We start from the raw sequence: 55,487 nt of genomic DNA, 5'->3' as shown, positions 1-55,487 counted from the left end.
GCGACAGCGGGTTGCGCTGCCGTGGGCGCTGCCGGTTCACGCCAGCCGACGGCAAGGCCGTTGGCGTAACGCAGGTCGACGCTCGCAATGTTCGTAATCTGTTCTTTCAAGGTCTTGTCGTAGATGGCAATGAAGCGGCGCATCTTTTCCACCAAGCGGTCGCGTCCCAGCAACAACTGGATGCCCGGGCCGGAACTGCCTGCCCCGGTCGTCAAAAACCAGCTGCCCCGTTCACGCAGTTCCAGGCGTGCAATGGAGAAGCCCAGTGGCCGCAGCATCTGGCTCAAGGCCTGGTACTGCTGCATCACTTGCTGCTGAGCCCGCTGCGGCCCGAACAGCTGCGGCAGGTGCTCGTAGTTGGCCAGCTCACGCGGGGTGAACGCCTGGCCCTGGTTGTTCAACAGCGCTTCGTCACCCCAACGGGCCACGGGCAGTTGTTCTTCCAGGCGGATCGTCACCTGGTCCGGCCATACGCGGCGGACTTCGGCGTGGGCGATCCACGGCATCTGTTCCAGCTCCGAGCGCATGCCGGCCAGGTCGATGGTAAAGAAGCTCGCCGCCAGGTACGGGCCGATGCGCTGCTGTACCGCTTGCTGGCTGATGTAGCTCAAGTCGCCCTGCACGCTGATCTTGGTGATCGGCCGGTCGGCATACGGCAACAGACGCTGCGCGCCTTCGTAGGTTCCGAAGCCCAGCACCACCAGCAATACCGGCCAGTACAACGCCTTGAGGAAACCAAAGTTGGCTTTCGGCAGGCGCGCCGACATCGGCTCTTTAGCCACCATTCGGCTGGCACCCCGTGGCACCGGCTTGCGGCTCGGTGCTTGAGGGGGCTGATGACGAAGCGATGCGCCTTTCATGTCCTTAGCCTCGTGGCTCAATGCTTGCGGCCAGGATCGCCAGCACCAGTTGCTGGAAATCCAGGCCCGCAGCGCGAGCGGCCATAGGTACCAGGCTGTGGTCGGTCATGCCCGGTGCGGTGTTGACTTCCAGGAACCAGAAATTCCCTTGGTCATCCTGCATCACGTCCGCCCGCGCCCAACCGGCGATACCCAGCGCCTCACAGGCTTTCGCCGTGAGGTCCATCAATTCCTGTTCCTTGGCTGCGTCAAGGCCGCACGGGATCCGGTACTGGGTATCGGAAGCCAGGTACTTGGCGTCGTAGTCGTAAAAGGTGTGGGGCGTGCCCAATGCGATGGGCGGCAATACCTGGCCACGCAGGGTGGCAATGGTGTACTCGGGACCCTGGATCCACTGTTCCACCAACACTTGCGAATCGTAGGTACTTGCCGCTTTCCATGCGTCGATCAATTCGGCGGCCGAGTTCACTTTGGCCATGCCGATACTGGAGCCTTCATGGGCAGGTTTGACGATCAAAGGCAGGCCCAGTTCCTTGGCTGCGGAAATACAATCGTCTTCGCTGCACAGCACACTGTGACGCGGAGTTGGAATACCCAGGCTGTGCCACACCTGCTTGGTGCGCAACTTGTCCATCGCCAGCGCGGAAGCGAGGATGCCGCTGCCGGTGTAAGGGATGCCGGCACACTCCAGCAGGCCTTGCATGCTGCCGTCTTCACCGCCACGGCCATGCAGGATGATGAAGGCGCGGTCGATCTTCTCGGCCTGCAGGCGGGCGAGGAAGTCATCGCCCACGTCGATACCGAAGGCGTTCACGCCGGCACTTTGCAAGGCTTCGAGCACGGCGTTGCCGGACTTGAGCGACACTTCGCGCTCGGCGCTCTTGCCGCCGAACAATACGGCTACGCGACCGAAGTCGGCAGGCGTGATCGTGGAAAACAGGGAGGCGTAGTCAGTGGTCATTTCGCCGCTCCCTTTTTTGCCGCAAACAGCGGGCTCGCCAGCAATTTCGGCGCAAGGCCACCAATGTCACCGGCGCCCTGGCACAGCAGGATGTCGCCGGCACGCAGCAGCGGCTTGACGATTGGCGCCAGGTCTACGCCACGTTCGATGTAGATCGGGTCCAACTGGCCGCGCTGACGGATGCTGTTGCACAACTTGCGGCTGTCGGCCCCCGGGATCGGCTCTTCGCCGGCCGGGTAGACTTCCATCAACAGCAGCACGTTGGCATCGGCCAGTACATTGACGAAATCGTCGTACAGGTCGCGGGTACGGCTGTAGCGGTGCGGCTGGTACACCATCACCAGGCGACGCTCCGGCCAGCCACCACGCACGGCCTTGATCACCGCGGCGACTTCGGTCGGGTGGTGACCGTAGTCGTCCACCAGCATCACGTCACCGCCCTCTACCGGCAACTGGCCGTAGACCTGGAAGCGACGGCCCACGCCGGCAAAGCGCGACAGGCCTTCGACGATGGCTTCATCGCTGACGCCCTCGTCGGTGGCGATGCAGATGGTCGCCAGGGAATTGAGTACGTTGTGGTTGCCCGGCATGTTCACCGAGACATCCAAGGGCTCACGGTCCGGACGCAGCACGGTGAAGAAGGTTTGCATGCCTTCCTGGCGCACATTGATGGCGCGCACGTCGGCGTCTTCGCTGAAGCCGTAGGTCACGGTCGGACGCTTGACCAGCGGCAGGATTTCGCGCACCACCGGATCGTCCAGGCACACCACCGCCAGACCGTAGAACGGCAGGTTGTGCAGGAACTCGACGAAGGTTTTCTTCAGCTTGTTGAAGTCACCGTCGTAGGTCGCCATATGGTCGGCGTCGATGTTGGTGACCACAGCCACCAGCGGTTGCAAATGCAGGAAGCTGGCATCGCTTTCATCGGCTTCGGCGATCAGGTAACGGCTGGTGCCGAGCTGGGCATTGGTGCCGGCGGCATTCAGGCGGCCACCAATGACGAACGTCGGGTCCAGGCCTCCGGCGGCGAACACCGAGGCAATCAGGCTGGTAGTAGTGGTTTTGCCATGGGTGCCGGCGACGGCGATGCCGTGGCGATAGCGCATCAGCTCGGCCAGCATCTCGGCGCGAGGCACCACGGGAATGCGGCGCTCAAGGGCGGTGGCCACTTCCGGGTTGGAGGTGTTCACGGCGCTGGACACCACCAGCACATCGGCCTCGGCGGCGTTCTCGGCACGGTGGCCGATAAAGATCTGCGCGCCGAACGACTTCAGGCGGTCGGTGACCGGCGACTCTTTCAAGTCGGAGCCGGACACCTGGTAGCCCAGGTTCAGCAGTACTTCGGCAATGCCGCACATGCCCACGCCGCCGATACCGACGAAGTGGATGCGACGGATGCGGCGCATTTCCGGTTGCGGCATGGCTTTCTGATTCTCAACCATGGGCCACCTCCAGGCAGATATCGACCACGGTGCGGGTTGCGTCAGGTTTGGCCAGGCGGCTTGCGGTGCTCGCCATGCTGTTGAGTCGTTCCGGTTGCATCAATACCTCGGTCAGGCGTGCGGCCAAGTCGGCGGCGCCAGTCGTTCTTTGCGGCAGCAGGAAGGCAGCGCCCTCCCCGGCCAAATATTCAGCGTTGCGGGTCTGGTGATCGTCGATCGCGTGGGGCAAAGGCACCAGCAACGACGGCAGACCGGCGGCGGCCAGTTCACTGACGGTCAGCGCACCGGAGCGGCAGACCACCAGGTCGGCCCAGCCATAGGCATGGGCCATGTCTTTGATGAAGGGCTGTACGTTCGCCTCCACACCGGCCTCGCGATAGCGCGTGGCGGTGACTTCACCATGATCTTTGCCCGCCTGGTGAAAGACCTCAGGGCGCAACTCCACAGGAAGTTGCGCCAGGGCTTGCGGCAGCAATTTGTTCAAAGGCTCGGACCCCAGGCTGCCGCCCATGACCAGCAGGTGCGCCTTGCGCCCGGCCAAGGCTTCACGGGCGATGCCCATGAACAGTTCGGTGCGCACCGGGTTGCCAGTGGTGCGCAGCTTGTCCGATGCACCAAAGGTCTTCGGAAAGGCCTCGCACACCCGCGCCGCCAAGGGCACCAGCAGGCGGTTGGCGGTGCCGGCGACGGCGTTCTGTTCGTGCACAATCACCGGCACACCGGCGAGCCTGGCCGCGACGCCACCAGGGCCGGTCACATAGCCACCAAAACCGAGCACACACACCGGCTTCAGTTCACGAATGATCTTGCGCGCCTGCCACACCGCCTTGAGCAACACGAACGGCGCCTTGAGCAGGGACAACTTGCCCTTGCCGCGCAGGCCGGTGACGTTGATCAGGTGCAGCGGCAAGCCAGCATTCGGCACCAATTCGTTTTCGATACCGCGCGGCGTGCCCAACCAGTGCACGGTGTAGCCACGGTTCTGGAATTCCCGCGCGCAGGCCAGGGCCGGGAACACGTGGCCCCCGGTGCCGCCCGCCATGATCAGCACGTTAGCGCCCATGGGTCGGCTCCTCGGCGAAATCGCTTTCGCTGAATTCCATCTCTTCGCTGCCCAGGTGGGTTCGACTCTCCCACTCGATGCGCAGCAACAAGCCCAGGCACGCGCAGCAGATCACCAACGAACTGCCGCCATAACTGAGGAACGGCAAGGTCAGGCCCTTGGTCGGCAACAGGCCGACGTTCACACCGATATTGATCAGGAACTGGCCGATCCACAGGAACGACAAGCCGTACGCCACATAGGCGGCGAAATACTGTTTGGCCTTCTCGGCCCACAGGCCGATGTACATGCCGCGTACACACACGAACACGAACAGCGCGACGGTGCATAGCGAACCCACCACACCGAGCTCTTCGGCCAGTACCGAGAACACGAAGTCGGTGTGCGCTTCCGGCAGGTAGAACTGCTTCTGCACACTGTTGCCCAGGCCCACGCCCAGCCACTCGCCGCGACCGAAGGCGATCAGCGCCTGGGTCAACTGGTAGCCGGAGCCGAACTGGTCGGACCAGGGGTCGGTAAAGGTGATCAGACGCGCCATCCGGTAGGGTTGTGCCTGCACCAGGACCGTCACGGCAGCCACGGCCAGCACCACCATCAGGGTGAAGCGGAACAGCCCCACGCCGCCGAGGAACAGCATCGCCGCAGCAGCGCCCATCATCACGACGGTGGCGCCGAAGTCGGGCTCCATCAGCAGCAGGCCAGCCATGGGCAGCAGCACGATGAACGGCTTGAAGAACCCCATCCAGCTTTCGCGCACTTCTTTCTGGCGACGTACCAGGTAGCCGGCCAGGTAGATCACCACGAACACCTTGGCGATTTCCGACGGCTGCACGTTGAACGCGCCGAAACCGATCCAGCGCATCGAACCATTCACCTCGCGGCCGATGCCGGGCAGGATCACCATGACCAGCAAGCCGAACGCCCCGATCAGCATCAACCAGCCCAGGCGTTGCCAGGTGGCGATGGGGATCATCATGGTGACGATGCAGGCGCCGAGGCCGATCACCAGGTACACCAGGTGACGGATCATCATGTACAGGGTATTGCCCGACTGCACGGCAGCCACTTCGGACGACGCCGAGGTAATCATCACCAGGCCCAGGCCCAACAAGGCGAGGCAACCGGCGAGCATCGGGAAATCGAGGTCGATACCGCGCCCGGTAATGATCGGCGAAGGGTACGGCTTGATGATATTCCGGAAATTCATGCCAAGGCCTCCACGGCGCGGGCGAACAGCTGGCCGCGCTCTTCGTAGTTCTTGAACATGTCGAAACTGGCGCAGGCTGGCGACAACAGCACCGCATCGCCGGACTGGGCCAGGGCCTTGCAACGGGCGATGGCGTCGTCCAGGGACGTGGCGCGCACTTGCGGCACCGCGTCACCGAGAGCGGCGGCGATCAGATCGGAATCGCGGCCCATCAGCACCACGGCGCGGCAATGCTCAGCCACCGGGCCTTTAAGGTCCTTGAAGTCGGCACCCTTGCCGTCGCCACCGGCGATCAACACCAGCTTGCCGTCGATATCGGCGCCAAGGCCTTCGATGGCTGCCAGGGCTGCACCCACGTTGGTGGCCTTGGAATCGTTGTAATAGCTGACGCCATCAAGGTCGCGCACCCACTGGCAGCGATGCTCAAGGCCGCCAAAGCTGCGCAGCGCCGAGAGCATCGCGTCAAACGGCAGGCCGACGGCATGCCCCAGCGCCAACGCCGCCAGGGCATTGGACTGGTTATGGGCGCCACGGATTTTCAGCTCGCGCACCGGCATCAGGTTCTGGAATTCGAAGGCCAGGTATTTCTCGCCGTTCTCTTCGCGGATGCCGAAGGCTTTGAAATCGGGTTTGCCGAGGCCGAAGGTCCAGCAGGGCAGGCCCTCGCCCATCAGCGGACGGCTCAGGGCATCCTGGCGGTTGACCACGACTTGCCGCGCACCACGGAAGATCCGGTGCTTGGCCAGGTGGTAAGCCGGCAGGCCGCTGTAGCGGTCCATGTGGTCCTCGCTCACGTTCAACACGGTCGCCACTTCGGCGCCGAGGTCGTGGGTGGTTTCCAGCTGGAAGCTCGACAGCTCCATCACGTACAACTCGATGTCGTCACTGAGCAGGTCCAGCGCGGGTGTACCGAGGTTGCCGCCCACGGCCACGCGCTTGCCGGCCGCAGTCGCCATCTCGCCGACCAGGGTGGTCACGGTGCTTTTCGCGTTGGAGCCGCTGATGGCCACGATCGGCGCCTTCGCATTACGGGCGAACAGGTCGATATCGCCGGACAGCTTCACGCCACGGGCAGCGGCGGCTTGCAGGGCCGGGGTCGCCAGGGCCAGGCCGGGGCTCACGTAGAGCTCATCGGCACGGCAAAGAAACTCGACATCCAGCTCGCCACAACGCACTTCCACGTGCGGGTAGTCACGGCGCAGCGTGACCAGCTCCGGTGGATTTTCCCGCGTATCGGCCACGGCAAACGACGTGCCGCGGTTCGCCAGGAAGCGAACCAGGGACATGCCGCTCTTGCCGAGGCCGACAACGATGCGGAAGTGGTCTGAAGCGATCAGGGACACTCGTTTCTACCTCAGTTTCAGGGTGGCAAGGCCGATCAGCACCAGGATCACCGTGATGATCCAGAAGCGGACGATCACGCGTGGCTCGGGCCAGCCCTTGAGTTCAAAGTGGTGGTGAATCGGCGCCATGCGGAACACACGACGCCCGGTCAATTTGAAGGATGCCACCTGGATGACCACCGACAGGGTTTCCATCACGAACACACCGCCCATGATGAACAGCACGATTTCCTGGCGCACGATCACCGCGATGGTGCCGAGGGCCGCGCCCAGCGCCAGGGCGCCGACGTCGCCCATGAACACTTGCGCCGGGTAGGTGTTGAACCACAGGAAGCCCAGGCCGGCACCGATCAGCGCGCCGCAGAACACAATCAGTTCACCCGCGCCCGGTACATAAGGAATCAGCAGGTATTCAGCGAATTTCACGTTACCCGACAGGTAGCAGAAGATGCCGAGCGCGCCGCCCACCATCACCGTCGGCATGATCGCCAGGCCGTCGAGACCGTCGGTGAGGTTCACTGCGTTGCTGGAGCCGACAATCACGAAGTAGGTCAGCACCACGAAGCCGATACCCAGGGGAATGCTGGCGTCCTTGAGCATCGGGATGATCAGGGTCGTCTCCACCGCGCTTGGCGCAGTGGTGTAGAGGAAGATCGCCGCAGCGAGGCCAAACACCGACTGCCAGAAATACTTCCAGCGGCTTGGCAGCCCCTTGGAGTTTTTCTCGATCACCTTGCGGTAGTCGTCCACCCAACCGATGGCGCCGAACAACAGGGTCACCAAGAGCACCACCCACACATAGCGGTTGTGCAGGTCAGCCCACAGCAAGGTGCTGATGCCGATGGACGACAGGATCAGCGCACCGCCCATGGTCGGGGTGCCGGACTTGGACAGGTGCGACTGCGGGCCGTCATTACGAACCGATTGACCAATTTGCAGGTTCTGCAGGGTGCGGATCATCCACGGCCCCAGGAACAGCGACAAACACAACGCGGTCAGCACACCCAGGATCCCGCGCAGGGTCAGGTACTGGAAGACCGCGAAGCCTTTGTGGAACTGTTGCAGATACTCAGCCAGCAGCAGCAGCATTAATGTTTCTCCGTACTTGAGCCACACAAGGCCGCGACGACGTTTTCCATCACCGCGCTGCGCGATCCCTTGATCAAAATGGTTGTGTGTTTGTCGTGTTCAGCCGCCGCCAGCGCCTGGATCAGCTCGGCCTGGGTCGCGAAATGCAGCGCGCCGGGGCCGAACGCGTTGACAGCGTGAGCCATGTTCGGGCCGACGGCGTACAGCGCGTCGACTTTGCCGGTCGCGTAGGCACCGACTTCACGGTGGGACTGTTCGGCCCAGTCGCCCAGCTCGGCGATGTCGCCCAGCACCAGTACCTTGCGGCCATCGAAGCCTTTAAGCAGGTCGATGGCGGCGCAGACCGAGGACTGGTTGGCGTTGTAAGTGTCATCGATCACGCGCATGCCATTGGTTGCCAGCTGCGCCACGGTACGGCCCTTGACCGGCTGCACCGCGCCAAGCCCGGTGGCGATACCGAACAGCGACACGCCCAGGGCGTAGGCGGCAGCGACCGCGGCCAGGGCATTGGCGACGTTATGGTTGCCCAGCAGGTTCAACTGCACGTGCTCATTGCCTTGCGGGGTGTGCAAGGTAAAAGACGGGCAGCCACGGGCATCAACGGTGATGTTGGATGCGTGGAAATCAGCCGCAGCATTGAGCACGGCAAACGTCAGGACCTTGCGACCGGCGGCGCGTACACGCCAGGTCTCGAAGGCCTTGTCATCGAGATTCAAGACAGCGGTGCCGGATGCATCGAGGCCTTCGAGGATTTCACCCTTGGCTTCGACGATCTTTTCCGGGCCGCCGAACTCACCGACGTGGGCGGTTCCGGCATTGTTGATGATCGCCACGTGGGGCTTGGTCAGCGCCACGGTGTAGGCGATTTCGCCGATGCGCGATGCGCCCAGCTCGATCACCGCCGCCGTATGTTCAGGGGCCAGTTCGAGCAGGGTCAACGGTGCGCCGAAATCATTGTTCAGGTTGCCACGGGTGGCAAGCACCGGGCCGCGCGTGCGCAGTACCCCGGCAAGCAACTCCTTGACCGTGGTCTTGCCGCTGGATCCCGTGATGGCCGCAACGGGGTTGGTGAACCCGGCACGGTTCAACGCACCCAATTGACCAAGGGCCAGACGGGTGTCGGCGACCAGCAGTTGCGGCAGTGTGGAATCCGCGACTTCGCGCTGCACCAAGGCACCCACGGCGCCTTTGGCGGCAACTTCATTCAGGTAGTCGTGACCATCGAAACGCGGGCCCGCCAGGGCGACAAACAGTTGCCCCGGCTTGATGTTGCGGCTGTCGATACTCACGCCGTCGAAGCGGCAATCGCTCGACAGCATACGGGCCGACAAGGCCTGGACCAGTTCGCTGAATGTCATCGGTTTAAGCATGGGCAACCTCCCAGGCGGTCAAGGCGTGATCGGCCTCGACCAGATCGGAGAAGGCATGGCGCTCGCCGTTGATTTCCTGATAGTCCTCGTGACCTTTACCGGCCAGCACCACCACGTCGTCAGCACTGGCGCCGGCGATCAATTGGGCAATGGCTGCGCCGCGACCGGCGACGAACGTCGCCTTGGACACGTCTTTGAAGCCGACGCGGATGTCGTCGAAAATCTGGCTCGGGTCTTCACTGCGTGGGTTGTCGTCGGTGACGAGCACGCCATCGGCCAGGCGCTCGACAATCTCGGCCATCAACGGGCGCTTGCCGCGATCACGATCACCGCCGCAACCAAACAGGCACAACAACTTGCCCTTGGCGTGGGGACGCAGGGCCACCAGGACTTTTTCCAGGGCATCCGGCGTGTGGGCGTAATCGACCACCACCAACGGCTGTTTGCCGCCACCCAGGCGCTGCATGCGACCGACCGGGCCTTCCAGCTTCGGCAGCACACGCAGGATTTCGTCGAGGGCGTAATCCAGGCCGAGCAATGCGCCGACGGCCGCCAGGGTGTTGCTCAGGTTGAAACGACCGAGCAAGGTGCTGCGCAAATGATGTTCGCCCTGGGGCGTCACCAGCGTCGCGCGCACGCCTTCGTCATTGAATTGCGCGTCGCGGCAGTACAGGTACGCGCTGGAATCTTCCAGGCTGTAGCTGATCAGGCGCGACTCACGCTCTTCGGCGGCCAGTTGGCGACCGAACTCGTCGTCCAGGTTCACCACGCGGCACTTCAAGTCGTTCCAGGCGAACAGCTTGGCCTTCTCGGCCGCGTAGGCTTCCATGGTGCCGTGGTAGTCGAGGTGATCGCGGGACAGGTTGGTCATCACCGCCACATCGAACGCCAGGGCAGCAACCCGACCCTGGTGCAAACCGTGGGACGACACTTCCATGGCAACCGCCTTGGCGCCGGCCTTTTTCAGGTCGGCCAGGGTCGCTTGCACGGCAATCGGGTTCGGCGTGGTGTGCAGGCCGCTTTGCAGCGCGCCGTAGAAACCAGTGCCCAGCGTGCCGACGATGCCGCAGTGTTGCCCCAGCAGGTCAAGGGCCTGGGCAATCAATTGGGTCACGCTGGTCTTGCCGTTGGTGCCGGTAACGCCAACCAGGTTGAGATGTCGACTTGGCTCGCCATAGAAACGCCCGGCGATGTCCGAGAGCTGTTTGGCCAGCCCCTTGACCGGAATCAGCGGAACATCGGTGATCGGCAACACGGTTGCGCCTTCCACTTCGTAGGCCACGGCAGCCGCGCCACGTTGCAGGGCGTCCGCAATATGTGCACGGCCATCGAACTTGCCCCCCGGCACCGCCAGGAACAGGTCACCGGCGCGCACATTGCGACTGTCCAGACTCAATTCACGGATCAGAAGATCGCGGCCGGCGTGGGCAAAAATCTTGTTCAGGCTAAGAGACATCAGCCGCGCCCTCCATTGGCTTTTACAGCAGCGGCCGGTGGACCGGCGTTCGCTTGTTGGGTCGGCGGCAGGTTGTCCGGCGTGATGTTCATCAGGCGCAGGGTGCCGGACATCACTTTGCTGAACACCGGCGCCGAGACCAGGCCACCGAAGTAACCGGCTTTGCTCGGCTCATCGATCACCACCACGATGGCGTAGCGTGGATCGCTCATCGGGCCGAAACCGGCGAACAACGAACGGTACGAATTTTCCGCGTAGCCCTTGGTACCCACCGACGTTTTACGCGCAGTACCCGACTTGCCGGCTACGTGATACGCCGGCACCTGGGCACGGAATACGCCGCGTGGCGCTTCGATCACTTGTTGCAGCATGCCTTGCATGGTCTTGGCGACGTTTTCCGGTATCACCTGGGTGGCTTTCGGCGCTTCGTCGACATGGATCAGGCTCAGCGGAACCATGCGCCCATTATTTGCCAATACAGAGAAAGCATGGGCCAGTTGGATCGCCGTCACCGACAAGCCGTAGCCGTAGGAAAGCGTGGCGGTCTCGGCCTTTTTCCAGTCGCGGTAGTTCGGCAGGTTGCCAACGCGCTCACCGGGGAAATCCAGGCCGGTGGGCTGGCCCAGACCGATCTTCTGCGCCAGGTGATAAATGGTCTCGCCGCCGATATCGAAGGCGACCTTGCTCATGCCTACGTTACTGGAGTTGATCAGGATACCTGTCAGATCCAGCACCGGGCCTTCGGTACGGGACACGTCACGAATGGTGTACTTGCCCAGCTGCAACGTACCCGGATACACCTCGACCTTGTCGCTGGGTTTCCAGCGTCCGGTTTCGAGGGCGGCACTCATGGAGATGGCTTTCATGGTCGAACCCGGCTCGAACACGTCGATCATGGCGCGGTTGCGCATCATCGCCGGCTGCAGGTTGCGACGGTTGTTGGGGTTGTAGGTCGGCTGGTTGACCATGGCGAGGATCTCGCCGGTCTTGACGTCCATGATCACCAGGCTGCCGGCCTTGGCGCCGTTCTCGATGATCGCGTTACGCAACTCGCGGTTGGCCAGGTATTGCAGGCGCAGGTCAATCGACAACGCCAAGGGCTTACCGGCCTTGGCGTTTTTGGTGACTTGGACATCCTTGATCAGTCTGCCGCGCCGATCCTTGATGACTTGTCGTTTACCGGGAACCCCGGCGAGCCATTCATCGTAGGCGAGTTCCACACCCTCACGGCCGTGGTCGTCGATGTCGGTAAAGCCGACCATATGCGCGGTGGTTTCACCGGCCGGGTAGAAACGACGGAACTCCTCGATGCCGTAGACACCGGGGACTTTAAGGTCGAGCACCTGCTGGCCTTGTTCGGGGGTAAGGCCGCGAACCAGGTAGATGAATTCTTTATTGGCCTGGGCTTCCAGGCGTTCAGCCAAGGCTTTCGGGTCTTGCCCCAGCGCGGCGGCAAGCGCCGGCCAGCGATCCTTGGCGACCTGCAACTCCTTGGCGTTGGCCCACAGGGTGGTGACCGGCGTACTGACGGCCAGCGGTTCGCCGTTACGGTCGGTGATCAGGCCGCGGTGTGCCGGAATCGGGATGTGACGCAGGCTACGGGCATCGCCCTGGCCGATCAGGAAGTCACGGTCGACCACTTGCAGGTCGATGATCCGCCAGGCGATCGCACCCACCATCAATGCCAGCAAGCCGAGCATCAGGCGGAAGCGCCATGGGTAGAGTGCGCCTTCGAGTTTCATCATGGCGCCACCATGCGGACTTCGGCCGCGCCCGGGATGTGCATTTTCAGTTGTTCAGTCGCCAGCACTTCAATGCGGCTATGGGCTGTCCAGGTGCTTTGCTCCAGGATCAACCGGCCCCATTCCGCCTGGGCTTTGTCGCGCACGCTCAATTCCCCGTACAGGGTATTGAGCAACTGGCGGTTGTAGTGGGCGCTGTAGGACACCGCAATCGCGGAAATCAGCACGCCGACAAACAGCAGCAACATAAAGAAGCTGCCGCCCGGGAGGGGCTTGGCGAAAAGCTTGCTCACCGCAACTTCTCCGCGACACGCATGACAGCGCTACGGGAACGTGGGTTGGCCTTGAGCTCGGCTTCGGACGCGAACTGCGCCTTGCCATGGATTTTGATTTTCGGCACAAAGGCTTCGAAACGTACCGGCAGGTTGCGCGGCAGGTTGTCGGACTCACCCTTGACCAGGCGACGCATGAACAACTTGACGATGCGGTCTTCCAGAGAGTGGAAGCTGATCACCACCAGGCGACCGCCCACTTCCAGTGCCTCGAGAGCAGCCTCGAGGCCGGCCTCCAGGTCGCCCAACTCGTTGTTGACGTGAATACGCAGGCCCTGGAACGCACGGGTCGCCGGGTTCTTGCCCTTTTCCCACGCTGGGTTGGCGACTTTCAGTACTTCGGCCAGGTCGGCAGTGCGCTCGAACGGCTGGATTTCACGACGCTCGACCACGGCGCGGGCCATGCGGCCAGCGAAGCGCTCCTCACCGTATTCCTTGAACACACGGGCGATTTCTTCCACTGGCGCGGTGGCGATGAACTGCGCAGCGCTGACGCCACGGGTCGGGTCCATGCGCATGTCGAGCGGACCGTCGTTCATGAAGCTGAAGCCGCGCTCCGGGTCGTCGAGCTGCGGCGAGGACACGCCCAGGTCGAGCAAAACCCCGGCTACCTTGCCCGCCATGCCGCGCTCGGCCACTTCGGCACCCAGCTCGGCAAAGCTGCGCTGCACAACGACAAAGCGGCCGTCTTCGGCCGCTAGCGCTTGCCCGGTGGCAATCGCTTGGGGGTCCTTGTCGAACCCGAGGAGTTTGCCGTCGGGCCCGAGCTGGCTGAGGATCAACCGGCTATGCCCACCCCTGCCGAACGTGCCGTCCAGATAGCAGCCATCCGCGCGTACGGCGAGAGCCTCAACGGCTTCGTCAAGCAGTACGGTGATGTGGTTAAAGCCGCTATCAATAGTCACAGGATCAAATCACGCAGTTCATCAGGCATGGCGCCCGGTTGTTGAATAGCAGCCAGGTCAGCTGCAGAAACAGCATCCCAGGCATCTTCGTCCCACAATTGGAACTTGTTCAGTTGGCCGACCAGCATTGCGCGCTTGTCGAGCCTGGCGTACTCACGCAAGCGCGGCGGCACCAGGAAACGACCGCTGCCATCGAGCTCGAGGTCGACGGCGTTACCAATCAGCAAACGCTGCAGGCGGCGGTTCTCTTCACGCAATGAAGGCAGGGCGCGCAATTTGGTTTCAATCAACTCCCACTCATCGAGCGGGTAAACACACAAACAAGGGTCAACGGCATCGATAGTGATGATCAACTGCCCGGAACTTCGCGAAATGAGCTCGTCACGATACCGGCTCGGCATGGCGAGACGGCCTTTTGCATCGAGACTGATAGCGTTAGCTCCGCGAAACACAGATGCGTTTCTCCAAATTTTAGCGTTTTACGTTCAAAAAACCCACTTTGTGCCACTTTCCGCCACTTGCGCACACTATAGGAATGCGCCCACCACACCGTCAAGGCGCGGATTCAAGGAAAAGCCTTACAGAACGGAGATTTAGGAGCGTAAAGGGAGGAGAAAACAGAGTTCGGGGATGTTTTTGGCCCAACAAGCGCAAATAGCTCAAAGAGCTATAGGCTAAAGTTAAAGTAATTTATTAAGAGTAAGATTTTTTTGGTATTACGAAGACGCATCTGCCAATGATTCGGCAGGGAGGGATTCTTGCGTTACTACCGGGTTTCTGCTCGAGATTCGGACAGAAGGAAAAAGGTGGAGAGTCGATCTATAAGCCGGGTTCTGTCTTGAACAGTCATTCGTCTACGATGGCCATCACTGGACATCTTTAGCAACCTACCCGGTCCCAGCGCGGGCCACGCCTTGGGACCCTATTTGGTCTTGCTCCAAGTGGGGTTTACCTAGCCACGAACTGTTGCCAGTCGTGCGGTGCGCTCTTACCGCACCTTTTCACCCTTACCGGCACCGAAGTGCTTAGGCGGTTATTTTCTGTGGCACTTTCCGTAGGCTCACGCCTCCCAGGCATTACCTGGCACTTCGCCCTATGGAGCCCGGACTTTCCTCCCCCCCCTAATTTTCATAGAGGGCAGCGACTGTCCAATCGACTCTCCGCCGCGCAGGTTAACGGCACGACGGACTTAGGACAAGTAATAAAAGTTCAGAATTGCCATCACGTTCAGACGGAATACCCCTTTAACCCTGGAACTATTCGCCTTTTTGTTTATCCAGCGCCGCTTGATACAAGAGGTTCTTGCGCACCCCGGTGATTTCCGCCGCCAGGGCGGCCGCACGCTTGAGAGGCATCTCCTTGAGCAGCAGGTCGAGGATGCGCATGGCCTCGCTGCCCACCGCATCTTCGTCCTCAGGCGCGGTCCAGCCTGCGACCAGCACCACACACTCGCCGCGCTGCTGATTGCTGTCACCTTCGACAAACGCACGCAACTCTTCCAGCGGCAGACCCTTGAGGGTTTCGAAGGTCTTGGTCAGCTCACGGGCCAGCAGTGCCAGGCGCGCACCGCCAAATACCAGCTCCATGTCCTGCAGGCATTCGAGGATGCGATGGGGGGCTTCATAGAAGATCAAGGTGCGCGGCTCTTCCTTTAACGCTTGCAGCCGCGCACGTCGCCCAACGGCCTTGGCCGGCAGGAAACCCTCGAAAATAAAACGGTCGGACGGCAGACCCGCCGCCGACAATGCCGCAATCAGCGCGCACGCTCCCGGAACAGGCACTACATTGATACCAGCGGCCCGCGCCTGGCGCACCAGATGGTAGCCAGGGTCGGAGATCAGGGGTGTACCCGCGTCGGAGATCAGCGCCACATCGTCGCCGGCCAGCAGCCGCACGATAAAGCGGCTGCCTTCTTCGCGCTCGTTGTGTTCGTGGCACGCGGCTAATGGCGTGCTGATACCAAAATGCTGCATCAAACGCTGGGAGTGCCGTGTGTCCTCCGCCGCGATCAATTTAACCTCGCGCAACATTTTCAGTGCCCGCGCACTGATGTCGTCCAGGTTGCCAATGGGCGTCGCCACGACAAAAAGCGAGCCTGCAGTGGAATTCAAAGGACCTGGAGCAGTCAAAACGCACACCTCGATGGTTGGCAAAAGCGACATTGTAGCGCGTAGGCGCCTTGAAAATATGCCATCACCGCCGATGCCTTTTCAGCCGTTTAACGCCAGTTGCAACATTTGCACGACCTAATTCGACGGTTTCACGCCAGTAACATCGCGCCTGGGCCAGTGCTTGGGTACAATTCCACGCTAATTTGATCGGTATCAGGAACACTTACATGATCGCTTGCCTGCGGCTGCTCTCCGCCCTCTGCCTCGCTGCCTTATTGGCCGCGTGCGCCAGCTCGCCCTCGTCCAGCCTTGGCGACCTTCCACGGACCCCGGACGCCAGTATCGAGCAACTGCTCGAACAGGCCACTACCGCCAAGACGCCAGAAAAGGCTGCGTTGCTGCGCCTGAGTGCGGCAGACATGGCCTACAAGCAGAACAACCCTGGGCGTTCGTCGCAGATTCTTGCGCAAGTGCCCCTGGATGTCCTCAAGCCCGCCGCGCAAGTATTTGCCAGCACCCTGGCTGCCGAACTGGCCATGACGCGCAACCAGCCCAAGGCGGCGCTGACTGCCTTGAGCCACCCGAGCCTGCAAAACCTGAAGGACCTGCCGCCCGAACAGCAGATCCGCACCGCCAGCGTACACGCCCGCGCTTATGAAGCCGACGGCCAGACCCTGGCTGCCGCCCGGGAACGTGTCGCCATGGCCCCACTGCTCACGGGTGATGCCGCCAACAACAACCACGAAGCCATCTGGGCCTTGATTGCCGCCGTGCCGGCCGAACAGCTGCAAGCCAGCGGCAATCCGGTGCTGGATGGTTGGATCACCCTGGCCCAGTCGGTCAAGGGCGCCGGTACGCTGGAGCAGCAACAGGCGGCCATCGACACCTGGCGCGCACAGAATCCGGGCCACCCGGCTGCCGTGCAATTGCCAACGCCGCTGACCAAGCTCAAGGAACTGGCCAGCCAGCCTCTGAACAAGATCGCCTTGCTGCTGCCACAGGACGGCCCGCTGGCCTCCGTCGGCAAAGCGCTGCGTGAAGGTTTCATGGCGGCGCACTACCAGGCCGAACAAGCCGGGCAGAAGCCGCCGGTCATCGAATTCTATGACAGCTCACGCCTGACCTCCCTCGACGACTTCTACGCCAAGGCCCAGGCCGCCGGTGTGCAATTGGTGGTCGGCCCGCTGGAGAAGCCTTTGGTCAAACAGCTCAGTGCCCGCCCGCAATTGCCGATCACCACCCTGGCGTTGAACTACAGCGAGACTGATCGCAGCCCGGCGCAACTGTTCCAGTTCGGCCTGGCCGCTGAAGACGAAGCCCGCGAAGTGTCGCGCCGCGCCCGTGCCGACGGCCTGCATCGCGCGGCTGCCATGGTTCCGCGTGGCGAATGGGGTGAGCGTGTCTACAAAGCCTTCCGCCAGGACTGGGAAGCCAATGGCGGCCAGGTCATGGGGGTTGAGTATGTCGATCAGCCCGTCGCCCTCGCCCAGCAAATTGCAGATCTGTTCCAGCTGCGCAAAAGCGAAGGCCGCGCCAAGAGCCTGCAAAGCACCGTCGGCACTGATGTCGCCGCGCAGCCGTCGCGTCGCCAGGACATCGAGTTCATCTTCCTGGCCGTGACACCGCAACTGGCCCAGCAGATCAAGCCGACCCTGAACTTCCAATATGCCGGCGACGTGCCGGTATACGCCACGTCCCACGTGTTCAGCGCCAGCGGCGACAAGAACCAGTACCTGGACATGACCAACGTGATGTTTTGCGAAACGCCCTGGTTGCTCAACACTACCGACCCACTGCGCAACCAGGTAGCCGCACAATGGCCACAAGCCAATGGCAGCCTCGGCCGCCTGTACGCGATGGGCGTCGACGCCTACCGCCTGGCGCCGCGCCTGGGGCAACTCAAGGCGCTGCCAGACACCCGTGTCGACGGCCTGTCGGGCAACCTGGGTATCAGCGCCAACCAGCGCGTTGATCGCCAGATGCCTTGGGCCAAGTTTGTCGGTGGCGAGATCCAGCGCCTGCCGGACACTCCGCGCTGATGCCCGAGCGGTCCACTGCACAAAGCGGCAAGGACGCCGAACTGCAAGCCCTGGAGTATTTGCAACAACAAGGTCTGCGCCTGCTGGCGCAGAACTGGTTATGTAAACGCGGTGAGCTTGATCTGGTCATGCTTGACGGCGATACAGTAGTATTCGTCGAAGTCCGCTACAGAAAACACGCACAATGGGGTGGCGCGCTCGCCAGTATCGACGGGCGCAAGCGTCAGAGGCTGATACTCGCCGCGCAGTTTTTCCTGCAAAAAGAGCATCGCTGGGCCGACGCCCCCTGCCGTTTCGATGTGGTTGCCATAGAAAGCACACCGTCTGGTCAGGCTGATCTGAACTGGCTCAAGAATGCCTTCGACAGCTGATTCGCCGGACATCTTCACCACACACTTTTGCTCTTTGCTTTGCGGGCTGCACATTCCTGTGCCAAACAGCCGCGCTACTTAAGGTCACACAGATGGACATGCAATCCCGAATTCGCCAGCTTTTCCAGGCCAGTATCGACACCAAGCAACAGGCGATGGACGTACTTGCACCGCACATCGAGCAAGCCAGTCAGGTCATGGTCAACGCCTTGCTCAACGAGGGCAAAATGCTTTCGTGCGGCAACGGCGGTTCGGCCGGCGATGCCCAGCATTTTTCGTCCGAGCTGCTCAACCGCTTCGAGCGTGAGCGCCCAAGCCTGCCAGCCATTGCCTTGACCACCGACTCGTCGACGATCACCTCGATTGCCAACGACTACAGCTACAACGAAATCTTCTCCAAGCAGATTCGCGCCCTGGGTCAACCGGGTGACGTGCTGCTGGCGATTTCCACCAGCGGCAACTCGGCGAATATTATTCAAGCGATCCAGGCCGCACATGATCGCGAAATGATTGTCGTAGCATTGACCGGGCGCGATGGCGGCGGCATGGCCTCACTGCTGTTGCCTGAAGACGTGGAAATTCGTGTCCCGGCCAATGTCACCGCACGTATCCAGGAAGTCCACCTGCTGGCGATCCATTGCCTGTGCGATCTGATCGACAGCCAACTGTTTGGGAGTGAAGAATGACCGTTAACCGCCTCAGCCTTTTGGCCATCACCCTGTGCCTCGCTATCAGCGGCTGCAGCACGGCCATCACCGCGACTCGTGACACCCCTATTCAGGATGACAAGGGCACCCGCACTTTCGGCAGCAAGATCGATGACTCGCTGATCGAAACCAAGGTCGAGGTCAACGTTGCCAAGGCCGCGCCAGACCTGGGCAATGGCGCTTCGCGCATCGTCGTGACCAGCTTCAACGGCGTCGTACTGCTCGCTGGCCAGACGCCACGCGCCGACCTCAAGGCCCAGGCCGAGCAAGCCGCCGCTGCCGTGCAGCGCGTGAAGAAAGTGCATAACGAATTGCAGGTGATGGACCCGATCACCCTGCTGGCCATCAGCAACGACGCCCTGCTGACCACCAAGATCAAGGCGCAGATGCTCACCGATAACGCGATCCCTGGTTCGCGCATCAAGGTCGTGACCGACAACGGTATCGTCTACCTGATGGGCCTGCTGACCCAGGCCGAAGCCACTCGCGCAGCCAACCTGGTGCAAGGTGTGTCCGGCGTGCAGAAAATCGTGAAGGTGTTCGAATACATCGATTGATGTAATCACGCAGCCACAAAAAAGGGCGCCTTTCACAGGCGCCCTTTTTATTAGCGAATGTTTACTGGTACTGCGAGTACGGGTTGCCCTGGAACTGGTTGTTCTGCTGTGGCGCCTGTTGCTGAGCACCTGGCTGGCCGTACTGCTGGCCCGGGATCGGGCCGAGGTTGACTTCCACACGACGGTTCTGGGCGCGGCCGTTGACGTCGGCGTTGCTGGCAATCGGGTTATCCGGGCCGGCACCGCGTGCGCTCAGGTTGGCACCGTTGACGCCCTGGGACGTCAGGTAGTTGGCTACGCTCTGCGCACGACGCTGGGACAGGTCCATGTTCAACTGACGGCTGCCCGTACTGTCGGTATAACCGACGATCTGGATCGTGTTCTGGTTGAACTGCTTGAGCGAGTTGGCCAGGTTGTTCAACGGCTGGTAGAAGCTGCTGGAGATCGCGTCCGAGTTGGTGGCGAAGGTGATGTTGCCCGGCATGATCAGCTTGATCTGGTCGCCCTGGCGCTGAACTTCAACCCCGGTATTGGCCATGCTCTCGCGCAGTTTCTTTTCCTGCTGATCGGCGTAGTAGCCGTAACCTGCTGCGCCGGCACCTGCAACCACGGCACCGATCAGCGCGCCCTTGCCACGGTTGTTATGGTCGATGGCCGCACCCGCCAGTGCACCGGCCAGGGCACCCAGGCCGCCGTACTTGGCGGTCTTGCTCATACCGCCGGATTCATTACTCGCCTGTCCCTGGCTGCTGCCGTCATAAGGATTAGGTGATGCGCAGCCGGACAACAGGGCTACGGCGGTAGCAACAACAAGCAGACGACGCGAAGTGAACATGAAGGAAGCTCCTACTTTTGCATTCTATGGTGCAAAGGACATTGGCAATGGACCTGTGCCGAGTTTGGAACACGACAAACGGCAAAAATTCCGTCGCTACAGCAACCGTAGCAGACGCACGCTGAACACAACCTGAGTTTTTGCTGCAACGCTTGCCTCTGACAGAACAGCCCTACCCGGCAATTAATCTGTCACGCCCGTACAAAAGGGTTCTCACGCATTTCATCACCCAGTCGAGTATCCGGGCCGTGCCCGGTCACCACGGTCGCCCCCTCATCCAGCGTGTATAGCCGCTGCTTGATCGAACGCACGATGGTCGCCTGGTCGCCGCCCCACAAATCCGTACGCCCGATACCACGTCGGAACAGGGTGTCGCCAGCAATCAGCAGCTTGGCATCGGCAAACCAGAAGCTCATCGAGCCCGGCGTATGCCCCGGGGTGTGCAATGCCACGCCACACCCGCAGGCCAACTCTTCATCATGTTCCAGCCAGCGGTCTGGCGAAGGCACCGGGGTGTAGGGCACGCGAAACATCTGGCATTGCATTTCCAGATTGTCCCAAAGGAATTGATCCTCTTTGTGCAAGTGCAAGGTGGCACCGGTCTTCTCCTTCAACTGGCCGGACGCCAGGAAGTGATCCAGATGGGCATGGGTATGGATGATACTGACCACCTTGAGGCCCAGGGCATCGAGCCGCGCCAGGATCAGCTCATGGTTGCCGCCCGGGTCGACCACGATGGCCTTTTTGCTGATGGGGTCGCCGATGATGGTGCAGTTGCACTGCAAGGGGCCTACGGGGAAGGTTTCGCGAATCAGCGTGGGAGCCGTGAGCGTCATGGGTGAGCCTCTGAATCGTGATCAATGCAATTAAACTATAGTTCCGAGCCCTGTATCGCCAGAATAATTGCACTTTACAAAGAAATAGAAGTGCTATTATTTTTGCACTTCGCACCAAAAAGTGCAGGAATAATAGCATGGCAAAAAAAGTCGCCCCATTGCTACCCACTACCGAGCACCTGCTTTCGGATTTCGGCGAGCGGATCAAACTTGCGCGCCTGCGCCGAAAAATCACTGCCAAGCAAGCAGCTGAGCGCGCCGGCATGTCCCAGATGACACTTCGAGCCTTGGAGCGCGGCTCTTCAGGAAGCACGATGGGTGCTTACCTGGCGATATTGCAGGTGCTGGGCCTCGAAAAAGACCTGAACGCCGTCGCAGCGGACGATGAACTGGGTCGACATCTGCAGGATTCAACACTGCTAACGGGCAAGGCATCAGCGTCGCGCAGGAATAAGCCGATGGAGTCAGAGAAAGTTACAAGAAACAAAGCCACCGCCCGCAAGAAGCCACTACCGTCAAAGCCTACGCCCCCTCCCGACAAGGGCACGATCAGCAGCGACGCACTGGCCGCACTGATCCCACCACGGCAAAGGACAGACACGTAATGACCATGATTGGGGTTTATGCCGACTGGGAAGGTATCGACGGCCCCCGGCGCCTTGGTTGGCTGCACGCAAAAAAAACCCGGGTGACCGAAAAGTTCGAGTACGAAAGCGACCCTCTGGCATTGCAAGACCGGGCGCTGAACGCCGTTCGGATCGACCCGGGCATCGGCCCCTATGCAGGCGCTCAGTTCCCTGTTGAGGGGCGAAACATGTTTGGTGTCTTCAGCGACTCCTGCCCGGATCGCTGGGGGCGATTGCTGATGAAACGACGCCTGGAACGCGACATCCGCGACGGACTATACGACGCGAATACTCGGCTCGGCGAGTCGGACTATCTGCTTGGCGTACACGATCTCTTTCGCGTCGGCGCCCTACGCTACCGGCTGAACGATACCGGCAGTTTTCTCGATGATCAGGACACCATTGCCGCGCCGCCTTTTGTCGAGCTGCATACGCTGGAAAGAGCCAGTCGCGAGCTGGAAAACGACCCGGATAATCGGGCCCCAGAAGGCCGGCAATGGCTACGCATGTTGATTGCACCCGGCGGCTCCCTGGGCGGTGCACGCCCAAAAGCCAGCGTCGCCGACCACGACAACCATCTATGGATCGCCAAATTTCCCTCGACCCGCGACACCTACGATGTGGGCGGCTGGGAGCTGGTCGTCAACGCCCTGGCCAAGGCCTGTGGCCTGAAGGTCGCCTCGGCGATCGGCAAGCGCTATGCCAGCGAGTTTCATTGCTTCATGGTCAAACGTTTCGACCGGACGGCTGCAGGCGGCCGTCTGCACTTTGCATCCGCCATGACGCTCACTGGCCGAGTCGATGGTGACGACGCCAGCTCGGGCGCTAGCTACCTGGAGCTGGCTGAAGTGCTGATGCGCAGCGGCTCGAATACCGACCAGGATCTGCAAGAGCTGTGGACGCGCATCGTGTTCAATATCCTGGTTTCAAACACCGACGACCACTTGCGTAATCATGGCTTTATCCTGGAGCCAGGCAACGGATGGCGCCTTTCGGATGCGTATGACTTGAATCCCACGCCACTGGGAGATGGCCTGAAACTCAATATTACCGAATACGACAATGCGCTGGATCTGGAACTGGCGAGAGAAGTCGCCGGTTTCTTCCGTGTGAACCTCGGGAAGGCGGATGAAATCATCGCTGACTGCATCAACTCAGTCAGCCATTGGAGGACCGTGGCTCAGGCGGTTGGTCTTTCACTGCGAGAACAAGACTACATGGCTGCGGCTTTCGCAAAAGCCCAGGCCTAGCCGATCAACCTCAGCTCCTGCGCCCGTGCCACCGCCTGAGTGCGCCGCTCAACACCCAGCTTGCTGTTGATGTGGCTGGCGTGGGTCTTGACCGTGTGCAGGGAGATAAACAGCCGATTACTGATCTCCTGATTGGAACAGCCCTGAGCGATCAGTTGCAGCACCGCCAGCTCCCGTGCGCTCAAGGCTTCATGGATCGACACTGTCTCCACCACCGAGGCGACGGGCAACAGCGCCAGCAGGCTCTCGTTCAAGAGGCCATGGGGATCTCTGGCGAGTTGCTCGCGCATCCAGTCCGGGTGGTTTTCCAGCAGACGCTGGAAGGGTTGCAACGCGCCACCGGCCCCCGCCTCCAGCGCCTGTGCCAGCAGCGGACGCGCCTTGGCCTCCTGGCCGCTCTCCAACAGTAAATGCGCCTGCTGGGTCAGCGCCATGAGGGCGATCATCTGGCGCCCACTGTTATGCGCCTGCTGCGCCAGTTCATCAAGGCGTTGCAGCGCCGCAGCGGGCTGGTGGCGCGTGGCGTCCAACGCAGCCTGTTGCAACCCGATATGCTGGGGCAGGTGCGGATGGAATTCTGGCGCGGCGGCGGCGTGTTCGCCGTTGTATGTCTGCCCCAGGCGGGTCAGCCAGGCGTCGGCGAGGTCGGTGCGGCCCTGGGCCAACCACAGCTCGCACTTGATCAGGGTAATCATCGCCAGATAGTAGATCGGTGGCACGTCCCAGATATGCATCAGGCGCTCCGCCTCGGCAAGCTCGGCGAACGCCGTGGCGAATTGACCCCGACGCCCTTCGAAACTGGCGATCACGCAATGACCGATCAACACGCTGATATCGCGGCAAGCCCGGGCTTCGGCGAGACCGGCGCGCAAGCGAGCGAGACCGGCTTCAGGCTGGAGGCGCACCAACAGCAAAAAACCTTCGTAGAGCGACAACCGCGCACGCACCGCGTACAAGCGCTGCGGCGCCAGGCCATGCAGGCGCTGCAAGCCCTGGCGCACTTCATCCAGGGAACGCAGGATTTCACCGCGCGCCTGCAACACCCGCGCACGGTCATAATGGGCCAGGGCCTCGAACAACGGGTTGCCGACCCGCTGCGCCAGTTCCAGGGATTCGCGATTCAAACCACGGGCGCGCCATAGGTCGGCATCGACGATGGCCAGGTTGGAGAGCGTCGACAGGCACATCAGGCGCTGGCCGTAACGCCGTTGCGGTAGGCTTTCCAACGCTTCGCTGCAATAGCGTTGGGTCAACTCACGATCCCCCCTGCCTCGGGCGATGATCCCGCTGAGCGCCAGCCACTGGGCCAGCATCGACTTTTGCGCGGTGGCCGACGGTGCCGGCAGGAAGCGACTGAGGTAACTGGACAATTCTTCCGCCGCGTCCAACTGGCAAGCCAGGCCCAACGCCCAGCTGTACAGCACGATCAAACGTGGCGTGCTGATCAGCAGACTGTCGGGCAGGTCCATTTTCCAGCGCAGCAACATGCCCACGTTTTGCTCGGCCAGCAGTTGTTCTTCGGACAGGTTCTGTACCAGGTTGGCCGCCACATCCAGGTGGCCGGCGCGCAACGCCTGTTCCACCGCCTCATCGATCAAGCCCTGGGCGTTGAACCAGCGGCACGCACGCAGGTGCAGGCTGGCGGCCGGCAGTACATGGCTGCTGGCGCGCCGCGTGCGCAGCAGGTCGGAAAACAGATGGTGATAACGGTACCAGTGGCCCTGCTCGTCCAGCGGCACCAGAAAGACTTGGTGGGCTTGCAGGTAACGCAGGATTTCGGCGCTGTCGTGGGCTTCACGCACAGCATCACAGAGTTCGCTGCAAAAACGATCCTGCGGGGCTGTATCGTACAAAAACGCCTGTACTTCGGCCGGCAGACAGTCGATCACTTCTTCAAGCAGATAGTCGCGGATCAGCCCTTCCCCGCCATTCAGGCTTTGCGGCAAGGTGCCGTCGCTACCGGCCTCAGAGGCGGCCAGCAACCAGAAGCGCAGGCCGGCGACCCAGCCTTCGCTGCGGCGGATCAGGTTGTCGAGGGCTTCGCCGCGCAGGGAGTTGCTGTGGCGATCCAGCACCGCCAGGGATTCGTCGTGCGTCAGGCGCAGGTCCTGTTCATTCAGTTCCAGCAGGTGGCGCGATAGACGCAGCCGCGCCAGATGCCAGTCCGGACGTTGGCGACTGGTCACCATCACCACCAGGCCATCGGGCAGATGATTGAGGAAAAACTGCAGGCAGCGGTCAAGCACCGGCCCTTGGGCCAGGTGATAGTCATCCAGTACCAGCAACAGCGGCGCACGGGTGGACAGGTGCACGGCCAGCTCGTCGAGCAGGCCGTCCAGCCATTCTTCAAAGGCAAAGGGTTGATGACGCTGGCGCATTTTCAGCAAGCCCAGGGACTGGGCGCCGAGTTGCGTGAAGAATTGCTGCAAACCATCGAGCAGACGCTCAAGGAAACGACCGGGGTCGTTGTCCCGCGGACTCAGGCCCAACCACAGGCTTTGCCAATGGGCCGGCAGGCTCTGGCAGAACTCCACCGCCAACGAACTCTTGCCGAACCCGGCCGGCGCGCTGACCAGCAACAGGCGCCCGTCCAGCCCGGCGCTCAGGCGTTCGCACAAGCGCGGTCGCAGCACGTAGCCGTCAGGCAGGGGTGGCCTGTAGAAGCGACCTTCCAGGGTCGGGATTACCGCACTGGCAGGCCCTTGGATTCGGGACAGATCAGTCATCGCCGGGCTCTTGTAGAAGGCTGTGGTCGGCATTGCAGATGTCCGCAGACTAGCGGTAAAAGCGGCAGGTTTGTAGATCTTTGCTACAAATGACTGAAAAAGAACTGCGACAAAAAATGTGGGAGGAAGCTTGCCCCCCGATGGCGGCGGATCAGTCAATGCACTGTTTGACTGTCACACCGCTATCGGGGGCAAGTCGAATCGTCGCACCGCCCCTCCCACATTGAGTTACGCGTGCAGCTTAGCGAACACCATCCTGGCGCAGGGCCGCCGGGGTGAAGTCGCTGGTGGTCGCAGTGAAGCCGAAGTCATACGCCTGCTTCTCTTCGTTCTTCATGCCCAGTGCCAGGTAGCGGCCGGACTGCAGATCGTAAAGGGTTTCCAAGGCGTACCACGGCACTTGCTTGTCGTAGTAGTTCTCGGCATGGGCTTCGGCGACACGCCACAGTTGGCCACGGCCGTCGTAGTGGTCAATGACCGCTGCTTGCCAGGTGTCTTCGTCGATGAAGAAGTCACGCTTGGCGTAAATGTGGCGCTGGCCTTCCTTCAAGGTCGCGACCACGTGCCAGACACGGCGCAGCTCGTAGCGAGCCAGGTCCTGGTTGATGTGGCCGGCCTTGATGATGTCGGCGTACTTGAGCTTGGGATCGTCGATCTTGTAGCTGTTGGAGGCGATGTAGATCTCTTTCTTGCCTTCCAGCTTCCAGTCGTAGCGATCCGGCGCACCGTTGTACATGTCGAGGTTGTCGGAGGTACGCAAGCCGTCGGCCGCAGTACCCGGGCCGTCATAGGACACTTGCGGCGCCCGGCGCACACGGCGCTGGCCGGCGTTGTAGACCCACGCCGAACGCGGCTCCTTCACCTGGTCCAGGGTTTCGTGCACCAGCAGCACACCACCGGCCAGACGCGCCGGCGCGGTCACTTGCTGCTTGAAGTAGAACAGCACGTTGCCCGGGTTTTTCGGGTCGAAGTCTTTCATCTTGTCGCGGAACACAAATTGGTCGCGGAAGTACACCAGGCTGTAGGAACCGTTGGTTTGCGGCGTGGCCTGGGTCACCAGGCGGGTCACGCTGCCACCGCGATAGCGGGTGATGTGGTTCCAGATCACCTCGACGCCGCTTTTGGGAATCGGAAACGGCACGGCGGTTTCAAAGTTTTCCAGGCCGTTGCCGCCGGACACCAGGTTGGTGGTGGTGGCGTTCTTCTTGATGGCCGCAAACACATCCGCCGGCACTGTGGCGCCGCGATGGGTCGGGTAGACCGGCATCTTGAAGGTTTCCGGGTAGCGCTTGAACATCGCGTACTGCCCCGGCGCCAGCTTGTCCTTGTATTGCTCGACGTTCGCTGCAGTGATGGTGAATTGCGGTTGCTCACTGGCGTACGGGTTAGCCAGGAACCCACGGGCGTCGACGGCGCCGGCGTTGGTGGGCAGTGGCGACCACTTTGGAATGGTGCCGGCAGCGTTGCCGGCCATTTCGGCGCCCATCGGGGTCAGGGTCGTGCCCAGCTTGGCAGCTTCATCCGCCGAGACTGCCGCCATGACGTTACTCGCCAGGATCGACAGCCCAAGCACACCCACGTGCAACAGACTTTTGGTTATTTTCATGTTCTGGTCTTCCTGAAATGCAGTGTGCTTAGAAGTTGGCGCCGAAGCTCAAAGCGACAAAGTCGCGGTCATCCACCGTACTGAACTTGCCACCAAAGAAGTTGGTGTAGGCCAGGCTGGCGGTGTAGGTGTTCTGATACTCGGCATCCAGGCCCAGGCTGACCGCCTTGCGACCTTCTTCGAAGTTACCGCCAGGGCCTGGCGAGTAACCTTTGACGTCGTGGGACCACGCCACGTTTGGCTTGAGGTTGACGCCTGCGAACACGTCCGGGTATTCCCAGATGGCGCGGGCGCGGTAGCCCCAGGAGGTGGCGGTGGTGTAACCGTCGTTGTTGCAGTTGGTGTTCAAACCTGCCGCATTGGGAAGACCGGCGCCGGTGGCCGTCGAGTTGTTGAGGGCGTTGCAAAACCCACCTGGCAGACTACCTGGGCCAAACACCGGATCACGACCGTAACGGGCCTCGGACTTGCTTTCCAAGCCGCCCACATGGGTCACACCAATCTCACCGACGGTTGTCAAGCGGCTGGCGCCCATCACCTGATCGAAGAAGTGCGTGAAGGTGGTCTGGAACTGAGTCACTTCCTTGCGGTTATAGCCATGCAAATCCTGGCCAGGCGTCCCTTTCAGCACGGACGCATTGCCAAAGCCAGGAATGGGCGTGACACCGGCATACAGGATATCGGTCGTGCTCAGTTGCACAGGCGCATTCGGCCGGTAGCTCAACTCACCGCTCCAGGCCGTGCCCGTAGGTAGGGTGGTGGAGAAGCTCAGGCCGTAGAGGCGGATATCTTCCGGGTACTCGACGAAGTAGTTCGAGCTACCGGCTACGATCAGCGGACGCAGCGCAGCCAGCGGCCCCAGCGGACGGGTATAAGCGGACGACGGTGCACCTTGAGCACTGAAGATCGGTGCACGGCTGTGATAGTTCATGAAGTAAGCGCCGAACTCGGTATCCAGCGGCTCGAAGTTGTAATGCATGGCCACGCCAAATTGGCCACTGTCCCGCGCATCACGGTCGGGACCACGACGTACCAGTACACCTTCGTTATTGACGTCTACACCCAGGGCATTCAAGGTCGGTAAAGCGGCACCCGGAATGGTCGAGCGCTTGTTGAGCACTCGCAGGTTATCGCTGCAACCGTCAGATATCACGTCAGGCTGCGAGAAGAATGTACCGCAGTTATCGGTAACGGTCTGGTCCCACTCCAACTGATAGAACGCTTCCGCCGACAGGTTATCGGTCAGGGTTTGCGAGACATAGAACATGTTGACCGGAATCAAGCCTTCCTTGATTTCGGCGCCCGGACGCCGGAATGCCGACACGTCGATCGGGTTGATGGAGTTGATGCCGCCGCCGATGAAGGTACTTTCACCCCAGCTCACCACCTGCTTGCCGAAGCGCACGTTGCCCGGCAAATCGGCAATGTTGTAGTTGTGGTAGATGAAGGCATCAAGGATCTGCCCGCCAGAAGACTTGGCGCCTTCCTTGCGGTTGTTGTCGCTGATGTCCTTGAACTCACGGCTTTCGTCTTTCAACTCAAAGTCATACCAGTACTTGCCACGCACAAACACGCCGGTATCGCCGTACTTCAGCTCCAGGTCATGAATACCCTTGAAGATCTTCGAGAAGGTCTCGCCACGCTTGAAGTTGAGGTGACCGTCATCGGAGGTCTGGGAAAGACCACGACCACCGTTATTGACGCCAATAAGGTCTTTGTTGGGCTTGGCCGTCGACCAACTCGCCCCCACGGAAAGCGACGAGTCAAAACTCCCTTCGATTTCACCGATATTGAAACTGACGCCGAATGCGGGCCCGGCGAGCGTAGAAGCGAGACTGACGACCAGGGGCAGTCTTGCCCGGCGCCAGAACTGGTTTACTGAGGTCATCGACGCTACTCCATGTGCATTTTATTGTTATGGCAGTGAGTTCTTTCTGTGATGCGTGTAACGGCCGGAATACAACGATTCCAATGCCGCTCGGCAGCCGAGCCCCCATGGCCCGAAGCGGAACATCCGTGAAAACTCTGGAAGGGACTATAGCCAGCAGGGGGTAGTGCTTGATCCCTCTAAAGTGTGATTTGCATCACCGACCCGTCTGCCACGACCCTTTCGCCATGTCGGCGAAAGCCGACGCGGCAAGGATGGCTGAAAATCGGCAAATCACAAGTCAAGGCGCGAGATAGAGCATTGCCGTGCCACAAGGGCGCGGCGAATCAGCTCACAGGGTGGACAGGAACGTGCTGTTGTTGGCCTGCCATTCGATGATGTCGATACGGATACGTTTTTTGTCGAGTTTTCCTACGCTCGTCTTGGGAATTTCAGTAACAACGGCAATCTGGCTCGGAATCGCCCACTTGCTCAAGTGGCCCAGTTCCACGAACGGCTTGAGGTGTTCCTTGAGCTCACGAGCGCCTATCACATGGCCATCACGCACCACCAGCAAGGCAAATGGGCGTTCACCCCACTGCGGGTCGGCAATGCCCACCACCGCTACTTCGCGTACCGCCGGGTGACGGCTGACCAGGTCTTCGAGGGCCAGGGACGAGATCCATTCGCCGCCGGTCTTGATCACGTCCTTGATGCGGTCGCGGATATCAATCACCCCAAAGGCATCCAGGGTCGCCACGTCGCCGGTGTGCATCCAACCGCCGGCCCACAGCTCGGCGCCCTTTTGCGGCTCGTTGAAATAACCCTCGCTGAGCCACGGCGCACGCAATACCAGCTCGCCCTGGGACTCGCCATCGGCGGGCAGGAAGTTGCCGTCGCCGTCGATGATCCCCGCTTCTACCAACGGCCCGGGCACGCCGGCCTTGATGCGGTACGTGGTGCGCTCATCCTCGGTGCCCGCCATCAATTCTTCGTTGAGGTGGGCGCAGGACACCAGCGGCCCGGTCTCGGACATCCCATAGGCCGCAGTCAACTGAATGCCACGGGCCTTGGACGCTTCGTACAGCGAACGGTTGAGCGCACTGCCGCCGATGACGATTTTCCAGCCACCGAAATCCACGTCCTGGGCGGCCTTGGCGTTGAGCACCATCTGCAGGATGGTCGGCACGCAGTGGGAGAAGGTGACCTTTTCCTTGCGCCACAGCTCCACCAGGTATTCCGGGTCGTAGCGACCGGGGTAGACCTGTTTCAGGCCGAGCATGGTCGCCACATACGGCAGGCCCCAGGCGTGCACGTGGAACATCGGCGTGATTGGCATGTACACATCGTTGGTGCCCAGCAGGCGCACACTGTCGACGCTGCCCATGATGGTCGCCACGCCCATGGTGTGCAGCACCAGTTGGCGATGGGTGAAATACACGCCCTTGGGGTTGCCGGTGGTGCCGGTGGTGTAGAAGGTGGTGGCGACGGAATTTTCGTCGAAGTCCTGGAAGTCGTACTTCGGGCTGGCGGCGGCCAGCAGGGTTTCGTACTCGCCCACCAGGTTGGGCAGCTCGGCAGTCTTGGCCTCGCCATCGGTGAGCAGCAGGGTCTTGTCGACGGTGGTGAGCTGCCCGGCAATCGCCTGGTAAAGCCCCACGAACTCACTGTTGACCAGCACGAAGCGGTCCTCGGCGTGGTTCATGGTGTAGAGGATCTGTTCCGGCGAGAGGCGCACGTTGATGGTGTGGATCACCGCGCCGATCATCGGGATGGCGAACATGCATTCCAGGTAACGGTGACTGTCCCAGTCCATCACCGCCACGGTATCACCGGCCTTGACCCCGGCGTCAGTCAGCACGTTGGCCAGGCGCGCAACGCGCTCGATCAGGGTCGGGTAGGTGTAACGCAATCTGTCGCGGTAGATGATCTCCCGGGTCTTTTCATAGCGGGTGCCGGACATCAACAGGCGTTTGATCAACAGCGGGTATTGGTACGCACCTTCGGCGGGCGGGATAACACGGGTCTGCAACATACGAATCCCTTTTCTGACTGCACGGTCTTGGCTTGAAGACCTGCACTTTAGAGACCTTATGTTTCAGCCAAATCAGCCAAAGGAATGATTTGCAGACCCCAGCGAATGCTAGCTTTGCGCCAGTATCCGGCTTATTTCATGCTGGTGAAGGCCAGCTTGACTCCAATCGCAATCAACACCGCGCCCATGGTCCGATCGAACCAATGCCCCATCCGCGCAAACCCCGCACGCACGCGCTGCTGGCTGAACAACATCGCCACCAGGCAGAACCACAGCGCCGTCGCCACCGCCAGGTACACACCGTAACCGGCCTGGATCGCCAGCGGGGTGTGCGGGTTGATCACCACGGTGAACAACGACAGGAAGAACAAGGTGGCCTTGGGGTTCAGGCCATTGGTCACAAAACCAGCAGTGAACGCCCCACGCGGGGTGCGTTCGCCCGCCTCGCGGTGCAACTCGCCTTCAACAGGTGGCTTGGCCGGCTGCGCGCGCAGGGCCTTGAAGCCGATGTACAGCAGGTAGGCCGCCGCCGCCCACTTGAGTGCGTTGAACAGCACGATGGACTGGGACACGATCAAGCCGATGCCGAGCAACGAGTAGCCCACGTGCAGGAAAATCGCCGAGCCCACGCCCAGTGCGGTCCAGGTACCGGCGCGGCGGCCGTGGGTCACGCTTTCACGCACCACCACCGCGAAATCCGGGCCGGGGCTGGCCACCGCCAACAAGTGAATCAGAGCTACGGTCAAGAACTCGGCGGCGTACATACTCACTCCATTAAGTAACGGATTATTTCATCTGATAGGCTCGGCAGATTACGCCTTCGAACCCTGTCGCAAAAGGTACAGTTGATGACGAACAATCGCCGCGCCGTCTTCCTTGATCACCCGTCCCTGGACCTGGGGGACCTTGACCTCAGCGAATTGCGCAACAGCTTCAGCGAGTTGCAGTTGTTTACCGACACCACACCGCAGAACGTGGTTGAACGCGTGCAAGGCGCCCACGTGGTGATCAGTAACAAAATCGCCCTCAATACCGCAACCCTGGCGGCCTGCCCGGAGCTCAAGCTGATCCTGGTTTCAGCCACCGGCACCAACAACGTCGACCTCGACGCCGCCCGCGCCCACGGCATCACCGTGAGCAACTGCCAGGGCTACGGCACGCCGTCGGTGGCCCAGCACACGATCATGCTGTTGCTCAACCTGGCGACGCGCTTGAAGGATTATCAACGGGATGTGAGCGCCGGCAAGTGGCAGGAGGCCAAGCAGTTCTGCCTGCTGGACCACCCGATTGTCGAACTCGAAGGCAAGACCCTCGGCCTGCTCGGCCACGGTGAACTGGGCGGCGCCGTGGCGCGCCTGGCCGAAGCCTTCGGCATGCGTGTGGTGCTGGGTGCGATTCCGGGGCGGCCTGCCCGCGCCGACCGCGTGCCACTGGATGAACTGCTGGCGCAGGTCGACGCGCTCACCCTGCACTGCCCGCTCAACGAACACACCCGCGACTTTATCGGCGCCCGCGAACTGGCGCTGCTCAAGCCCGGCGCGTTTGTGGTCAACACCGCGCGCGGTGGCTTGATCAATGAGCAGGCCCTGGCGGACGCCTTGCGCAGCGGCCATCTGGGCGGCGCGGCCACCGATGTACTGAGCGTGGAGCCGCCGGTGGAGGGCAATCCGCTGTTGGCCGGTGACATCCCTCGGCTGATCGTGACCCCGCACAACGCCTGGGGCAGTCGCGAAGCGCGGCAGCGCATCGTCGGCCAACTGGCGGAAAACGCCCGGAGCTTCTTCAGTGGGGCCCCGCTGCGCGTCGTCAGTTGATAAACTGCGCCCCTTTTCAAGGAGCAGACCATGGATCCGCGCAGTGAAGTACTGCTTCGCCAGGCCGAACTTTTTCAAGGCAACCTGCTGTTGGTGGGCTTGCCCGCCGACGATCTGCTCGGTCGCCTGCCCAACGCCCACGGCTGGAGCTGGCATGCCGGCGACCAGGCAGCACTCGACGCACGTTTCCCTGAGCGCAGCCAGTTTGGCGTGAACGTGCCTGACAGGGCGTTTGATACGGCGGTGATCTTCCTGCCCAAGTCCAAGGACCTGACCGACTATCTGCTCAACGCCGTGGCCGCCCGTTTGCCCGGCGCCGAGCTGTTCCTGGTCGGCGAGAAAAAGGCCGGGATCGAAAGCGCCGCCAAACAGCTAATCCCCTTCGGCAAACCGCGCAAACTCGACAGCGCGCGGCATTGCCAACTGTGGCAGATCACCGTGGTCAACGCCCCCCAAGCGGTCGAGCTGGAGAGCCTGGCGCAGGTCTTCGAAGTGCCATTGACCGAAGGCCCGCTGAAGGTAGTGAGCTTGCCGGGGGTGTTCAGCCACGGCCGTCTGGATCGCGGCACCGAGCTGCTGCTGGAGCACCTGGACAAACTGCCGAGCGGACATCTGCTGGACTTTGGTTGCGGCGCTGGGGTGCTGGGGGCTGCGGTCAAACGGCGCTATCCGCACAACACGGTGACGATGCTCGACGTGGACGCCTTCGCCGCCGCCAGCAGTCGCTTGACCCTGGCCGCCAATGGTCTGGAAGCCGAGGTATTGACCGGCGATGGCATCGACGCGGCACCGATGGGTTTGAACGCGATTCTGAGCAATCCACCGTTCCATGTCGGTGTGCATACCGATTATTTCGCCACCGAGAATCTGCTGCGAAAAGCGGCGAAACACCTGGCAAAGGGCGGCGAACTTCGCCTGGTTGCCAACAGCTTCCTGAAGTACCAGCCTTTGATCGAAGAGCATCTGGGCGTGTGTGCGGTGAAGGCCGAAGGCAACGGTTTTCGCATCTACCGTGCCAAGCGCGGCTGACGGGCGTTTGAAAAAGAAGGCTTGCCGAATGGATTTTGCCTAGGCAGAATCCGCAGCGTCCTAGGGGAGTAGTCTCCCACGAGCGCCACGCTCGTCCGGCATACGTCAACATACTTGGTCAGCAGACCATGGCGTATGCGACCCAGGAGTCCGCACAGACGGACCGGGGTTTGACAAGACCTATGACACGCACACCTTACCCGGGGCGGGAAGGCTGTACGTGTCATAGCCGTGTCGACCCGCCCCTGGAAACCTACCTGATGCTGGATTCATTGCTCGTACCCACCGCAATCGTTGCCTTGGCCGAAATCGGCGACAAGACGCAACTGCTCGCGCTCATCCTTGCCGCACGCTTTCGCAAACCCTGGCCGATCATCGCCGGCATCGTTGCCGCGACCCTGGCCAACCATGCGGCGGCCGGTGCCGTGGGGGCGTGGTTCGGAAGTTTCTTCTCGGATGCGGTGTTGCACTGGATTCTGGCGGCAAGCTTCTGCGCCACGGCGCTGTGGACCCTGGTGCCGGACAAACTCGACGATGACGAAGCCAGCACTACACGCAAATTCGGGCCGTTCCTGACCACGCTGATCGCGTTCTTCCTGGCGGAAATCGGTGACAAGACGCAGATCGCCACGGTGATGCTGGCGGCGCAGTATCCGGAGCTGTGGCTGGTGATCATCGGCACCACCCTGGGCATGCTGATTGCCAACGTGCCGGTGGTTTTGGCGGGGAATTTCGCGGCGGAGAAACTGCCGTTGACGTTGATTCGTCGCTTGGCCGCTACAGCGTTTTTCATCCTGGCCATTGTGGCCGTGTACAAAGCCATGCAAAGCAGCGGGTGGATCTAAGGGTTCCTGTGGGAGGGGGCTTGCCCCCTTCCACATTTAGATCTTCAAAAGGTCAGGATTTCTTGGCCTGCTGGTACAACGGCATCACCTTCGGAATCGCCGCCTGCAACGAGGCGATTCGGCTGTCGGAAGCCGGGTGAGTACTCATGAACTCCGGTGGTGCGCCTTCCGAAGCCTTGGCCATCTTGTTCCACAGCGTAATCGCCGCGTTCGGGTTGTAGCCGGCACGGGCCGCCAGCTCCAGGCCGATCAGGTCCGCTTCGTTTTCATTGCTGCGGCTGTTGGGCAAGGTCATGCCGTAGTTGGCCACGGTATCGGCCAGGGCCAGGCTGTCCTGGCCGAGGCCGAACAACGCACCGGCCCCCTGCTTGGCCATCTCGATCCCGTAGGCCTTGGACATGGCTTCGCGGCCATGCTCACGCAAGGCGTGGGCGATTTCATGGCCCATCACGGCGGCCAGCTCGTCATCGGTGAGCTTGAGGTTGTCGATCAACGCGCTGTACACGAAGATTTTGCCGCCAGGCCCGCAGTTGGCGTTCATCTCATCGCTCTTGATCAGGTTCACTTCCCACTTCCATTGCGCCGCATCCGCACGGAACGTCGGCGCCTGGGCGATCAAGCGGTTGGCGATGGCCTGCACGCGCTTGGCGTTGGCGCTGGTCTTGTCCAGTTGGCCCTTGCTGCTGGCCTCCCCCAGGGTCTGCTGGTAGGACTGGGCATACATCTGGTCGACTTCCTGGCTCGACAGCATGCTGAACATGTACTGCTTGCGCTCTACCCCGACAGCACCGCCGCTGGTGGTATTGACCGACTGACACCCGGCCAGCAGCATCGCCGCGACCAAACCACTTATCACCAATGACTTCTTCATCAATACTCTCCCTGATAGCAAGCCCTTAAACATGGCGCGTATCGTAGGCGCACATTTGTATCGACGCCAGATACACCAGACATGTAACCGCTGATTTTCCGATACATCTCACATGTCAGCGGCGGCGCCGAGCATTCTGTTTGCGACACAGCCCCCTATTTTGCCGGCGCCCCCCTCATGCCCACCTCGCCCTCGGCCGATACACAAGACAGGCCCTCTCCCCTGCGCCCGGAGCTTTCATGAAATTCAAGTCGATTCAATTTTCTGTCGCGGCCCTGGCCGGGGCCATTGTCCTGAGCGTAGTGGCGGTGCTGGTGCTCTACGCCTTGTTTGCCGGCGCGCGCACCCAGGAGATGGTGCAGAAGCGCACCCAGGTGCAGTTCGAACAGATTATCGAACAGCGCCTCACCGCCCTGGCGCAAACCCAGGCCACGCTGATCCAGCGTGAATTGGAAGCGCCGTTGGTAACCGCCAAAAGCCTGGCCACTACCAACGCACTGCTCGGCATGAAAGACGCGAAGGGTGAACCCGCTCTGCAGATTGGCCGCGAGCAACTGATCAACCTGCTGCACGAAACCGTGGTACGCAATCCAAAAATCCTCGGCGCCTACATCGGCTGGGAGCCCAACGCTATCGATCACAACGACGCGGCCTACGTGAACAGCCCGATTGTCGGCATGGGCGCCGACGGACGTTTCCTGCCGTGGTGGTACCGCAACGCAGATGGCAGCCTGGGCATGGATAAACTGGCCGACGTGGCCGACCAGAAAATCCTCTCCACAGGCGTGCGCGCCAGCGAGTACTACCTGTGCTCCAAGGAAAGCAAAAAGGCCTGTGTCATCGACCCCGCGCCCTACAAGGTGGGCAACGCGATGGTGATGCTGGCCTCGTTTATCGAGCCAATCATGATCGATGGCACGTTCCAGGGGATCGTCGGCGCCGACCTGTCGGTGAACTTCATCCAGGACATGCTGACCGGGGCCGACCAGAAACTCTACAACGGTGCCGGTGAACTGGCGCTGATCTCCAGCAACGGCCGCCTGGTAGCCTACACCCAGGACGCCAGCAAACTCGGCGAAAAGGCCAGCGACCTGCTCGACAGCAATGAACTGGCCAACCTCGGCCAGCTGAAAATCGGCGAAGTGCGCTACGACATCGACAAGGAGCACGGGCATATCGAGTTGTTCCTGCCGTTCAACATCGGCCAGACCGATGCGCGCTGGACCTTGATGATGCAGCTGCCTTTGAGTGCCGTAATGGCCGACTCGCAGAAACTGCAAAGCGACCTGGAAACCCAACGCAGGACCGATATTTTCGGCATGACCATCGCCGGCCTGCTGATCGCCGGTATCGGCCTGCTGGTGATCTGGCTGGTAGGCCACGGCATCGCCCGGCCACTCAAGCAAATGGTCGCGATGCTCAATGACATCGCCCAGGGCGAAGGTGACCTGACGCGGCGCCTGACCAGTGATCGCGCCGACGAACTGGGCGCGATTGCCAACGGTTTCAACACCTTCCTGATCAAGCTGCAAGGCATGATCACCCAGGTGGTGAGTTCGGTGCAGAAGGTCAGCGACTCGTCGGAGCACACCGCTGATATCGCGATCCGTACCAACCAGGGTGTGCATAAACAGATGGTGGAGATCGACCAGGTCGCCACCGCCGTGCATGAGATGACCGCCACTGCGCAAGACGTTGCACGCAACGCCACCCAAGCCGCACAGGCCGCCAGCCATGCCGACCAGGCCGCGAGCCAGGGCATGCGTATTGTGCGTGACACCTCCACCTCCATCGGCGCGCTCGCCGGGGAAATCGGCAAGGCCGTCGGTGTGGTGCAAACCCTGGCCAAGGACAGCGAAAACATCAACGCCATCCTCACGGCGATTCGCGGGATTGCCGAGCAGACCAACCTGCTGGCACTCAACGCCGCCATCGAGGCGGCGCGGGCCGGCGAGCAAGGTCGTGGTTTTGCCGTGGTCGCCGACGAAGTGCGCAACCTGGCGCAGAAGACGCAAAAGGCCACTGAAGAAATCCAGACCATGATCCAGCAGTTGCAACAAGGCACGCGGGATGTGGTGCGGGTGATGGAGGACAGCCAGAACCGCACCGATGAAAGCGTGCAACACGCGGCCAAGGCGGCCGAAGCACTGGAGACCATCACCCAGGCGGTGTCGGTGATCAACGACATGAACACCCAGATCGCCAGTGCCGCCGAGGAGCAGAGCGCGGTGGCCGAGGACATCAATCGCAACGTGATCAATATCGGCCAGGTGGCCAATGAAGTGGCGGGCGGCGCGGATGAATCCAGTGCGGCCAGTGCAGACTTGACCAAGTTGGCCGAGCAGCAGCGCCGGCTGATCAATCAGTTCAAGGTTTAAGCCGGGGTCAGGCACTCCGGCCCGTTAAGCTTGGGATCATTGACCATGTTGGCCAGGACCCGCTCGCGCAACGCGCTCGGCTCGCTGGCCAGCAGGCCTTGCAACACATGCAACGGCGTCTCGGGGTCGAGCCAGGCTGCCTGTCCGGCCTCATCCAGAATCAGTGGCCGACGCTGGGCCTGCGCGGCCTGGGTCACTACCGCGGTGCTCAGCCACACCTGTTCCTGCACCGGGTAGGCCTCCCAGATCGCGGCAAAAAACAACGTGGAGCCCTCCCCCGGTGTCAGCCAGTACGGGCGCTTGCGCTGGGTGCCACGCCATTCGTAGAACCCATTGGCCGGTAGCAGGCAGCGACGCTGGCGGAACGCTTCGCGAAACATCGGCTGTTCGGCCAGGGTTTCGGCGCGGGCGTGGGCGGGGGTACGGGAAAGATCGGTCAACCAGGGCGGGGTGAGCCCCCAGCGGGCGCGAGCCAGGGTGCGCTGGCCGTCGGCGGCGCGCTGGATCAGCACAGAATCATTCGGGGAAATGTTCCACTGGGCCTGCTGGTCGGCCGGAAAGCCCGGCAGGGCAGCAAAAGCGGGGGTCCAGCGAAACAGGGCATAACGTCCACACATGGGGTAACACGACTCTTGGGTAAACCGACCGACAGCCTAACAGACCAGCACGTCGGGGAAGCTGTCGGGTTCGTCGCCCGGCAACGGTTGTGCGCCGATATAGGCGGTAATCAACTCGCGGGCGTACAGGGCGCGGTCATTGTCCACCTCCAGGCCCAGCAGGCCGAAGATGGGCAATTCGCCGGTGCCACCGAGCAAATGACGCCCCACCAGGTGCGCCTCGATACCTTCGCTGGCGAGCATCTGTTGCAGCAGCTCGCCCTCCATCAGGTTTTCCGGTTCGTAGATTCGTTGCATCAGCGTCCCCGCTATTCGTTTTCACTACGGGTTTCAAGCATCCATTCTTCGCCATGTACCTGCAGATCGAAAATGATCGGTCGGCAGCACACCTGGCAGTCCTCTATATAAACCTGATCCCCCCCGGACAAATCCACCGTTGTCTCGACCACTTCACCGCAATAAGGACAATCGTACGTCGCGTTTTCCAGCATCGCAGCCTCCAAGGTGACTTGTGCGTATAATCGCCGGTCTATTTACAGGGCTATTTTTGGCCGAGCCCATTACTCGGGCCGCACCCTGGTATTTCCTTTACTTACCCTAGCCGTTTCTAACAAGAGAGCATGATGGGCGAATTCGATACCATCCGACCTTACAACGACAGCGAAGTCCCGGCAGTGCTGGCACGTCTGTTCAGTGACAAGGCCTTTCTGGACATCCTGACCCACTTCCGCTTCCCGCGCTTCGCCGGCGCCCTGGGATGGCTGCTCAAGCCGATGATCGCCCGCAAACTGCGCCGTGAATTCGCCGGCGTCACCACCGTGGCCACGCTGCAGGACAAAGTCGAGTACTACGTCGACCACACCATTGACCGGGCGACCGACGGCGTGACCTACACCGGGGTCGAGCAGCTCAAGTCCGGCACCGCCTACCTGTTCCTGGCCAACCACCGCGATATCGTGATGGACCCGGCCTTCGTCAACTATGCGGTATACCACGCCGGCCTGCCGACACCTCGCATCGCCATTGGCGACAACCTGCTGCAAAAGCCGTTTGTCAGCGACCTGATGCGCCTGAACAAGAGTTTCATCGTGCACCGCTCGATCACCGGGCGCAAAGAGAAGATGGCGGCGTATCAGCTGCTGTCGGCCTACATCAACCATTCGATCCGCAACGACGGTGCGTCGATCTGGATCGCCCAGGCCGAAGGGCGCGCCAAGGATGGAGATGACCGTACCGAGTCGGCGATCCTCAAGATGTTCCACGTCAGCCGCAAGGACGAGCCGTTTGCCGAGGTGATCCAGTCGCTGAACCTGACGCCGGTGTCCATCAGCTACGAATACGACCCGTGTGATTCAGCCAAGGCCCGCGAGCTGTACATCCGCGCGACCACCGGCACCTACGTCAAGGCGCAGGGCGAAGATGATGTGAGCATTGCCCTGGGCATCACCGGCTACAAGGGTCGCGTGCACATTAACTTCGCGCCGCCGATTACCGAGCGTTTCGAAGACACCAAGTTGCTGGCCGCAGAAATGGACCGGCAGATTCTGGGGGGCTACCGGTTGTTCCCGGTGCATTACCTGGCCTACGCCCAGTGGAGCGACGCCGACCCGCAATTGCAGGTGCCGACGGCGGCCGAAGTGTTCCCGGCTGATGAACTGGCCAAGGCGAAGGCGGAGTGGGAGCGACGTCTGAATGACTGCCCGGCTGAGCACCGGCCGTTCCTGGTGGTGCAATATGCGACGCCGGTGCGCAATCAGTATCGGGTCAAGGCCGGCATTCCTCTGTAAAACACCGCTCCAAATCTGGGAGGGGGCAAGCCCCCTCCCACATGTGCTTTGTGGCGTGTTTAAAGATGGGTGCTGAGCCAGGAGATGGCCAGCGCCACGCCCAGGCAGGCAAACCCGACGCGGTAAGCCAGGCGATGCGCCCGTTCGGTGCGCACATCCAGAAACAACATCGGCTGATCAATTGCGCGATCTTCGCTCTGCGCGGTGAGGTCGGCCATGGCGCGCTGTTCGCGCAGGCGGGTAATGAACAGCAGCGCCGCGCCCGGACAGGCCACGGCCAAAGCAACAACATTGGTCAAAAGTGCGGGCAGCGCCATCGCAAACCTCGGCAAAACAGTGTTTTGGTATCGGTTCAGATACAAACCTGAACGATAGTGGCCTCCGGCGCCTGAAATGCTCCCTCCCCCATTGACGGCTAATGTATCCAGTAATTTACAGCGTCACCTGAACGTCACCTTAACAAGCCACTCTGTTGCCCTTCGACGTTTCAGGAGCTTGTCATGCTGCACGCGCAAAACCAGGATCGGCTGTATCTGATCGCCCCGAGCGATGAGCAGGAAGCGCTGATCGGCGGCCTGGCCTTCAACGTCCAGGACCGCCACTGGCTGGTGTATTGCGCCCTTGGCGGACACCAGCATGCCGACCTGCCGGAGGCCGATCTGTTGACCGGGGTGAGCCTGCTGGATTTCTGTATCGACACGGCTGCATGAAACTGAAGACGAAAAAAAACCGGGCTCAGTGATGAGCCCGGCTTTTTAAGGACCGGTTATTGCGCGCTGAGCAACGAACCGATGCTTGGGTCCTTGAACAGGCGGGTCAAGGCATCGCTCAGCACGTCGCTGACCAATTTGGTGTTGGTTTCCTGGTTCGGTGACATACCGAAACGCTGGTTCAGGGACGCACCGTAGCGGCCGCTGTAGCGACGGGTGCCGGCGGTGACGTCGGACTTGAAGGTGGCGCCGATGGATGCTTCGGTCACGTACAGGCCGTCTTTAGGCGACTGGTACTTCAATTCGGCCAGGGTGATCGTCAACTGCGGAGCACCCGGCGCGTTGGGGCTCGGGGTGAAACCCAGCAGGCGCACGGCAGCTTCGGCCTGGGCCTGCAGCTTGGGCAGTACGTCTTGAGCATTCACCGAGACCAGGGCGGTTTCCGGATACAGGCCGCCGCGCGAACCGAGCGTAGGCGACGGACGACCATCCACCACACGCACCGACACCGGCTGGCCGTGACCCACGGGGGCCAACTGCGTGGTGATTTTTGGTTCCGGGGTCAGTTGTTGCGGGCTGTTGGCGCAGCCAACCAGGGTCAAACTGGTCACAGTGATCAAACCGAACAACAGGCGTTGCAACATGCTCTTCTCTCCAGAAATCGGGTACCGACAGGCGGGCAGTATAGCGGTGCGCCAGTGCCGGGAACTAGCGCCAGTTACAACCTGAGACCTGCACAGACTGTAGCGGTTCGATGTCACTGATATGTCACGGCTGATACACAGAGCCGTCATGCCCGACAGGCAAGCTTGGCCCCAATCCCAAGAGGTCTGTCGCCATGCAATTTATCTGGTCACTGTTCACGCGCAAACCCGCCCTTCGCCAGTTCGCCCTGCTCGATGTGCAAGGCCGTTGCCAGGCCTTCAAAGAGTGCTGCCAGCCTCCTGTAGGCGACGGCTGGGTGGAAATCGATGAAATCCGCCTGAGCTGGATGCACCACCCGCTGCCGGCCAGCGCTCGTGTCAGCCCACGTGCAGCGCAGCCGTCGCGTCACCAACCGTTGGCCGCCTGACCGAACGCCTAATAAAAGTCATAAAACACGCCCATTTCCCTGGCGTTCTTCGCTACAATCTCCCCCCGATTATAAGGACGTCTCCTGATCGGGCCTCGCAGCATCGTTAATGCCTCGGCATTAGCTCCAAGAATCGCCCACAGAGAGCCGCCCACACAGATCGAGTGAAGCTGGCGCGCTTGCTGTTTTCTTTGCAAACCACCCGCCTTTGCCGAATCTGCCAGAGCTGCCATTGCGCTCGGCCACTTGAGTTGTTTGCCCGTTTTGCCGCGTGTCGGCTAGGGGCCAGGTGCCAGGCTGGGGCAGCCCTTTTTTGAGGTTCACGTCTTCAAAAGAGCGTGAAAAAACGGGTTTTCACAACTTCACAAGAGTGTGGCGAGCAAATGAATAGTTTGGCGTTTGTACAAGCACCATCAGCGTCTGGAACAGCCCAACCACACAGGATCGAGTACTCCTCAACAACGGGAGCTTGAGCCTGTCCGCTACGGATTGGTTGCACGAATCGCACGCTTTGACCATAAGTCGAATTGCCACAGGCGCCCATGAATGCGTTCATAGGCAGATTAGCCCGGCAGGAAGCGTGCGCTGAACATGCAAAGAATTGCGAATCGGACATGGCGATCCTGGCCATGGGTAACCTGGGGCAACACGTGAACCGCCCCATCACTCCTGGCAGCCATGCCGTCAATTTGGTGCTGCAGATTTTGGAGACGCGTTAAATGGCGCATAACGAAGCAGTCGACGTAGTACTGGTAGGGGCCGGCATCATGAGTGCCACCCTGGCCGTACTGCTCAAAGAGCTCGACCCCGGCCTGAAGCTGGAAGTCGTTGAGCTGATGGATTCGGGTGCCGCGGAAAGTTCCAACCCGTGGAACAACGCCGGTACCGGCCACGCCGGGCTGTGTGAGCTGAACTACACGCCGCAGGCCGCCGATGGCTCCATCGACATCAAGAAAGCCGTGCACATCAACACCCAATTCGAGGTGTCGAAGCAGTTCTGGGCGTACCTGACCAAAAAGGGCACCTTTGGCTCGTCCAGGTCCTTTATCAGCCCGGTGCCGCACCTGAGCTTCGTGCAGGGCGAAAAAGGCGTGTCCTTCCTCAAGAAGCGCTTTGAAACCCTCAGCCAGCACCACGCGTTTTCGGACATGCACTACACCGAAGACCGTAGCGAGATGGCCGAGTGGATGCCGCTGATGATGCCGGGGCGTCCGCTCGACGAAAAAATCGCAGCCACCCGTGTGATGAACGGCACGGACGTGAATTTCGGCGCGCTGACCAACCAGTTGCTCAGCCACCTGACCAGCTCGGCAGACGCCCAGGTCAAGTACAGCAAGCGCGTCACCGGCCTCAAGCGCAACGGCGCGGGCTGGACCGTAAGCATCAAGGACGTCAACAGCGGCAGCAGCCGCGAAGTCGACGCCAGGTTCGTGTTCCTCGGCGCCGGCGGCGCGGCCCTGCCGCTGCTGCAAGCCTCGGGCATCGAAGAAAGCAAAGGCTTTGGCGGCTTCCCGGTCAGCGGCCAGTGGCTGCGTTGCGACAACCCGGAAGTGGTCAAGCACCACCAGGCCAAGGTCTACAGCCAGGCTGCCGTGGGTTCGCCGCCGATGTCCGTGCCGCACCTGGACACCCGCGTGGTCGATGGCAAGAAGTCCCTGCTGTTCGGGCCTTACGCCGGTTTCACCACCAAGTTCCTCAAGCACGGCTCGTTCCTCGACCTGCCGCTGTCGGTTCGCGCCGGCAACATCGGCCCGATGCTGGCCGTGGCCCGCGACAACATGGACTTGACCAAGTACCTGGTCAGCGAAGTGATGCAGTCCATGGAGCAGCGCCTGGAATCCCTGCGCCGCTTCTACCCCGAGGCGAAAGCCGAAGACTGGCGCCTGGAAGTGGCCGGCCAACGGGTGCAGATCATCAAGAAAGACCCGAAAAAAGGCGGCGTGCTGCAATTCGGCACCGAGCTGGTCGCGGCCAAAGACGGCTCGCTCGCGGCGCTGCTGGGCGCGTCCCCAGGTGCGTCGGTGACCGTTTCGATCATGCTGGAGTTGATCGAGAAGTGCTTCCCGGAAAAAGCCGCCGGTGAGTGGGCTGCCAAACTGCACGAGATCTTCCCGGCCCGTGAAAAGGTCCTGGAAACGGATGCCGAGTTGTATCGCAAGATCAACGCGCAGAACAACATCAGCCTGGAACTGGTTGAGCCTGCCGCCGAGACCGAGAGCTACGCTTGAGGCCTTGAGGCAATAAAAAACGCCCCGTTCTCGGCATGAGAACGGGGCGTTTTTTTGTGTATCGGATAATCAGCCGCGAGCGTTTTCGATCAGTTCGATGTACTCGTCCGCGTTGCGCTGGTCCTTGATCAGGTCGACGAAGGTCTGGCCATGCGCATCCTTGCCGTCGAGGTCCAGGCCGGCTTCCTTGAAGAAACCCAGGAACCGCTCGAAATCGTCGATACGCAGGCCACGGTAGGCCTTGATCAGCTTGTGCAGGGACGGAGAAGTTGCGTCGACCGGCTCGAAGTCCAGGAACAACTTGATCTGATCGTCGCCGATCTCGTCACCAATCACCTGTTTCTTATCTTTACGCATTACCGACTCCAGCCTGCAGACATTTACACGGGGTTTGAAGTCTACCTGCGGGGCGCGGGCTTGTGTAGGCGGGGCCTACCTGGCTTTAACCGCACCCGTGTGCAAATCCGCCCAGATATGCCCGTTGGCATAACTGAGGAACTGCACATACACCGTGTCATTGCGCAGCAGGTCGACAATCACCCGGTATTGGGCCAAGGGGTAAGACAGCGTCAGGGTTTTGCTGGAGTCGTCATACACCGGCTTTTTCAGGCTTTTGCTTTCGGCGTCGAAATTGAGCACCACCTGGGCGATGGTCGCACCTTTGTTCAGGGACTTGCCCTTGAGACGGATCATCAGCGGCGAGGTCACCGGGATCGGCTGCTGGCTGGACTGGCGCTGGTTGCCCACCACCACCGCGTAGTCGGTGACTTGCAACAGTTGCTGCTGCTCCGGCGCTTCAGCGCGCAGGGTCAGGTCGTCCGAAGGCAGGAATTGGCTGTGCATCGGCGCAGGCGCGGCAGCCAGCGGCAAACTGAGGGTCAGCGCCAGGGCGGCGCAGGTGCGTATCAACAGGCTCATGGGCCGCTCCGGCAAGGTGGGCCCAGCACTGTAGCTCAATCGAACTGGGCAAGCATCCAGCGTTGGTACTCGGCCACACCGGCCTCGCCTTCGCGGGGCGCCCAGTCGGGCTGTTCGCCCTCGCCCACCGGACGATAAGGCCCGGCCTTGCACTCGAACATCACCGTGTCGGGCTCCAGCACCACCAGGCCATGAAACACGCCCGGCGGCAGATCGACACCGGCGCATTCACCGCCGGCCTGCATGACACGCTTGGCAACGACCTCGCCGGTTTCGTTGAAGACCAGCAAGCCCAAGCGGCCCTGCAGCACCAGCAAGGTTTCTGCCTTGTCCGCACTCAGGTGCCGATGCGGCGGTACATAAGTGTCAGGTTGCAGGCCCACCGCCAGGCGATGGCAGGGTTCTTCCATCTGGTGGAAGTTATGGTGGTGCCGGCCACGGGGGTGGGTGGCCGCTTTCTCGGCCAGTTCGGCAAACAGCGTCTGATCAAGAAAGCGGGCCATGGCTTACATCCCTTTGACGGCGAAGATGCCATTGGCGTTGCGCCAGTAGCCTTTGTAGTCCATGCCGTAACCGAAGATGTAGCGGTCGATGCACGGCAGGCCGACGTAATCGGCTTTCAGGTCCGGACGCGCCTTGCGGTCGTGGTCCTTGTCTATCAGCACGGCGGTGTGCACTTTGCGCGCGCCGGCGTGTTTGCAGAAGTCGATGATCGCGCCCAGGGTGTGACCTTCGTCGAGGATGTCGTCGATGATCAGCACGTCGCGGTCGATGAACGAGACTTCCGGCTTGGCCTTCCAGAACAAGTCGCCGCCGCTGGTTTCGTTGCGATAACGGGTGGCGTGCAGATAGGACGCTTCCAGCGGGAATTGCAGGTGGGTCAGCAATTTGCCGGCGAAGATCAGGCCACCGTTCATCACGCAGAAGACCACCGGGTTGGTGTCGGCCATTTCGCGGCTGATGTGTGCGCCGACCTTGGCGATCGCTTCTTCGACTTGCGCTTCGGTGTACAGGCAGTCAGCCTCGCGCATGATTTGACGGATATGCTCGAGATCAGCGGACATGGCGCTCTCCAAGGGGGTGCTGTGGCAAGAAAAGCGGGCGAAGGTACGCTTCTCGTGCGCTCCGAGCAAGCCTTAATGGACTAACGTACTAGATGTCTATAGGACAACACCCTCGGATAGATTAATCTAGGCCGGTTTTTTTGCCCGCCGCCGGAGCCTTTCCCATGCCCACTCGCGAGATCCGCCACCCGCTGATCCGACACAAGCTCGGCCTTATGCGCCGCGCCGACATTAGCACGAAGAACTTCCGTGAGCTTGCTCAGGAAGTCGGAGCGTTGCTCACCTACGAAGCGACCAAGGATTTACCTTTGGAGAGCTACGAAATCCCTGGTTGGGCTGGTCCCGTCCAGGTCGAGAAAATCGCCGGTAAGAAAATCACCGTGGTGCCGATCCTGCGCGCCGGTATCGGCATGCTCGAAGGCGTCCTCAGCCTGATCCCGGGCGCCAAGGTCAGCGCCGTGGGCGTGGCCCGCAACGAAGAAACCTTGCAGGCCCACACCTACCTGGAAAAACTCGTCCCGGAAATCAACGAGCGCCTGGCGATGATCATCGACCCGATGCTCGCCACCGGCAGCTCCATGGTTGCCACTATCGATCTGCTGAAAAAAGCCGGCTGCAAGGACATACGCGCCATGGTGCTGGTGGCCGCGCCCGAAGGCATTGCCGCCGTCGAGAAGGCCCACCCGGATGTGCAGATCTACACCGCCTCCATCGACGAGCGCCTGAATGAACACGGCTACATCATCCCAGGCCTGGGCGATGCCGGTGACAAGATCTTCGGCACCAAGCAGAAGGACGCGTGAGCATGCAGGATGAATTCAACGACCCGCTTTGGCGCCAGATCCTGTCTGGCGCACAAATGCTCTTCGTAGCATTTGGTGCGCTGGTGTTGATGCCACTGATCACAGGTCTTGATCCAAACGTCGCACTGTTCACCGCTGGCCTGGGCACGTTGCTGTTCCAGGTGGTGACGGGGCGCCAGGTGCCGGTCTTCCTGGCATCGAGCTTTGCCTTCATTACCCCGATCATTCTCGCCAAGGGCCAGTTCGGCCTCGCGGCGACCATGGGCGGGGTGATGGCGGCGGGTTTCGTGTACACCTTCCTGGGCCTGGCGGTGAAGATCAAAGGCACCGGGTTTATCGACCGGCTGCTGCCGCCCGTGGTGATCGGGCCGGTGATCATCTCCATCGGCCTGGCCATGGCGCCGATTGCCGCGAACATGGCGATGGGTAAAGCCGGTGATGGCGCTGAGCTGATCCATTACCAGACCGCGATGATGATCTCGATGCCTGCGCTGCTGACCACCTTGATCGTGGCGGTGTTCGGCAAAGGCATTTTCCGCCTGGTGCCGATCATCTCCGGCGTGCTGGTGGGCTTCGCCATGTCGTTCTACTTTGGCGTGGTCGACACGGCGAAGATCGCGGCGGCCCCGTGGTTCGCCCTGCCCCACTTCACCGCGCCGGAATTCAACTGGCAGGCGATCCTGTTCATCGTCCCGGTGGCCCTGGCCCCGGCAATCGAACATATCGGCGGCGTGATTGCGGTGGGCAGCGTGACCGGTCGCGACTACTTGAAGAAGCCCGGCCTGCACCGCACCCTGCTGGGTGACGGCATTGCCACCACGGCTGCCGGTCTGTTCGGCGGCCCACCCAACACCACCTACGCCGAAGTGACCGGCGCGGTGATGCTGACCAAGAACTACAACCCGAAGATCATGACCTGGGCAGCGGTGTTTGCCATCAGCCTGGCGTTCATCGGCAAGTTCGGCGCGTTGCTGCAGAGCATTCCGGTGCCGGTGATGGGCGGGATTCTGTGCCTGCTGTTCGGCTCGATTGCCGCGGTGGGGATGAACACGCTGATCCGCCACAAGATCGACCTGGGCGAAGCGCGCAACCTGGTGATTGTATCGGTGACCCTGGTGTTCGGGATTGGCGGTGTGCTGGTCGGCACCGGCACCGGCCCGGATGACTTCGGCCTCAAGGGCATCGCCCTGTGTGCGGTGGTGGCGATTGGCTTGAACCTGCTGCTGCCGGGCAATGATGGTTGGAAGAACAAGAAGTCGGATGAGCCGTTGCTCTAACCAGTACCGCGAAACCCAATGTGGGAGGGGGCTTGCCCCCGATAGCAGTGTGTCAGTCAATGCATTAGCTGACTGATACACCGCAATCGGGGGCAAGCCCCCTCCCACATTTTGCTCTTCAGTGTGGCTTAGAGCTCACCGAGCCCATCGATCAACGCCTGGTTCTGCTCCGGCGTACCGATGCTGATCCGCAGGAACTGGGCAATCCGCTCCTGCTTGAAGTGCCGCACGATCACCCCTTGCTCACGCAACTTGGCCGCCAGGCCCGCAGCGTCGTGCCGTGGGTGACGGGCAAAGATGAAGTTGGCAGCCGACGGCAGCACTTCAAAGCTTTTCTCTTCCAGTTGCGCGACCAGCTTGTCGCGACTGTCGATCACCAACCGGCACGTCTTCTCGAAATACTCACGGTCCTCGAACGCCGCCGCCGCGCCAACAATCGCCAGGCGGTCCAGTGGATAGGAGTTGAAGCTGTTCTTGACCCGCTCCAGCGCCTCGATCAAGTCCGGGTGGCCCACGGCCAGGCCCACACGCAAACCGGCCAGTGAGCGCGATTTGGACAGGGTCTGGGTGACCAGCAGGTTCGGGTAGCGATCCACCAGGCTGATCGCGGTTTCACCGCCGAAGTCGATATAGGCTTCATCGACCACCACCACCGAATCCGGGCTGGCCTTGAGGATCTGCTCCACCGCGTCCAGCGCCAGCACGCAGCCGGTCGGCGCGTTCGGGTTGGGAAAAATGATCCCGCCGTTGGGCTTGGCGTAATCCGCCACGCGAATCTGGAACTGGTCATCCAGCGGCACCGGGTCGGACTTGATGCCATAAAGGCCGCAGTAAACCGGATAGAAGCTGTAGCTGATATCCGGGAACAGCAGCGGCAGGTCGTGCTGGAACAAACCGTGGAAGATGTGCGCCAGCACTTCGTCGGAACCGTTGCCGAGGAAGACTTTAGCGGCGTCGATCCCGTAATACGTGGCCACCGCCTGTTTGAGCAGGTCGCTGTTGGGGTCCGGGTACAGGCGCAGGTTGTCATTCAACTCGGCCTGCATTGCCGCCAACGCTTTGGGCGACGGACCGTAGGGGTTTTCATTGGTATTGAGCTTGACCAGTTTGGTCAGCTTCGGTTGTTCACCGGGCACGTAAGGCACGAGGTCCTTGACGAAAGGGCTCCAGAATTTGCTCATGTCTCAGTTCCCCTTCTCTTCAAGGATGCGGTATTCGGCACTGCGGGCGTGCGCGCTGAGGGATTCACCACGGGCCAGCACCGAGGCAGTCTTGCCCAGCTCGGAAGCGCCCTGCGGCGAGCAGAAAATGATCGACGAACGCTTCTGGAAGTCATACACCCCCAGCGGCGACGAGAAACGCGCGGTGCCGGAAGTCGGCAGCACGTGGTTCGGGCCTGCGCAGTAGTCGCCCAGGGCCTCGCTGGTGTGGCGGCCCATGAAGATCGCACCGGCGTGGCGAATCGACGGCAGCCAGGCTTGTGGGTCGGCGACGGACAACTCCAGGTGCTCCGGCGCGATGCGGTTGGCCACGTCGATGGCTTGCTCCATGTCGCGCACCAGGATCAGCGCACCACGGCCATTGATCGATTTCTCGATGATCTCGGCGCGCTCCATGGTCGGCAGCAGCTTATTGATGCTGGCCGCGACCCTGTCGAGGAACTCGGCGTCCGGACTGACCAGGATCGCCTGGGCGTCTTCGTCGTGCTCGGCCTGGGAGAACAGGTCCATGGCGATCCAGTCCGGATCGGTCTGACCGTCGCACACCACGAGGATTTCCGAAGGGCCGGCGATCATGTCGATACCGACCTGGCCGAACACATGGCGCTTGGCAGTGGCAACATAGATGTTGCCGGGGCCGACCACTTTGTCGACCTTCGGTACGCTTTCAGTGCCATAGGCCAGGGCGGCAACGGCTTGGGCACCACCGATGGTGAAAACCCGATCAACACCGGCGATGCAGGCCGCTGCCAGCACCAGCTCGTTGATTTCACCACGCGGCGTCGGCACCACCATGACCACCTCGGTCACACCCGCCACTTTGGCCGGGATCGCGTTCATCAGCACCGATGAAGGGTACGAAGCCTTGCCACCCGGCACGTACAAACCGGCGCGGTCCAGCGGCGTGACCTTCTGGCCCAGCACAGTACCGTCGGCCTCGGTGTAGCTCCAGGAGTCCTGTTTCTGTTTTTCGTGGTAGCTGCGCACACGCGCCGCCGCCACTTCCAGGGCTTCGCGCTGCGGCGCGGTGATGCGCGTCAGGGCCAGCTCCAGGCGTTCGCGGGGCAGGATCAGGTCAGCCATGGACTTGACGTCCAGACCGTCAAACTGGCGGGTGAAGTCCACAAGCGCCGCATCACCGCGCTCGCGCACGGCCTTGATGATGTCGAGCACCCGCTGGTTGACCGAATCGTCGGACACGCTTTCCCAGCTCAGCAGATGATCCAGATGATGGGCGAAATCCGGGTCGGCAGCGTTGAGTCGGGCAATTGCAGTGGACGTGGTCATAGCGAGGGCCTCATAGGATTGGCAAAAATGCTCAGGCGCCGAAAGTTAGCAGTCGATCCGCTTGGGCACCTGAGAATTCTGGCTATGAGGCGGATAGACGGGCGCGACCCAGGGCCGCGCGGGTAGGTCAACCGCGGTGTCGCGACTCCACTGCCTTGCGCAGCGTGTCGATCAACGCCTGGATACGGGCGTGCTGCATCTTCATCGATGCCTTGTTGACGATCAGACGGGAGCTGATGTCGGCAATGAAGTCCTGCGGCTCAAGACCGTTGGCGCGCAGGGTGTTACCGGTGTCGACCACGTCGATGATCTTGTCAGCCAGGCCGATCAACGGCGCCAGCTCCATCGAGCCGTAAAGCTTGATGATGTCGACCTGGCGGCCTTGCTCGGCGTAGTAGCGCTTGGCGACGTTGACGAACTTGGTCGCCACGCGCAGGCGGCCCTTCGGCTCCACATCACCGACACGGCCGGCGGTCATCAGCTTGCACAGGGCGATACGCAGGTCCAACGGCTCGTACAGGCCCTGGCCACCATATTCCATCAGCACGTCTTTACCGGCGACGCCGAGGTCGGCCGCGCCATGTTCAACGTAGGTCGGCACGTCGGTAGCGCGCACGATCAACAGGCGCACGTCTTCCTGGGTCGTGGGGATGATCAGCTTGCGGCTCTTGTCCGGATTCTCGGTCGGCACGATGCCCGCTTCAGCCAGAAGCGGCAACGTGTCGTCAAGGATGCGGCCCTTGGACAGTGCGATGGTCAACATGGGAAACGTCAATCCTTTATCAGGCTATTGCGGTCCGGTCGCAAACGGCGCCGGACACAGATCGAGGCCATTACAGCCTCGATTTGAAACAAATCCTGTGGAGAAAGATTACCCTCCCCCACCGTTACAGCTTCCGGGACTAGCCCGGTACGCGGCGGATTTTCGCGCCGAGCATCTGCAGTTTTTCTTCAATGCACTCGTAACCACGGTCTATGTGGTAGATGCGGTCGATCAGGGTGTCGCCTTCGGCGATCAGCGCCGAGATCACCAGGCTGGCCGACGCACGCAGGTCGGTGGCCATGACTGGCGCGCCCTTGAGTTTCTCGGTGCCGGTGACGATGGCGGTGTTGCCTTCGACCTGGATCTTCGCGCCCATGCGGTGCAATTCGTACACGTGCATGAAGCGGTTTTCGAAGATGGTCTCGATCACGGCACCGGTGCCTTCGGCAATCGCGTTCAGGGAGATGAACTGCGCTTGCATATCGGTCGGGAACGCCGGGTACGGAGCGGTACGCACGTTGACGGCCTTGGGACGCTTGCCGTGCATGTTCAGCTCGATCCAGTCTTCACCGGTAGTGATTTCCGCACCGGCTTCGCGCAGCTTTTCCAGGACCGCTTCCAGGATGGTCGGATCGGTGTCCTTGACCTTGACGCGGCCACCGGTGACGGCGGCGGCAACCAGGTAGGTACCGGTCTCGATGCGGTCAGGCATTACCTTGTAGGTGGCGGTATGCAGACGCTCTACGCCATCGATGGTGATGGTGTCGGTGCCCGCACCGGAAACCTTCGCGCCCATGGCGTTCAGGAAGTTGGCCAGGTCGACCACTTCCGGCTCGCGCGCGGCGTTTTGCAGGACGCTGCGGCCTTTGGCCAGGGCAGCGGCCATCATGATGTTCTCGGTGCCGGTCACACTGACAGTATCAAAGAAGAAGTTGGCGCCACGCAGGCCGCCTTCCGGCGCCTTGGCCTTGATGTAGCCGCCTTCGACGTCGATAACGGCGCCCATGGCTTCAAGGCCACGGATGTGCAGGTCAACCGGACGCGAGCCAATGGCGCAACCGCCAGGCAGGGCGACTTCGGCTTCGCCGAAACGGGCAACCATCGGGCCAAGCACCAGGATCGACGCACGCATGGTTTTCACCAGTTCGTACGGGGCTATCAGGGTCTTGATGGTGCGTGGGTCGATTTCGACGGCCAGTTTCTCGTCGATCACCGGCTCGATACCCATGCGACCGAACAACTCGATCATGGTGGTGATGTCGTGCAGGTGCGGCAGGTTGGCCACGGTCACCGGGCCATCGCACAGCAGGGTCGCTGCCAGGATCGGCAAGGCGGAGTTTTTTGCACCGGAGATGCGAATCTCGCCATCAAGGCGGGCACCGCCGGTAATAATCAATTTATCCATAAGAATCTCGACGCCTTGGGGGCTCAGGTGCGCTCGGCCCAGGCCGCGCGGCTGAAAAATTTCATAGTGACCGCATGGATGCTGCCATCGGTGATCCACGGGTTCAAATGGGCATAGATCTGCTGCTGACGCTTGACCGGGCTGAGTGCCGCCAGTTCATCGCTAATCACGTTCAGCTGGAAGTTGCAGCCTTCGCCTTCAACTTCAACGGTCGTTTCCGGCAGCTTTCCTTCAAGAAAGCTCTTAACTTCTAGGGCCTGCATGCTCAACCTCTATCGGCGCCCAGTGCGCGCGGGTCGCACATCATACAAAAAAGCCCCGCGCCTGCGAACCCCGCATAGCAGGACTCTGACGGGGGGCCTCTTTAATAATGTGTATTAAGGATGCGCCAGCAGCTCGGTCAGACCGGAAACTTCGGCGATTTCGCGCATGTCTTCGGGCAATGCCCGGATGCTGACCGGCTTCCTGGCCGCCTCAGCATCACGCATGAAGCACAGCAGCAGCGACAAGCCGACGCTGCTGGACTTGGTCACGGCAGAACAATCCAGCACCAACGCGGGCGCAGTGCTGGTTTTGATCAGCGCCTGACCCTGCTTGCGCAGCTCAGGCCCGGTGCGGTAATCCAGCACGCCGCTGAGGAACAACTCACCGGCGTCGCCAAGACGAACAGCCGACTCGGTCATTGCACAGGCTTCCCGGCTTCTTTATCGGATGTTTCCTTGGCTTTGGCGACTTCACCGGCCCAACCGTTGATGGTTTTGTCCAGGTCGTTGCCATTACGCTGCATCGCGTCAGCGAACTGATCACGGAACAGCTTGCCGATGTTGATACCGTTGATGATCACGTTGCGCAGCTTCCACTCGCCGTTGACCTTCTCGAGCGTGTATTGCACAGGGTAGACGGCACCGTTGTTGCCCTTGACGCTCATGTTGACGCTGGTGCGATTACCCGACTCGTCCCCGGCAGGCGCAACGGTAATGCCCTGGTTGTTGTACTCGAGCAGCGCGTTGCCATAGAACTGGAACAGGCCTTTCTTGAAGTTTTCCTGGAAGGTCTGCATCTGCGCAGGCGTCGCCTTGCGCGAATACTTGACCGTCATGATGCTGCGGGAAATGCCTTCGGCATCGACCACCGGGCCGACAATGGCGTTGAGCGCATCGTAAAACTTGCTCGGATCTTGCTTGTACTGCTCTTTATTGGCAGTGAGGTCAGCCAGCATTTTGTTGGTCGTGTCCTGCACCAGATCGTGCGCAGAACCTGCCGCGTTAGCTATCAGCGGCAGCGCTGCCAACAGCACCAGCAGGCCACGTCGCAAGGTAGAGATCATGAACAGATTCCTCATTTGGCGTCTTTATTGACCGTATTAAGCAGGAATTTACCGATCAGGTCCTCAAGCACCAGCGACGACTGTGTGTCGTGGATTGTCGAGCCATCCTTGAGCAGGGCTGTTTCCCCACCCACGCTGATACCGATGTATTTCTCGCCCAGCAGACCCGCAGTGAGAATAGATGCAGTGGAGTCAGTCGGCAGATTATCTACCTTCTTGTCCAGTTGCATCGTCACTCGGCCGGTGAAGCTGTCGCGATCCAGATCGATTGCCGTGACCTTGCCGATGGTCACACCGGCCATGGTCACTTTAGCTCTGACAGTCAAACCGGCGATATTGTCGAAGTATGCGTAAAGTTTATAAGTGTCGGCAGTGGGGCTGGCCGACAGGCCGCTGACGCGCAGGGCCAACAAGAGTAAAGCCAGGATGCCAGCCAGCAAGAAAAGGCCGACACCGATTTCCACAGTGCGGTTTTGCATCAGAAATCTCCAAACATCAAGGCGGTCAAAATGAAGTCAAGGCCCAGTACCGCCAGCGAGGCGTACACAACGGTCTTGGTGGTGGCGCGACTGATCCCTTCTGAGGTGGGCTCACAGTCATAGCCTTGGAATACGGCGATCCAGGTGACAACAAAGGCGAACACGATGCTCTTTATGATGCCGTTGAGCACGTCGCCAGTGAACGTCACGCTGTTCTGCATGTTGGCCCAGTAGGAGCCGTCGTAGACGCCCAGCCA

Annotated in this window: 56 protein-coding genes, 1 other RNA gene, 1 pseudogene and 1 riboswitch (2 of these 59 cut by a window edge); of the genes and pseudogenes, 17 read left to right on the top strand and 41 right to left on the bottom strand. The window is 61.2% G+C overall.

The window, feature by feature from the left end:
* From BM017_RS01425 to rsmI, 15 genes are all read right to left on the bottom strand, one after another.
* A protein-coding gene (locus BM017_RS01425) for a cell division protein FtsQ/DivIB (protein ID WP_058422950.1) crosses the window boundary here: on the bottom strand, positions 1 to 860 show its 5' portion. It extends 10 nt beyond the left edge of the window; only the first 860 of its 870 coding nucleotides appear in the window; the start codon lies at positions 858 to 860; its stop codon lies off the left edge, out of view.
* 4 nt (positions 861 to 864) lie between these two features.
* Positions 865 to 1,821, bottom strand: coding sequence for a D-alanine--D-alanine ligase (locus tag BM017_RS01420; RefSeq protein ID WP_092240786.1), 957 nt, complete (start codon positions 1,819 to 1,821; stop codon positions 865 to 867).
* A complete protein-coding gene (gene murC, locus BM017_RS01415; RefSeq protein ID WP_071491186.1) occupies positions 1,818 to 3,263 on the bottom strand; it encodes a UDP-N-acetylmuramate--L-alanine ligase in 1,446 nt (481 codons plus the stop codon). The genes BM017_RS01420 and murC overlap by 4 nt, the downstream gene beginning before the upstream one ends.
* The gene (gene murG, locus BM017_RS01410) at positions 3,256 to 4,326 is read right to left on the bottom strand and encodes an undecaprenyldiphospho-muramoylpentapeptide beta-N-acetylglucosaminyltransferase (protein ID WP_071491185.1); all 1,071 of its coding nucleotides are present in this window, start codon (positions 4,324 to 4,326) and stop codon (positions 3,256 to 3,258) included. Before murG ends, murC begins: the two co-directional genes overlap by 8 nt.
* Positions 4,316 to 5,533, bottom strand: a complete 1,218-nt coding sequence (gene ftsW, locus BM017_RS01405; protein ID WP_053254470.1) for a putative lipid II flippase FtsW — start codon at positions 5,531 to 5,533, stop codon at positions 4,316 to 4,318. Before ftsW ends, murG begins: the two co-directional genes overlap by 11 nt.
* A complete protein-coding gene (murD, locus tag BM017_RS01400; RefSeq protein ID WP_092240784.1) occupies positions 5,530 to 6,876 on the bottom strand; it encodes a UDP-N-acetylmuramoyl-L-alanine--D-glutamate ligase in 1,347 nt (448 codons plus the stop codon). Before murD ends, ftsW begins: the two co-directional genes overlap by 4 nt.
* A gap of 6 nt (positions 6,877 to 6,882) precedes the next feature.
* Complete coding sequence (gene mraY / locus BM017_RS01395) at positions 6,883 to 7,965, bottom strand: phospho-N-acetylmuramoyl-pentapeptide-transferase (protein ID WP_071491183.1); 1,083 nt, start codon at positions 7,963 to 7,965, stop codon at positions 6,883 to 6,885.
* Entirely contained in the window at positions 7,965 to 9,335 is a 1,371-nt protein-coding gene (murF, locus tag BM017_RS01390; protein ID WP_092240782.1) for a UDP-N-acetylmuramoyl-tripeptide--D-alanyl-D-alanine ligase, read from the bottom strand. Before murF ends, mraY begins: the two co-directional genes overlap by 1 nt.
* Positions 9,328 to 10,791 (bottom strand): UDP-N-acetylmuramoyl-L-alanyl-D-glutamate--2,6-diaminopimelate ligase, encoded by a 1,464-nt coding sequence (locus tag BM017_RS01385; protein WP_071491181.1) that lies wholly within the window; start codon positions 10,789 to 10,791, stop codon positions 9,328 to 9,330. The genes murF and BM017_RS01385 overlap by 8 nt, the downstream gene beginning before the upstream one ends.
* Entirely contained in the window at positions 10,791 to 12,533 is a 1,743-nt protein-coding gene (locus BM017_RS01380) for a peptidoglycan D,D-transpeptidase FtsI family protein (RefSeq protein WP_165447909.1), read from the bottom strand. Before BM017_RS01380 ends, BM017_RS01385 begins: the two co-directional genes overlap by 1 nt.
* On the bottom strand, positions 12,533 to 12,826 hold the full coding sequence (gene ftsL, locus BM017_RS01375) for a cell division protein FtsL (RefSeq protein ID WP_010213047.1): 294 nt from the start codon (positions 12,824 to 12,826) through the stop codon (positions 12,533 to 12,535). The genes BM017_RS01380 and ftsL overlap by 1 nt, the downstream gene beginning before the upstream one ends.
* Entirely contained in the window at positions 12,823 to 13,770 is a 948-nt protein-coding gene (gene rsmH / locus BM017_RS01370) for a 16S rRNA (cytosine(1402)-N(4))-methyltransferase RsmH (protein ID WP_010213048.1), read from the bottom strand. Before rsmH ends, ftsL begins: the two co-directional genes overlap by 4 nt.
* Positions 13,767 to 14,222, bottom strand: a complete 456-nt coding sequence (gene mraZ / locus BM017_RS01365) for a division/cell wall cluster transcriptional repressor MraZ (protein ID WP_004371993.1) — start codon at positions 14,220 to 14,222, stop codon at positions 13,767 to 13,769. The genes rsmH and mraZ overlap by 4 nt, the downstream gene beginning before the upstream one ends.
* 354 nt (positions 14,223 to 14,576) lie before the next feature.
* Positions 14,577 to 14,930: RNase P RNA component class A (gene rnpB, locus BM017_RS01360), an RNA gene on the bottom strand.
* A 96-nt stretch (positions 14,931 to 15,026) separates the two neighbouring features.
* Positions 15,027 to 15,932, bottom strand: a complete 906-nt coding sequence (rsmI, locus tag BM017_RS01355) for a 16S rRNA (cytidine(1402)-2'-O)-methyltransferase (protein ID WP_170856025.1) — start codon at positions 15,930 to 15,932, stop codon at positions 15,027 to 15,029.
* A gap of 176 nt (positions 15,933 to 16,108) precedes the next feature.
* Between rsmI and BM017_RS01350 the strand changes: the two genes are divergently transcribed.
* The 4 genes from BM017_RS01350 to BM017_RS01335 all read left to right on the top strand — a co-directional run bounded on the left by BM017_RS01350 (position 16,109) and on the right by BM017_RS01335 (position 19,555).
* Positions 16,109 to 17,920 (top strand): penicillin-binding protein activator, encoded by a 1,812-nt coding sequence (locus BM017_RS01350; protein ID WP_071491180.1) that lies wholly within the window; start codon positions 16,109 to 16,111, stop codon positions 17,918 to 17,920.
* Positions 17,920 to 18,291 carry a YraN family protein gene (locus tag BM017_RS01345; protein WP_092240780.1) on the top strand — a complete coding sequence of 124 codons (372 nt, stop codon included), beginning with the start codon at positions 17,920 to 17,922 and terminating at the stop codon, positions 18,289 to 18,291. Before BM017_RS01350 ends, BM017_RS01345 begins: the two co-directional genes overlap by 1 nt.
* 92 nt (positions 18,292 to 18,383) lie before the next feature.
* Complete coding sequence (locus tag BM017_RS01340; protein WP_007904374.1) at positions 18,384 to 18,977, top strand: phosphoheptose isomerase; 594 nt, start codon at positions 18,384 to 18,386, stop codon at positions 18,975 to 18,977.
* Positions 18,974 to 19,555, top strand: a complete 582-nt coding sequence (locus BM017_RS01335) for a BON domain-containing protein (RefSeq protein WP_012722284.1) — start codon at positions 18,974 to 18,976, stop codon at positions 19,553 to 19,555. The genes BM017_RS01340 and BM017_RS01335 overlap by 4 nt, the downstream gene beginning before the upstream one ends.
* Before the next feature lie 61 nt (positions 19,556 to 19,616).
* On the opposite strand, the gene BM017_RS01330 is transcribed toward BM017_RS01335, so the two are convergent.
* Together BM017_RS01330 and BM017_RS01325 are read right to left on the bottom strand one after the other, a co-directional pair.
* A complete protein-coding gene (locus BM017_RS01330; protein ID WP_058422961.1) occupies positions 19,617 to 20,390 on the bottom strand; it encodes a YiaD family glycine zipper/OmpA-like lipoprotein in 774 nt (257 codons plus the stop codon).
* A gap of 191 nt (positions 20,391 to 20,581) precedes the next feature.
* On the bottom strand, positions 20,582 to 21,226 hold the full coding sequence (locus BM017_RS01325; RefSeq protein WP_071491178.1) for an MBL fold metallo-hydrolase: 645 nt from the start codon (positions 21,224 to 21,226) through the stop codon (positions 20,582 to 20,584).
* A 137-nt stretch (positions 21,227 to 21,363) separates the two neighbouring features.
* Between BM017_RS01325 and BM017_RS01320 the strand changes: the two genes are divergently transcribed.
* Both BM017_RS01320 and BM017_RS01315 read left to right on the top strand, forming a co-directional pair.
* Positions 21,364 to 21,831 (top strand): helix-turn-helix domain-containing protein, encoded by a 468-nt coding sequence (locus BM017_RS01320; RefSeq protein ID WP_092240778.1) that lies wholly within the window; start codon positions 21,364 to 21,366, stop codon positions 21,829 to 21,831.
* A complete protein-coding gene (locus BM017_RS01315; protein WP_092240776.1) occupies positions 21,831 to 23,102 on the top strand; it encodes a type II toxin-antitoxin system HipA family toxin in 1,272 nt (423 codons plus the stop codon). The genes BM017_RS01320 and BM017_RS01315 overlap by 1 nt, the downstream gene beginning before the upstream one ends.
* Here the strand turns inward: BM017_RS01315 and BM017_RS01310 are convergent.
* From BM017_RS01310 to BM017_RS01290, 5 genes are all read right to left on the bottom strand, one after another.
* On the bottom strand, positions 23,099 to 25,828 hold the full coding sequence (locus BM017_RS01310) for a winged helix-turn-helix domain-containing protein (protein ID WP_092240774.1): 2,730 nt from the start codon (positions 25,826 to 25,828) through the stop codon (positions 23,099 to 23,101). The genes BM017_RS01315 and BM017_RS01310 overlap by 4 nt on opposite strands.
* A 241-nt stretch (positions 25,829 to 26,069) precedes the next feature.
* Positions 26,070 to 27,434 carry a DUF1329 domain-containing protein gene (locus BM017_RS01305; RefSeq protein WP_025855569.1) on the bottom strand — a complete coding sequence of 455 codons (1,365 nt, stop codon included), beginning with the start codon at positions 27,432 to 27,434 and terminating at the stop codon, positions 26,070 to 26,072.
* Positions 27,435 to 27,462: 28 nt separating this feature from the next.
* Complete coding sequence (locus BM017_RS01300) at positions 27,463 to 29,322, bottom strand: DUF1302 domain-containing protein (protein WP_092240772.1); 1,860 nt, start codon at positions 29,320 to 29,322, stop codon at positions 27,463 to 27,465.
* Between the two features lie 331 nt (positions 29,323 to 29,653).
* Positions 29,654 to 31,336 (bottom strand): fatty acid--CoA ligase, encoded by a 1,683-nt coding sequence (locus BM017_RS01295; RefSeq protein ID WP_092240770.1) that lies wholly within the window; start codon positions 31,334 to 31,336, stop codon positions 29,654 to 29,656.
* 131 nt (positions 31,337 to 31,467) lie between these two features.
* Positions 31,468 to 32,100 (bottom strand): LysE family translocator, encoded by a 633-nt coding sequence (locus BM017_RS01290; protein WP_058422966.1) that lies wholly within the window; start codon positions 32,098 to 32,100, stop codon positions 31,468 to 31,470.
* Positions 32,101 to 32,184: 84 nt separating this feature from the next.
* Here BM017_RS01290 and BM017_RS01285 point away from each other — a divergent pair, with 84 nt between their 5' ends.
* The 3 genes from BM017_RS01285 (at position 32,185) to BM017_RS01275 (ending at position 35,024) form a co-directional block, all read left to right on the top strand.
* Complete coding sequence (locus tag BM017_RS01285) at positions 32,185 to 33,150, top strand: 2-hydroxyacid dehydrogenase (RefSeq protein WP_092240768.1); 966 nt, start codon at positions 32,185 to 32,187, stop codon at positions 33,148 to 33,150.
* Between the two features lie 30 nt (positions 33,151 to 33,180).
* The gene (locus BM017_RS01280) at positions 33,181 to 34,179 is read left to right on the top strand and encodes a class I SAM-dependent methyltransferase (RefSeq protein WP_071491171.1); all 999 of its coding nucleotides are present in this window, start codon (positions 33,181 to 33,183) and stop codon (positions 34,177 to 34,179) included.
* Between the two features lie 51 nt (positions 34,180 to 34,230).
* Positions 34,231 to 34,350: riboswitch (yybP-ykoY riboswitch) on the top strand.
* 89 nt (positions 34,351 to 34,439) lie between these two features.
* Positions 34,440 to 35,024: a TMEM165/GDT1 family protein gene (locus tag BM017_RS01275; RefSeq protein WP_004372026.1), complete on the top strand. Its 585-nt coding sequence runs from the start codon at positions 34,440 to 34,442 to the stop codon at positions 35,022 to 35,024.
* Positions 35,025 to 35,076: 52 nt separating this feature from the next.
* Here the strand turns inward: BM017_RS01275 and BM017_RS01270 are convergent, their stop codons facing one another.
* A complete protein-coding gene (locus BM017_RS01270; RefSeq protein ID WP_071491170.1) occupies positions 35,077 to 35,895 on the bottom strand; it encodes a M48 family metallopeptidase in 819 nt (272 codons plus the stop codon).
* Between the two features lie 239 nt (positions 35,896 to 36,134).
* Between BM017_RS01270 and BM017_RS29570 the strand changes: the two are divergent.
* Both BM017_RS29570 and BM017_RS29565 read left to right on the top strand, forming a co-directional pair.
* A pseudogene (locus BM017_RS29570) lies at positions 36,135 to 37,415 on the top strand (HAMP domain-containing protein); the annotation flags it as partial.
* 15 nt (positions 37,416 to 37,430) lie between these two features.
* Entirely contained in the window at positions 37,431 to 38,273 is an 843-nt protein-coding gene (locus BM017_RS29565) for a methyl-accepting chemotaxis protein (RefSeq protein WP_371914595.1), read from the top strand.
* Here BM017_RS29565 and BM017_RS01260 read toward each other — a convergent pair.
* From BM017_RS01260 to BM017_RS01250, 3 genes are read right to left on the bottom strand one after another with little or no spacing between them, the layout of a single operon-like run.
* Positions 38,270 to 38,890, bottom strand: a complete 621-nt coding sequence (locus BM017_RS01260) for an SOS response-associated peptidase (RefSeq protein ID WP_071491168.1) — start codon at positions 38,888 to 38,890, stop codon at positions 38,270 to 38,272. The genes BM017_RS29565 and BM017_RS01260 overlap by 4 nt on opposite strands.
* Positions 38,891 to 38,926: 36 nt before the next feature.
* Complete coding sequence (locus tag BM017_RS01255; protein WP_071491167.1) at positions 38,927 to 39,187, bottom strand: putative signal transducing protein; 261 nt, start codon at positions 39,185 to 39,187, stop codon at positions 38,927 to 38,929.
* Between the two features lie 11 nt (positions 39,188 to 39,198).
* Positions 39,199 to 39,381, bottom strand: a complete 183-nt coding sequence (locus tag BM017_RS01250; protein ID WP_071491166.1) for a CPXCG motif-containing cysteine-rich protein — start codon at positions 39,379 to 39,381, stop codon at positions 39,199 to 39,201.
* Positions 39,382 to 39,513: 132 nt separating this feature from the next.
* On the opposite strand from BM017_RS01250, the gene BM017_RS01245 reads away from it, so the two are divergent.
* Positions 39,514 to 40,677: a 1-acyl-sn-glycerol-3-phosphate acyltransferase gene (locus tag BM017_RS01245; protein WP_170856024.1), complete on the top strand. Its 1,164-nt coding sequence runs from the start codon at positions 39,514 to 39,516 to the stop codon at positions 40,675 to 40,677.
* 59 nt (positions 40,678 to 40,736) lie between these two features.
* Here the strand turns inward: BM017_RS01245 and BM017_RS01240 are convergent, their stop codons facing one another.
* Complete coding sequence (locus BM017_RS01240; RefSeq protein ID WP_092240764.1) at positions 40,737 to 40,994, bottom strand: hypothetical protein; 258 nt, start codon at positions 40,992 to 40,994, stop codon at positions 40,737 to 40,739.
* A 183-nt stretch (positions 40,995 to 41,177) separates the two neighbouring features.
* Here BM017_RS01240 and BM017_RS01235 point away from each other — a divergent pair, with 183 nt between their 5' ends.
* Positions 41,178 to 41,387, top strand: coding sequence for a hypothetical protein (locus BM017_RS01235; protein ID WP_092240762.1), 210 nt, complete (start codon positions 41,178 to 41,180; stop codon positions 41,385 to 41,387).
* A gap of 56 nt (positions 41,388 to 41,443) precedes the next feature.
* Here BM017_RS01235 and BM017_RS01230 read toward each other — a convergent pair whose 3' ends face one another.
* Positions 41,444 to 42,031: a YajG family lipoprotein gene (locus tag BM017_RS01230; RefSeq protein ID WP_071491162.1), complete on the bottom strand. Its 588-nt coding sequence runs from the start codon at positions 42,029 to 42,031 to the stop codon at positions 41,444 to 41,446.
* A gap of 194 nt (positions 42,032 to 42,225) precedes the next feature.
* On the opposite strand from BM017_RS01230, the gene BM017_RS01225 reads away from it, so the two are divergent.
* On the top strand, positions 42,226 to 42,459 hold the full coding sequence (locus BM017_RS01225) for a hypothetical protein (RefSeq protein WP_092240760.1): 234 nt from the start codon (positions 42,226 to 42,228) through the stop codon (positions 42,457 to 42,459).
* A gap of 719 nt (positions 42,460 to 43,178) precedes the next feature.
* Positions 43,179 to 44,687: a malate dehydrogenase (quinone) gene (gene mqo, locus BM017_RS01220; RefSeq protein WP_092240758.1), complete on the top strand. Its 1,509-nt coding sequence runs from the start codon at positions 43,179 to 43,181 to the stop codon at positions 44,685 to 44,687.
* 69 nt (positions 44,688 to 44,756) lie between these two features.
* Here the strand turns inward: mqo and BM017_RS01215 are convergent, their stop codons facing one another.
* The 4 genes from BM017_RS01215 to BM017_RS01200 all read right to left on the bottom strand — a co-directional run bounded on the left by BM017_RS01215 (position 44,757) and on the right by BM017_RS01200 (position 46,669).
* Entirely contained in the window at positions 44,757 to 45,044 is a 288-nt protein-coding gene (locus BM017_RS01215; RefSeq protein WP_058422979.1) for a PA4642 family protein, read from the bottom strand.
* A gap of 75 nt (positions 45,045 to 45,119) precedes the next feature.
* Positions 45,120 to 45,605, bottom strand: a complete 486-nt coding sequence (locus BM017_RS01210; RefSeq protein ID WP_071491159.1) for a hypothetical protein — start codon at positions 45,603 to 45,605, stop codon at positions 45,120 to 45,122.
* 35 nt (positions 45,606 to 45,640) lie between these two features.
* Complete coding sequence (locus BM017_RS01205) at positions 45,641 to 46,108, bottom strand: WbuC family cupin fold metalloprotein (protein WP_092240756.1); 468 nt, start codon at positions 46,106 to 46,108, stop codon at positions 45,641 to 45,643.
* Positions 46,109 to 46,111: 3 nt separating this feature from the next.
* Entirely contained in the window at positions 46,112 to 46,669 is a 558-nt protein-coding gene (locus BM017_RS01200; RefSeq protein ID WP_058422982.1) for a hypoxanthine-guanine phosphoribosyltransferase, read from the bottom strand.
* 164 nt (positions 46,670 to 46,833) lie between these two features.
* On the opposite strand from BM017_RS01200, the gene upp reads away from it, so the two are divergent.
* Together upp and BM017_RS01190 are read left to right on the top strand one after the other, a co-directional pair.
* Positions 46,834 to 47,472 carry a uracil phosphoribosyltransferase gene (gene upp / locus BM017_RS01195; RefSeq protein ID WP_024073483.1) on the top strand — a complete coding sequence of 213 codons (639 nt, stop codon included), beginning with the start codon at positions 46,834 to 46,836 and terminating at the stop codon, positions 47,470 to 47,472.
* Positions 47,473 to 47,474: 2 nt separating this feature from the next.
* Positions 47,475 to 48,749, top strand: coding sequence for a uracil-xanthine permease family protein (locus tag BM017_RS01190; protein WP_092240754.1), 1,275 nt, complete (start codon positions 47,475 to 47,477; stop codon positions 48,747 to 48,749).
* Between the two features lie 128 nt (positions 48,750 to 48,877).
* On the opposite strand, the gene hisC is transcribed toward BM017_RS01190, so the two are convergent.
* From hisC to mlaE, 9 genes are all read right to left on the bottom strand, one after another.
* Positions 48,878 to 49,930, bottom strand: coding sequence for a histidinol-phosphate transaminase (gene hisC, locus BM017_RS01185; protein WP_092240752.1), 1,053 nt, complete (start codon positions 49,928 to 49,930; stop codon positions 48,878 to 48,880).
* A gap of 3 nt (positions 49,931 to 49,933) precedes the next feature.
* Positions 49,934 to 51,256 carry a histidinol dehydrogenase gene (gene hisD, locus BM017_RS01180; protein WP_092240750.1) on the bottom strand — a complete coding sequence of 441 codons (1,323 nt, stop codon included), beginning with the start codon at positions 51,254 to 51,256 and terminating at the stop codon, positions 49,934 to 49,936.
* Between the two features lie 127 nt (positions 51,257 to 51,383).
* Positions 51,384 to 52,019, bottom strand: coding sequence for an ATP phosphoribosyltransferase (hisG, locus tag BM017_RS01175; protein WP_008026940.1), 636 nt, complete (start codon positions 52,017 to 52,019; stop codon positions 51,384 to 51,386).
* A gap of 139 nt (positions 52,020 to 52,158) precedes the next feature.
* On the bottom strand, positions 52,159 to 53,424 hold the full coding sequence (gene murA / locus BM017_RS01170; protein ID WP_010213103.1) for a UDP-N-acetylglucosamine 1-carboxyvinyltransferase: 1,266 nt from the start codon (positions 53,422 to 53,424) through the stop codon (positions 52,159 to 52,161).
* A 23-nt stretch (positions 53,425 to 53,447) separates the two neighbouring features.
* Positions 53,448 to 53,687: a BolA family protein gene (locus tag BM017_RS01165; RefSeq protein WP_003188597.1), complete on the bottom strand. Its 240-nt coding sequence runs from the start codon at positions 53,685 to 53,687 to the stop codon at positions 53,448 to 53,450.
* A 114-nt stretch (positions 53,688 to 53,801) separates the two neighbouring features.
* A complete protein-coding gene (locus BM017_RS01160) occupies positions 53,802 to 54,107 on the bottom strand; it encodes an STAS domain-containing protein (RefSeq protein ID WP_071491154.1) in 306 nt (101 codons plus the stop codon).
* The gene (locus tag BM017_RS01155) at positions 54,104 to 54,751 is read right to left on the bottom strand and encodes an MlaC/ttg2D family ABC transporter substrate-binding protein (protein ID WP_092240748.1); all 648 of its coding nucleotides are present in this window, start codon (positions 54,749 to 54,751) and stop codon (positions 54,104 to 54,106) included. The genes BM017_RS01160 and BM017_RS01155 overlap by 4 nt, the downstream gene beginning before the upstream one ends.
* 11 nt (positions 54,752 to 54,762) lie before the next feature.
* Complete coding sequence (gene mlaD, locus BM017_RS01150) at positions 54,763 to 55,230, bottom strand: outer membrane lipid asymmetry maintenance protein MlaD (RefSeq protein ID WP_017845975.1); 468 nt, start codon at positions 55,228 to 55,230, stop codon at positions 54,763 to 54,765.
* Positions 55,230 to 55,487, bottom strand: partial view of a lipid asymmetry maintenance ABC transporter permease subunit MlaE gene (mlaE, locus tag BM017_RS01145; protein ID WP_003188592.1) — the 3' portion only. Its footprint extends 540 nt past the window's final position; the window shows 258 of its 798 coding nt (coding positions 541–798); its start codon lies off the right edge, out of view — the gene reads right to left on this strand; it ends in the stop codon at positions 55,230 to 55,232. The genes mlaD and mlaE overlap by 1 nt, the downstream gene beginning before the upstream one ends.

Origin of the sequence: Pseudomonas sp. NFPP04, from assembly GCF_900113815.1 — a bacterium.
In the GTDB taxonomy this organism is placed as follows: domain Bacteria; phylum Pseudomonadota; class Gammaproteobacteria; order Pseudomonadales; family Pseudomonadaceae; genus Aquipseudomonas; species Aquipseudomonas extremorientalis.
The sequence above is the reverse complement of the archived record's forward strand: the minus strand, read 5'-3'. Positions and strand labels throughout refer to the sequence as shown.

Excerpts from the sequence above, each read along its gene's own strand:
- BM017_RS01420 (WP_092240786.1), bottom strand. The coding sequence starts at position 1,821 with ATGACCACTGACTACGCCTCCCTGTTTTCCACGATCACGCCTGCCGAC.
- murC (WP_071491186.1), bottom strand. The coding sequence starts at position 3,263 with ATGGTTGAGAATCAGAAAGCCATGCCGCAACCGGAAATGCGCCGCATC.
- murG (WP_071491185.1), bottom strand. The coding sequence starts at position 4,326 with ATGGGCGCTAACGTGCTGATCATGGCGGGCGGCACCGGGGGCCACGTG.
- ftsW (WP_053254470.1), bottom strand. The coding sequence starts at position 5,533 with ATGAATTTCCGGAATATCATCAAGCCGTACCCTTCGCCGATCATTACC.
- mraY (WP_071491183.1), bottom strand. The coding sequence starts at position 7,965 with ATGCTGCTGCTGCTGGCTGAGTATCTGCAACAGTTCCACAAAGGCTTC.
- murF (WP_092240782.1), bottom strand. The coding sequence starts at position 9,335 with ATGCTTAAACCGATGACATTCAGCGAACTGGTCCAGGCCTTGTCGGCC.
- BM017_RS01385 (WP_071491181.1), bottom strand. The coding sequence starts at position 10,791 with ATGTCTCTTAGCCTGAACAAGATTTTTGCCCACGCCGGCCGCGATCTT.
- BM017_RS01380 (WP_165447909.1), bottom strand. The coding sequence starts at position 12,533 with ATGAAACTCGAAGGCGCACTCTACCCATGGCGCTTCCGCCTGATGCTC.
- rsmI (WP_170856025.1), bottom strand. The coding sequence starts at position 15,932 with ATGTCGCTTTTGCCAACCATCGAGGTGTGCGTTTTGACTGCTCCAGGT.
- BM017_RS01350 (WP_071491180.1), top strand. The coding sequence starts at position 16,109 with ATGATCGCTTGCCTGCGGCTGCTCTCCGCCCTCTGCCTCGCTGCCTTA.
- BM017_RS01345 (WP_092240780.1), top strand. The coding sequence starts at position 17,920 with ATGCCCGAGCGGTCCACTGCACAAAGCGGCAAGGACGCCGAACTGCAA.
- BM017_RS01340 (WP_007904374.1), top strand. The coding sequence starts at position 18,384 with ATGGACATGCAATCCCGAATTCGCCAGCTTTTCCAGGCCAGTATCGAC.
- BM017_RS01335 (WP_012722284.1), top strand. The coding sequence starts at position 18,974 with ATGACCGTTAACCGCCTCAGCCTTTTGGCCATCACCCTGTGCCTCGCT.
- BM017_RS01330 (WP_058422961.1), bottom strand. The coding sequence starts at position 20,390 with ATGTTCACTTCGCGTCGTCTGCTTGTTGTTGCTACCGCCGTAGCCCTG.
- BM017_RS01325 (WP_071491178.1), bottom strand. The coding sequence starts at position 21,226 with ATGACGCTCACGGCTCCCACGCTGATTCGCGAAACCTTCCCCGTAGGC.
- BM017_RS01320 (WP_092240778.1), top strand. The coding sequence starts at position 21,364 with ATGGCAAAAAAAGTCGCCCCATTGCTACCCACTACCGAGCACCTGCTT.
- BM017_RS01315 (WP_092240776.1), top strand. The coding sequence starts at position 21,831 with ATGACCATGATTGGGGTTTATGCCGACTGGGAAGGTATCGACGGCCCC.
- BM017_RS01310 (WP_092240774.1), bottom strand. The coding sequence starts at position 25,828 with ATGACTGATCTGTCCCGAATCCAAGGGCCTGCCAGTGCGGTAATCCCG.
- BM017_RS01305 (WP_025855569.1), bottom strand. The coding sequence starts at position 27,434 with ATGAAAATAACCAAAAGTCTGTTGCACGTGGGTGTGCTTGGGCTGTCG.
- BM017_RS01300 (WP_092240772.1), bottom strand. The coding sequence starts at position 29,322 with ATGACCTCAGTAAACCAGTTCTGGCGCCGGGCAAGACTGCCCCTGGTC.
- BM017_RS01295 (WP_092240770.1), bottom strand. The coding sequence starts at position 31,336 with ATGTTGCAGACCCGTGTTATCCCGCCCGCCGAAGGTGCGTACCAATAC.
- BM017_RS01290 (WP_058422966.1), bottom strand. The coding sequence starts at position 32,100 with ATGTACGCCGCCGAGTTCTTGACCGTAGCTCTGATTCACTTGTTGGCG.
- BM017_RS01285 (WP_092240768.1), top strand. The coding sequence starts at position 32,185 with ATGACGAACAATCGCCGCGCCGTCTTCCTTGATCACCCGTCCCTGGAC.
- BM017_RS01280 (WP_071491171.1), top strand. The coding sequence starts at position 33,181 with ATGGATCCGCGCAGTGAAGTACTGCTTCGCCAGGCCGAACTTTTTCAA.
- BM017_RS01275 (WP_004372026.1), top strand. The coding sequence starts at position 34,440 with ATGCTGGATTCATTGCTCGTACCCACCGCAATCGTTGCCTTGGCCGAA.
- BM017_RS01270 (WP_071491170.1), bottom strand. The coding sequence starts at position 35,895 with ATGAAGAAGTCATTGGTGATAAGTGGTTTGGTCGCGGCGATGCTGCTG.
- BM017_RS29565 (WP_371914595.1), top strand. The coding sequence starts at position 37,431 with ATGATCACCCAGGTGGTGAGTTCGGTGCAGAAGGTCAGCGACTCGTCG.
- BM017_RS01260 (WP_071491168.1), bottom strand. The coding sequence starts at position 38,890 with ATGTGTGGACGTTATGCCCTGTTTCGCTGGACCCCCGCTTTTGCTGCC.
- BM017_RS01255 (WP_071491167.1), bottom strand. The coding sequence starts at position 39,187 with ATGCAACGAATCTACGAACCGGAAAACCTGATGGAGGGCGAGCTGCTG.
- BM017_RS01250 (WP_071491166.1), bottom strand. The coding sequence starts at position 39,381 with ATGCTGGAAAACGCGACGTACGATTGTCCTTATTGCGGTGAAGTGGTC.
- BM017_RS01245 (WP_170856024.1), top strand. The coding sequence starts at position 39,514 with ATGGGCGAATTCGATACCATCCGACCTTACAACGACAGCGAAGTCCCG.
- BM017_RS01240 (WP_092240764.1), bottom strand. The coding sequence starts at position 40,994 with ATGGCGCTGCCCGCACTTTTGACCAATGTTGTTGCTTTGGCCGTGGCC.
- BM017_RS01235 (WP_092240762.1), top strand. The coding sequence starts at position 41,178 with ATGCTGCACGCGCAAAACCAGGATCGGCTGTATCTGATCGCCCCGAGC.
- BM017_RS01230 (WP_071491162.1), bottom strand. The coding sequence starts at position 42,031 with ATGTTGCAACGCCTGTTGTTCGGTTTGATCACTGTGACCAGTTTGACC.
- BM017_RS01225 (WP_092240760.1), top strand. The coding sequence starts at position 42,226 with ATGCAATTTATCTGGTCACTGTTCACGCGCAAACCCGCCCTTCGCCAG.
- mqo (WP_092240758.1), top strand. The coding sequence starts at position 43,179 with ATGGCGCATAACGAAGCAGTCGACGTAGTACTGGTAGGGGCCGGCATC.
- BM017_RS01215 (WP_058422979.1), bottom strand. The coding sequence starts at position 45,044 with ATGCGTAAAGATAAGAAACAGGTGATTGGTGACGAGATCGGCGACGAT.
- BM017_RS01210 (WP_071491159.1), bottom strand. The coding sequence starts at position 45,605 with ATGAGCCTGTTGATACGCACCTGCGCCGCCCTGGCGCTGACCCTCAGT.
- BM017_RS01205 (WP_092240756.1), bottom strand. The coding sequence starts at position 46,108 with ATGGCCCGCTTTCTTGATCAGACGCTGTTTGCCGAACTGGCCGAGAAA.
- BM017_RS01200 (WP_058422982.1), bottom strand. The coding sequence starts at position 46,669 with ATGTCCGCTGATCTCGAGCATATCCGTCAAATCATGCGCGAGGCTGAC.
- upp (WP_024073483.1), top strand. The coding sequence starts at position 46,834 with ATGCCCACTCGCGAGATCCGCCACCCGCTGATCCGACACAAGCTCGGC.
- BM017_RS01190 (WP_092240754.1), top strand. The coding sequence starts at position 47,475 with ATGCAGGATGAATTCAACGACCCGCTTTGGCGCCAGATCCTGTCTGGC.
- hisC (WP_092240752.1), bottom strand. The coding sequence starts at position 49,930 with ATGAGCAAATTCTGGAGCCCTTTCGTCAAGGACCTCGTGCCTTACGTG.
- hisD (WP_092240750.1), bottom strand. The coding sequence starts at position 51,256 with ATGACCACGTCCACTGCAATTGCCCGACTCAACGCTGCCGACCCGGAT.
- hisG (WP_008026940.1), bottom strand. The coding sequence starts at position 52,019 with ATGTTGACCATCGCACTGTCCAAGGGCCGCATCCTTGACGACACGTTG.
- murA (WP_010213103.1), bottom strand. The coding sequence starts at position 53,424 with ATGGATAAATTGATTATTACCGGCGGTGCCCGCCTTGATGGCGAGATT.
- BM017_RS01165 (WP_003188597.1), bottom strand. The coding sequence starts at position 53,687 with ATGCAGGCCCTAGAAGTTAAGAGCTTTCTTGAAGGAAAGCTGCCGGAA.
- BM017_RS01160 (WP_071491154.1), bottom strand. The coding sequence starts at position 54,107 with ATGACCGAGTCGGCTGTTCGTCTTGGCGACGCCGGTGAGTTGTTCCTC.
- BM017_RS01155 (WP_092240748.1), bottom strand. The coding sequence starts at position 54,751 with ATGATCTCTACCTTGCGACGTGGCCTGCTGGTGCTGTTGGCAGCGCTG.
- mlaD (WP_017845975.1), bottom strand. The coding sequence starts at position 55,230 with ATGCAAAACCGCACTGTGGAAATCGGTGTCGGCCTTTTCTTGCTGGCT.